General features: G+C 58.2%; 44 protein-coding genes and 1 riboswitch. Of the genes, 24 read left to right on the top strand and 20 right to left on the bottom strand.

All coding sequences use genetic code 11. The annotated features are described in order from the left end of the window. From ERD80_RS13340 to ilvA, 5 genes are all read left to right on the top strand, one after another. Nucleotides 1–942, top strand: a 942-nt coding sequence (locus ERD80_RS13340; protein ID WP_248295859.1) for a thiamine pyrophosphate-dependent enzyme, incomplete at its 5' end; no start/stop codon positions are given. Next, nucleotides 939–1,196, top strand: a complete 258-nt coding sequence (gene ilvM / locus ERD80_RS13345; RefSeq protein ID WP_008106624.1) for an acetolactate synthase 2 small subunit — start codon at nt 939–941, stop codon at nt 1,194–1,196. The genes ERD80_RS13340 and ilvM, both read left to right, overlap by 4 nt. Nucleotides 1,197–1,214: 18 nt before the next feature. Continuing rightward, nucleotides 1,215–2,144, top strand: a complete 930-nt coding sequence (locus tag ERD80_RS13350) for a branched-chain amino acid transaminase (protein WP_021507916.1) — start codon at nt 1,215–1,217, stop codon at nt 2,142–2,144. A 61-nt stretch (nt 2,145–2,205) separates the two neighbouring features. After that, nucleotides 2,206–4,056: a dihydroxy-acid dehydratase gene (ilvD, locus tag ERD80_RS13355; RefSeq protein ID WP_136547210.1), complete on the top strand. Its 1,851-nt coding sequence runs from the start codon at nt 2,206–2,208 to the stop codon at nt 4,054–4,056. Nucleotides 4,057–4,062: 6 nt separating this feature from the next. Continuing rightward, nucleotides 4,063–5,607, top strand: a complete 1,545-nt coding sequence (ilvA, locus tag ERD80_RS13360) for a threonine ammonia-lyase, biosynthetic (RefSeq protein ID WP_058775138.1) — start codon at nt 4,063–4,065, stop codon at nt 5,605–5,607. Between the two features lies 1 nt (nt 5,608). On the opposite strand, the gene ilvY is transcribed toward ilvA, so the two are convergent. Next, nucleotides 5,609–6,490: an HTH-type transcriptional activator IlvY gene (ilvY, locus tag ERD80_RS13365; protein WP_021507913.1), complete on the bottom strand. Its 882-nt coding sequence runs from the start codon at nt 6,488–6,490 to the stop codon at nt 5,609–5,611. Nucleotides 6,491–6,652: 162 nt separating this feature from the next. Here ilvY and ilvC point away from each other — a divergent pair, with 162 nt between their 5' ends. Further along, complete coding sequence (gene ilvC / locus ERD80_RS13370; RefSeq protein WP_021507912.1) at nt 6,653–8,128, top strand: ketol-acid reductoisomerase; 1,476 nt, start codon at nt 6,653–6,655, stop codon at nt 8,126–8,128. A gap of 297 nt (nt 8,129–8,425) precedes the next feature. Here the strand turns inward: ilvC and ERD80_RS13375 are convergent, their stop codons facing one another. The 3 genes from ERD80_RS13375 to ERD80_RS13385 all read right to left on the bottom strand — a co-directional run bounded on the left by ERD80_RS13375 (nt 8,426) and on the right by ERD80_RS13385 (nt 12,001). Next, nucleotides 8,426–9,760, bottom strand: a complete 1,335-nt coding sequence (locus tag ERD80_RS13375; RefSeq protein WP_136547211.1) for an MFS transporter — start codon at nt 9,758–9,760, stop codon at nt 8,426–8,428. A 289-nt stretch (nt 9,761–10,049) separates the two neighbouring features. Beyond that, on the bottom strand, nt 10,050–11,051 hold the full coding sequence (gene yhjD / locus ERD80_RS13380) for an inner membrane protein YhjD (protein WP_058770904.1): 1,002 nt from the start codon (nt 11,049–11,051) through the stop codon (nt 10,050–10,052). A 50-nt stretch (nt 11,052–11,101) separates the two neighbouring features. Continuing rightward, nucleotides 11,102–12,001, bottom strand: a complete 900-nt coding sequence (locus ERD80_RS13385; RefSeq protein WP_031279769.1) for a LysR family transcriptional regulator — start codon at nt 11,999–12,001, stop codon at nt 11,102–11,104. 115 nt (nt 12,002–12,116) lie between these two features. On the opposite strand from ERD80_RS13385, the gene ERD80_RS13390 reads away from it, so the two are divergent. Further along, nucleotides 12,117–12,875, top strand: coding sequence for an SDR family oxidoreductase (locus ERD80_RS13390; RefSeq protein ID WP_021507908.1), 759 nt, complete (start codon nt 12,117–12,119; stop codon nt 12,873–12,875). Between the two features lie 50 nt (nt 12,876–12,925). Here the strand turns inward: ERD80_RS13390 and ERD80_RS13395 are convergent, their stop codons facing one another. After that, a complete protein-coding gene (locus ERD80_RS13395) occupies nt 12,926–13,774 on the bottom strand; it encodes a PhzF family phenazine biosynthesis protein (RefSeq protein WP_059011335.1) in 849 nt (282 codons plus the stop codon). Nucleotides 13,775–13,888: 114 nt separating this feature from the next. On the opposite strand from ERD80_RS13395, the gene ERD80_RS13400 reads away from it, so the two are divergent. Further along, a complete protein-coding gene (locus tag ERD80_RS13400; RefSeq protein ID WP_021507906.1) occupies nt 13,889–14,512 on the top strand; it encodes a glutathione S-transferase in 624 nt (207 codons plus the stop codon). On the opposite strand, the gene ERD80_RS13405 is transcribed toward ERD80_RS13400, so the two are convergent. Beyond that, nucleotides 14,479–15,969, bottom strand: a complete 1,491-nt coding sequence (locus ERD80_RS13405; RefSeq protein WP_136547213.1) for a PLP-dependent aminotransferase family protein — start codon at nt 15,967–15,969, stop codon at nt 14,479–14,481. The genes ERD80_RS13400 and ERD80_RS13405 overlap by 34 nt on opposite strands. Nucleotides 15,970–16,104: 135 nt before the next feature. On the opposite strand from ERD80_RS13405, the gene ERD80_RS13410 reads away from it, so the two are divergent. After that, entirely contained in the window at nt 16,105–16,692 is a 588-nt protein-coding gene (locus tag ERD80_RS13410) for a LysE family translocator (protein ID WP_136547215.1), read from the top strand. Between the two features lie 278 nt (nt 16,693–16,970). Here the strand turns inward: ERD80_RS13410 and ERD80_RS13415 are convergent, their stop codons facing one another. Both ERD80_RS13415 and ERD80_RS13420 read right to left on the bottom strand, forming a co-directional pair. Next, entirely contained in the window at nt 16,971–18,581 is a 1,611-nt protein-coding gene (locus ERD80_RS13415) for a malate:quinone oxidoreductase (RefSeq protein ID WP_059011341.1), read from the bottom strand. Between the two features lie 526 nt (nt 18,582–19,107). Beyond that, nucleotides 19,108–19,353: a DUF1158 domain-containing protein gene (locus ERD80_RS13420; protein WP_132466520.1), complete on the bottom strand. Its 246-nt coding sequence runs from the start codon at nt 19,351–19,353 to the stop codon at nt 19,108–19,110. A gap of 285 nt (nt 19,354–19,638) precedes the next feature. Between ERD80_RS13420 and mntP the strand changes: the two genes are divergently transcribed. From mntP to treC, 4 genes are all read left to right on the top strand, one after another. Continuing rightward, a complete protein-coding gene (gene mntP, locus ERD80_RS13425) occupies nt 19,639–20,211 on the top strand; it encodes a manganese efflux pump MntP (protein ID WP_021507902.1) in 573 nt (190 codons plus the stop codon). A 387-nt stretch (nt 20,212–20,598) separates the two neighbouring features. Then, the gene (locus tag ERD80_RS13435; RefSeq protein WP_104094200.1) at nt 20,599–21,435 is read left to right on the top strand and encodes a fumarylacetoacetate hydrolase family protein; all 837 of its coding nucleotides are present in this window, start codon (nt 20,599–20,601) and stop codon (nt 21,433–21,435) included. Nucleotides 21,436–21,705: 270 nt separating this feature from the next. Continuing rightward, the gene (gene treB / locus ERD80_RS13440; protein WP_136547217.1) at nt 21,706–23,148 is read left to right on the top strand and encodes a PTS trehalose transporter subunit IIBC; all 1,443 of its coding nucleotides are present in this window, start codon (nt 21,706–21,708) and stop codon (nt 23,146–23,148) included. Then, nucleotides 23,132–24,796, top strand: a complete 1,665-nt coding sequence (treC, locus tag ERD80_RS13445) for an alpha,alpha-phosphotrehalase (protein ID WP_136547219.1) — start codon at nt 23,132–23,134, stop codon at nt 24,794–24,796. Before treB ends, treC begins: the two co-directional genes overlap by 17 nt. A 52-nt stretch (nt 24,797–24,848) precedes the next feature. Here treC and ERD80_RS13450 read toward each other — a convergent pair whose 3' ends face one another. The 6 genes from ERD80_RS13450 to ERD80_RS13475 all read right to left on the bottom strand — a co-directional run bounded on the left by ERD80_RS13450 (nt 24,849) and on the right by ERD80_RS13475 (nt 32,577). Further along, nucleotides 24,849–25,634, bottom strand: a complete 786-nt coding sequence (locus ERD80_RS13450) for a hypothetical protein (RefSeq protein ID WP_136547221.1) — start codon at nt 25,632–25,634, stop codon at nt 24,849–24,851. A gap of 48 nt (nt 25,635–25,682) precedes the next feature. Further along, nucleotides 25,683–27,089: a radical SAM protein gene (locus ERD80_RS13455; RefSeq protein ID WP_021507897.1), complete on the bottom strand. Its 1,407-nt coding sequence runs from the start codon at nt 27,087–27,089 to the stop codon at nt 25,683–25,685. Next, nucleotides 27,089–28,363 carry a glycosyltransferase gene (locus tag ERD80_RS22670; protein ID WP_136547223.1) on the bottom strand — a complete coding sequence of 425 codons (1,275 nt, stop codon included), beginning with the start codon at nt 28,361–28,363 and terminating at the stop codon, nt 27,089–27,091. The genes ERD80_RS13455 and ERD80_RS22670 overlap by 1 nt, the downstream gene beginning before the upstream one ends. Before the next feature lie 13 nt (nt 28,364–28,376). Then, entirely contained in the window at nt 28,377–29,750 is a 1,374-nt protein-coding gene (locus tag ERD80_RS22675) for a glycosyltransferase family 4 protein (protein WP_136547225.1), read from the bottom strand. Nucleotides 29,751–30,150: 400 nt separating this feature from the next. After that, entirely contained in the window at nt 30,151–31,503 is a 1,353-nt protein-coding gene (locus tag ERD80_RS13470) for an MFS transporter (protein ID WP_021507894.1), read from the bottom strand. A 171-nt stretch (nt 31,504–31,674) separates the two neighbouring features. Then, a complete protein-coding gene (locus ERD80_RS13475; protein ID WP_136547227.1) occupies nt 31,675–32,577 on the bottom strand; it encodes a GntR family transcriptional regulator in 903 nt (300 codons plus the stop codon). A gap of 135 nt (nt 32,578–32,712) precedes the next feature. On the opposite strand from ERD80_RS13475, the gene ERD80_RS13480 reads away from it, so the two are divergent. Then, the gene (locus tag ERD80_RS13480) at nt 32,713–33,741 is read left to right on the top strand and encodes a zinc-binding alcohol dehydrogenase family protein (RefSeq protein WP_136547229.1); all 1,029 of its coding nucleotides are present in this window, start codon (nt 32,713–32,715) and stop codon (nt 33,739–33,741) included. An 8-nt stretch (nt 33,742–33,749) separates the two neighbouring features. On the opposite strand, the gene ERD80_RS13485 is transcribed toward ERD80_RS13480, so the two are convergent. Beyond that, nucleotides 33,750–34,667, bottom strand: a complete 918-nt coding sequence (locus ERD80_RS13485) for a nucleoside hydrolase (protein ID WP_136547230.1) — start codon at nt 34,665–34,667, stop codon at nt 33,750–33,752. Nucleotides 34,668–34,774: 107 nt separating this feature from the next. Further along, a riboswitch (Fluoride riboswitch) is annotated at nt 34,775–34,849 on the top strand. A 91-nt stretch (nt 34,850–34,940) separates the two neighbouring features. On the opposite strand from ERD80_RS13485, the gene crcB reads away from it, so the two are divergent. Next, nucleotides 34,941–35,318, top strand: a complete 378-nt coding sequence (gene crcB, locus ERD80_RS13490; protein ID WP_021507890.1) for a fluoride efflux transporter CrcB — start codon at nt 34,941–34,943, stop codon at nt 35,316–35,318. A gap of 106 nt (nt 35,319–35,424) precedes the next feature. Further along, the gene (locus ERD80_RS13495) at nt 35,425–36,222 is read left to right on the top strand and encodes a sugar phosphate isomerase/epimerase family protein (protein WP_058775150.1); all 798 of its coding nucleotides are present in this window, start codon (nt 35,425–35,427) and stop codon (nt 36,220–36,222) included. On the opposite strand, the gene ERD80_RS13500 is transcribed toward ERD80_RS13495, so the two are convergent. The 3 genes from ERD80_RS13500 to ERD80_RS13510 all read right to left on the bottom strand — a co-directional run bounded on the left by ERD80_RS13500 (nt 36,219) and on the right by ERD80_RS13510 (nt 38,775). Then, nucleotides 36,219–36,824 (bottom strand): prolyl oligopeptidase family serine peptidase, encoded by a 606-nt coding sequence (locus ERD80_RS13500; protein ID WP_058759363.1) that lies wholly within the window; start codon nt 36,822–36,824, stop codon nt 36,219–36,221. The two genes, ERD80_RS13495 and ERD80_RS13500, sit on opposite strands and share 4 nt — an antisense overlap. A gap of 11 nt (nt 36,825–36,835) precedes the next feature. After that, on the bottom strand, nt 36,836–37,777 hold the full coding sequence (locus tag ERD80_RS13505) for a glutathione S-transferase family protein (RefSeq protein ID WP_136547232.1): 942 nt from the start codon (nt 37,775–37,777) through the stop codon (nt 36,836–36,838). Between the two features lie 98 nt (nt 37,778–37,875). Beyond that, on the bottom strand, nt 37,876–38,775 hold the full coding sequence (locus ERD80_RS13510; RefSeq protein ID WP_058759361.1) for a LysR family transcriptional regulator: 900 nt from the start codon (nt 38,773–38,775) through the stop codon (nt 37,876–37,878). 185 nt (nt 38,776–38,960) lie between these two features. On the opposite strand from ERD80_RS13510, the gene ERD80_RS13515 reads away from it, so the two are divergent. After that, the gene (locus ERD80_RS13515) at nt 38,961–40,085 is read left to right on the top strand and encodes a GNAT family N-acetyltransferase (protein ID WP_136547233.1); all 1,125 of its coding nucleotides are present in this window, start codon (nt 38,961–38,963) and stop codon (nt 40,083–40,085) included. Here ERD80_RS13515 and ERD80_RS13520 read toward each other — a convergent pair. Next, nucleotides 40,082–41,914 (bottom strand): ABC transporter ATP-binding protein, encoded by a 1,833-nt coding sequence (locus ERD80_RS13520; protein ID WP_136547235.1) that lies wholly within the window; start codon nt 41,912–41,914, stop codon nt 40,082–40,084. The genes ERD80_RS13515 and ERD80_RS13520 overlap by 4 nt on opposite strands. Nucleotides 41,915–41,977: 63 nt before the next feature. Between ERD80_RS13520 and ERD80_RS13525 the strand changes: the two genes are divergently transcribed. The 3 genes from ERD80_RS13525 (at nt 41,978) to ERD80_RS13535 (ending at nt 43,384) form a co-directional block, all read left to right on the top strand. After that, complete coding sequence (locus ERD80_RS13525; RefSeq protein ID WP_021507883.1) at nt 41,978–42,472, top strand: GNAT family N-acetyltransferase; 495 nt, start codon at nt 41,978–41,980, stop codon at nt 42,470–42,472. A gap of 125 nt (nt 42,473–42,597) precedes the next feature. Then, complete coding sequence (locus tag ERD80_RS13530) at nt 42,598–43,011, top strand: RNase A-like domain-containing protein (RefSeq protein WP_136547237.1); 414 nt, start codon at nt 42,598–42,600, stop codon at nt 43,009–43,011. Between the two features lie 4 nt (nt 43,012–43,015). Further along, nucleotides 43,016–43,384: a contact-dependent growth inhibition system immunity protein gene (locus tag ERD80_RS13535; protein WP_348769907.1), complete on the top strand. Its 369-nt coding sequence runs from the start codon at nt 43,016–43,018 to the stop codon at nt 43,382–43,384. Nucleotides 43,385–43,524: 140 nt separating this feature from the next. Here the strand turns inward: ERD80_RS13535 and ERD80_RS13540 are convergent, their stop codons facing one another. Beyond that, complete coding sequence (locus ERD80_RS13540; RefSeq protein WP_021507882.1) at nt 43,525–44,439, bottom strand: sugar ABC transporter substrate-binding protein; 915 nt, start codon at nt 44,437–44,439, stop codon at nt 43,525–43,527. A gap of 435 nt (nt 44,440–44,874) precedes the next feature. On the opposite strand from ERD80_RS13540, the gene ERD80_RS13545 reads away from it, so the two are divergent. The 4 genes from ERD80_RS13545 to ERD80_RS13560 all read left to right on the top strand — a co-directional run. After that, a complete protein-coding gene (locus tag ERD80_RS13545; protein ID WP_058759356.1) occupies nt 44,875–46,269 on the top strand; it encodes an MFS transporter in 1,395 nt (464 codons plus the stop codon). A gap of 141 nt (nt 46,270–46,410) precedes the next feature. Beyond that, a complete protein-coding gene (locus tag ERD80_RS13550; RefSeq protein ID WP_021507880.1) occupies nt 46,411–47,574 on the top strand; it encodes an HD-GYP domain-containing protein in 1,164 nt (387 codons plus the stop codon). A 108-nt stretch (nt 47,575–47,682) separates the two neighbouring features. Continuing rightward, entirely contained in the window at nt 47,683–47,772 is a 90-nt protein-coding gene (gene kdpF / locus ERD80_RS13555; RefSeq protein WP_021507879.1) for a K(+)-transporting ATPase subunit F, read from the top strand. Beyond that, on the top strand, nt 47,772–48,332 hold a 561-nt coding region (locus ERD80_RS13560; RefSeq protein WP_211145591.1), incomplete at its 3' end, for a potassium-transporting ATPase subunit KdpA. The genes kdpF and ERD80_RS13560, both read left to right, overlap by 1 nt.

Raw genomic sequence — 48,332 nt, forward strand, 5'->3', positions numbered from 1 at the left:
AGCGCCGAAGCCAGCAGCGATCTCTATCTCGGTATGCTCGGCATGCACGGCACCAAAGCGGCCAACCTGGCGGTGCAATCCTGTGATTTGCTGATTGCCGTCGGCGCACGCTTCGACGACCGCGTCACCGGTAAGCTGGATACCTTCGCGCCGCACGCCAGCGTCATCCACATTGATATCGATCCGGCGGAATTGAACAAACTGCGTCGCGCTCACGTTTCGCTGCAGGGCGATCTCAACCAGGTGTTGCCGGCGCTGAGCATGCCGCTGCAGATCGACGGCTGGCGTACTGAAGTTAAAGCGATGAACGCGGAGTTCGCGTGGCGTTACGACCATCCCGGCGAGGCGATCTACGCGCCGCTGCTGCTGAAGCAGTTGTCAGATCGTAAACCTGACAGCACGGTGGTAACCACCGACGTTGGCCAGCACCAGATGTGGGCGGCGCAGCACATGCGCTTCAGCGCGCCGGAAAACTTCATCACCTCCAGCGGTCTGGGCACCATGGGCTTTGGGCTGCCGGCTGCGGTGGGCGCGCAGGTTGCCCGTCCGGGTGACACCGTTATCTGCGTGTCCGGTGACGGCTCAATCATGATGAATATTCAGGAGCTGGGCACCATCAAGCGTAAGCAGCTGCCGGTAAAAATCCTGCTGCTGGATAACCAGCGTCTTGGCATGGTTCGCCAGTGGCAGCAGCTGTTCTTTGATGGTCGCTACAGCGAAACCATCCTCACCGATAACCCCGATTTCCTCACGCTGGCCAGCGCCTTTGATATTCCGGGCCAGCGCATTAGCCGTAAAGATCAGGTCGACGCCGCGATTGATGCTCTGCTGAACAGTGAAGGTCCTTACTTCCTGCATGTTGCGATTGATGAGCATGAAAACGTCTGGCCACTGGTGCCGCCGGGTGCCAGCAACGCAAACATGATGGAGAAAACCGTATGAACCAGCATCAATTGTCTATCGAAGCCCGCTTTCGCCCTGAAATATTGGAGCGCATTTTGCGCGTCGTGCGTCACCGTGGCTTCCAGGTCTGCGCGATGAATATGGCGTCCGCCGTCAATGCGGAGAACATTAATATCGAAATGACCGTTGCCAGCCAGCGCTCTGTCGATTTACTGTCTTCGCAGTTAAGCAAACTTATGGATGTCGCCTGTGTCGAGATCCAGCAACAGACAACACAACAAATCCGCGCCTAGTCGCCAAAGGAAATAACAATGAGTACGAAGAAAGCAGACTTTATCTGGTTCAATGGAGAGATGGTTAAGTGGGAAGACGCCAAGGTTAGCGTTATGTCTCACGCACTGCATTACGGCACCTCTGTGTTCGAAGGCGTTCGCTGCTACGACTCACACAAAGGTCCGGTGGTGTTCCGTCACCGTGAACACATGCAGCGTCTGCACGACTCCGCCAAAATTTACCGTTTCCCGATCAAAGCCAGCGTGGATGAGTTGATGGAAGCGTGCCGCGAAGTCATCCGCGTCAATAAACTGAAGAGTGCCTACATTCGTCCGCTGGCCTTTGTCGGCGACGTGGGCCTCGGCGTTAACCCGCCAGACGGCTTCACCACCGATGTGATCATCGCTGCGTTCCCGTGGGGGGCTTACCTGGGCGCCGAAGCGCTGGAGCAGGGCATCAACGCCATGGTTTCTTCCTGGAATCGCGTGGCGCCAAACACCCTGCCAACCGCGGCGAAAGCGGGCGGTAACTATCTATCTTCCCTGCTGGTTGGCAGCGAAGCGCGCCGCCACGGCTATCAGGAAGGTATCGCGCTGGATACCCAGGGTTATATCTCCGAAGGTGCTGGCGAAAACCTGTTTGAAGTGAAAGACGGCATCCTGTTCACCCCACCGTTCACCTCTTCAGCGCTGCCGGGCATCACCCGCGACGCAATCATCAAGCTGGCGAAGGATCTCGGTATCGAAGTGCGCGAGCAGGTGCTGTCACGCGAATCGCTGTACCTGGCGGATGAAGTGTTCATGTCCGGTACTGCCGCAGAAATCACGCCGGTACGCAGCGTGGACGGCATCCAGGTGGGTGAGGGCAAACGTGGTCCGGTGACCACCAAAATCCAGCAGGCGTTCTTTGGCCTGTTCACCGGCGAAACCGAAGACAAGTACGGCTGGCTGGATCAGGTGAATCCATAACAAGACAGTAACGCGGGTGCAGCAGCGCCCGCGTCATTTTTCAGACTGGAGTAAATAGAGCATGCCTAAGTACCGTTCCGCCACCACCACCCATGGTCGTAACATGGCGGGTGCCCGTGCCCTGTGGCGCGCCACCGGAATGACCGACGACGATTTCGGTAAGCCGATTATCGCCGTGGTTAACTCCTTCACCCAATTCGTACCGGGCCACGTGCACCTGCGCGATCTTGGCAAACTGGTCGCTGAGCAAATCGAAGCCGCGGGTGGTGTAGCCAAAGAGTTCAACACCATCGCGGTGGATGACGGTATCGCCATGGGTCATGGCGGCATGCTGTATTCACTGCCTTCACGCGAGCTGATTGCCGACTCCGTGGAATATATGGTGAACGCCCACTGCGCCGACGCCATGGTGTGTATCTCCAACTGCGACAAAATCACCCCCGGCATGCTGATGGCCTCGCTGCGCCTCAACATTCCGGTGATCTTTGTCTCCGGCGGTCCGATGGAAGCCGGTAAAACCAAGCTGTCAGACAAAATCATCAAGCTGGATCTGGTGGACGCGATGATTCAGGGTGCGAACCCGAACGTCAGCGATGCCGACAGCGAACAGATTGAGCGTTCCGCCTGCCCGACCTGCGGCTCGTGCTCCGGCATGTTCACCGCCAACTCCATGAACTGTCTGACCGAAGCGCTGGGCCTGTCGCAGCCGGGCAACGGCTCGCTGCTGGCAACCCACGCCGATCGTAAAGACCTGTTCATCAACGCCGGCAAGCGCATCGTTAACCTGACCAAACAGTACTACGAGCAGGATGATGCGCGCGTGCTGCCGCGTAACATCGCCAGCAAAGCCGCGTTCGAAAACGCCATGACGCTGGATATCGCCATGGGCGGTTCCACCAATACCGTGCTGCACCTGCTGGCCGCCGCGCAGGAAGGCGAGATCGATTTCAACATTTCCGACATCGATCGCCTGTCACGTAAAGTGCCGCACCTGTGCAAAGTGGCGCCGAGCACACAGAAATATCATATGGAAGATGTGCACCGCGCGGGCGGGGTAATCGGTATTCTTGGCGAGCTGGATCGTGCCGGCCTGCTGCACACCGACGTACGCAACGTGCTGGGTCTCAATCTGCGCGAAACCCTCGATCAGTACGACATCATGCTGACCAAAGACGAAGCGGTGAAGAAGATGTTCCGCGCCGGCCCGGCGGGCATCCGTACTACCCAGGCGTTCTCACAGGATTGCCGCTGGGATACGCTGGATGACGATCGTCAGGAAGGCTGTATCCGCACGCGCGAACACGCATTCTCTCAGGATGGCGGTCTGGCAGTGCTGTACGGCAACATGGCGGAAGATGGCTGCATCGTGAAAACCGCCGGCGTCGACAAAGAGATCCTCACCTTTAAAGGTCCGGCAAAAGTGTATGAAAGCCAGGACGATGCGGTGGAAGCGATTCTCGGCGGTAAAGTGGTCGCCGGTGACGTGGTGGTCATCCGCTACGAAGGGCCGAAAGGCGGTCCGGGCATGCAGGAAATGCTCTATCCGACCACTTATCTGAAATCGATGGGCCTTGGCAAAAGCTGTGCGCTGATCACTGACGGACGCTTCTCGGGCGGCACCTCGGGCCTCTCCATTGGTCACGCATCACCGGAAGCGGCGAACGGCGGCACCATCGCGCTGGTTAAAGATGGCGACATCATTGAAATCGATATCCCGAATCGTGGCATTAAGCTGGTGGTACCGGATAACGAACTGCATGCCCGTCGTGAAGAAGAGGAAGCGCGTGGCGAAGCGGCTTATACGCCGCACGGTCGTGTGCGTCAGGTCTCCTTCGCACTGCGTGCTTATGCATCGCTCGCCACCAGCGCTGACAAGGGCGCGGTGCGCGATAAGTCTAAGCTGGGAGGCTAATCTCTGATGGCTGAGTCTCAACCGCTTTCCGCGTCGCCCAATGGCGCGGAGTATCTGCGCGCGGTGCTGCGTGCGCCTGTGTACGAAATTGCCCAGGTGACGCCGCTGCAAAAAATGGAAAAAATTTCGTCGCGTCTTGGCAACACCATTCTGGTGAAGCGCGAAGATCGCCAGCCGGTGCACAGCTTCAAGCTGCGCGGTGCCTACGCCATGATCGCCGGCCTGACGGAAGAGCAGAAAGCGCGCGGCGTGGTTACTGCTTCGGCGGGTAACCACGCGCAGGGCGTGGCGCTCTCGGCCAGCACGCTTGGCATCAGGTCACTGATTGTGATGCCAGTGGCGACGGCGGACATCAAGGTTGATGCAGTGCGCGCGTTTGGCGGTGAGGCTTACCTGTTCGGAGCCAACTTTGACGAGGCAAAAGCCAAAGCGATTGAGCTGGCGGAGCAGCAGGGTTACACCTTCGTGCCGCCGTTTGATCATCCGGCGGTGATTGCCGGTCAGGGCACGCTGGCGATGGAGCTGTTGCAGCAGGATGCGCATCTCGATCGCGTGTTTGTGCCGGTAGGCGGCGGCGGTTTAGCGGCGGGTGTGGCAGTACTGATTAAACAGCTGATGCCGCAAATCAAGGTTATCGCGGTCGAGTCGCAGGACTCTGCCTGCCTGAAGGCGGCGCTTGACGCCGGCGAGCCGGTGGATTTGCCGCGCGTCGGGCTGTTTGCCGAAGGCGTGGCGGTCAAGCGTATCGGCAGCGAAACCTTCCGCCTGTGCAAAGAATACCTCGACGACATCATCACCGTAGACAGCGATGCCATCTGCGCAGCGATGAAGGATCTGTTCGAGGATGTGCGTGCGGTGGCGGAGCCTTCCGGCGCGCTGGCGCTGGCGGGCATGAAGAAGTACATCCAGCAGCACGACATCAAAGGCGAGCGGCTGGCGCACGTGCTGTCGGGCGCCAACGTCAACTTCCACGGTCTGCGCTATGTCTCTGAGCGCTGTGAACTGGGTGAGCAGCGTGAAGCGCTGCTGGCGGTCACCATCCCTGAGCAGCAGGGCAGCTTCCTGCGTTTCTGCCAGACGCTGGGTGGCCGCGCGGTAACCGAGTTCAACTACCGTTATGCCGATGCCGATAACGCCTGCATCTTTGTTGGCGTGCGTTTAACGCGCGGCCTTGAGGAGCGCAGCGAAATCATCAGCCAGCTGGCTGAAGGCGGCTATCAGGTGGTGGATTTGTCGGATGATGAGATGGCGAAGCTGCACGTGCGCTACATGGTGGGCGGACGCCCGTCAAAACCGCTGCGCGAACGGCTGTTCAGCTTCGAATTCCCGGAAGCGCCGGGCGCGCTGCTGAAGTTCCTGCAGACGCTGGGCGCGCACTGGAATATTTCGCTGTTCCACTATCGCAGCCACGGCACCGATTTTGGTCGCGTGCTGGCGGCGTTCGAGATCAACGACAAAGAGCCGGATTTCGACACTCACCTCAACGCACTCGGCTATGAGTGGCACGACGAGGCCAGTAATCCGGCGTTTCGCTTCTTCCTCGCCGGCTAAACTACAGCAGGTGCCAGAAAGCATTAATCAGCGGCTCCCCGAGCCGCTTTTTTTGTACGCATACGCCAAGCTCCAGCGGCGCCACCGACTCGACATTTTCCAGCGTCAGCACGCGATTGCGCACCGGTTCCGGACTGTTTTCCAGCACCACATCCGGCAGCAGCGCGATGCCGCAGCCGAGCGCCACCATCGACACAATCGCCTCATGGCCAGACACCGTGGCGTAAATCTGCGGGTTGGCAATGCGGTGGCGGCGAAACCATAAATCAATGCCGCGCCGCGCCGGCCCCTGATCCGGCAGGATAAAGGGAATCTGCGACCAGTCCGGCTGCTCCTGCGTCGCCTGGCTGCGCACCGGGCAGGGCAGCGCCGGGGCGATCAGCACCAGCGGGATCAAACCCAGTGGTGTAAAATCGATACTGGCGGGCAGCGACTCCGGCCGGCCGGCGATGGCCAGATCCGCTTCGCCGGACTGCACCATTTCAATGGCATCGGCGGCGTCGCCGGTGGTGAGTTTAATTTCCACCTGCGGATGCTCCGCGCGAAAGCGGTCGAGAATCGGCGGCAGATGGCTGTAGGCGGCGGTTACCGAGCAGAACAGGCGCAGCTCGCCGCTCAACGACGGGCCGTTCAGGTCCATGACATGGCGCAGCTGCTGATACTGCAGCAGGGTCTGCTGAGCGAACTGACGCAGCCGCTCGCCGGCTTCGGTCAGCGTCACGGTGCGGTTGTCGCGCAGGAACAGCGCGTGTCCGACATCCTCTTCCAGCCGCTGGATCTGGCGTGACAATGTCGACGGGCTGACGTGCATGGCGCGCGCGGTACGGCCAAAGTGGCAGCTTTCCGCCAGGTGAAGAAACAGTTTAAGGTCTCGTAAATCCATGCGCGTTTTGCCCTCAGCGTGATGTTGCAAATTCTGCAATGTGACGTTGTTAATATATCAATTTAAGCAACAGATTTCCTGTCATATGATGGGGTCATTCGCGGCGCTAAATCCGGCGCCGTTACTGAACAAAAGCAAACACAACATCTGAGCGGAGTACCCATGGCTAACTACTTCAACACATTGAATCTGCGCAATCAGTTAGCGCAGTTAGGCAAATGTCGCTTCATGTCGCGCGATGAATTCGCGGATGGCGCTAGCTTCCTGAAAGGTAAGAAAGTGGTCATCGTCGGCTGCGGCGCGCAGGGCCTGAACCAGGGTCTGAACATGCGTGACTCTGGCCTTGATGTGTCTTACGCACTGCGCGCTGAAGCCATTGCTGAGAAGCGTGCGTCGTTCCGTAAAGCCACCGAAAACGGTTTTAAAGTGGGTACTTACGAAGAGCTGATCCCGCAGGCAGATCTGGTAGTTAACCTGACACCAGACAAGCAGCACTCTGCCGTTGTGCAGGCCGTTCAGCCGCTGATGAAAGACGGTGCCGCGCTGGGTTACTCTCACGGTTTCAACATCGTCGAAGTGGGCGAGACCATCCGTAAAGACATCACCGTGGTGATGGTGGCACCGAAGTGCCCGGGTACCGAAGTGCGTGAAGAGTACAAACGTGGCTTCGGCGTTCCAACGCTGATCGCTGTTCACCCGGAAAACGATCCAAAAGGCGAAGGCATGGCGATTGCCAAAGCCTGGGCTGCAGCCACCGGCGGCGACCGTGCAGGCGTGCTGGAATCGTCCTTCGTGGCAGAAGTCAAATCAGACCTGATGGGCGAGCAGACCATTCTGTGCGGTATGCTGCAGGCCGGTTCACTGCTGTGCTTCGACAAGCTGGTGGCCGAAGGTCACGATGCGGCGTACACCGAGAAACTGATTCAGTTCGGCTGGGAAACCATCACCGAATCGCTGAAGTTCGGCGGCATCACGCTGATGATGGATCGTCTGTCTAATCCGGCAAAAATCCGCGCTTATGCGCTGTCTGAGCAGCTGAAAACCATCATGGCACCGCTGTTCCAGAAGCACATGGATGACATCATTTCGGGCGAATTCTCTTCCGGTATGATGGCTGACTGGGCGAACGACGACAAAAACCTGCTGACCTGGCGTGAAGAGACCGGCAAAACCGCGTTCGAAAATGCCCCGCAGTTCGAAGGCAAAATCGACGAGCAGGAGTATTACGACAAAGGCGTGGTCATGGTCGCGATGGTGAAAGCGGGCGTTGAGCTGGCATTCGAAACCATGGTTGACGCGGGCATCATCGAAGAGTCGGCTTACTATGAATCGCTGCACGAGCTGCCGCTGATTGCCAACACCATCGCCCGTAAGCGTCTGTATGAAATGAACGTGGTAATTTCCGATACCGCAGAATACGGTAACTACCTGTTCTCCTTCGCAGCCGTTCCGCTGCTGAAAGAGTTCATGACTACGCTGCAGCCTGGCGACCTGGGCAAAGCGGTAGAAGGCACGCAGGTGGATAACGCGCAGCTGCGCGACGTGAACGAAGCGATCCGCCAGCATCCAATCGAAGCCGTTGGCCGCAAACTGCGTGGCTATATGACCGACATGAAACGCATCGCCGTCGCGGGCTAAGGCACGCGAGACACAGTTTTCAGCCTAATCAAACCCCGGCTTGCCGGGGTTTTTTTATGTCTTATGTTTGAGTGCAGAAGAGTTTCTCTCACTATTTCCCTCACCCTAGCCCTCTCCCGCTGGCGGAAGAGGGAACCGTTCGGTGCGGGCTGATGTTTCTACACTTATCTATCAACATCGCGCGGACGCTCCCTCTCCCGTTTACGGGAGAGGGCCGGGGTGAGGGACACACCGCACCATCCCCACACCGCCAATAAAAAACCCGGCCGGAGCCGGGTTCTGTCAACACGCAATCAATCACACCGCTTCATACAGCGTCTGGTGGCGCGTCTCTTTACAGGCAATCAGTGCGATCAGCGTCAGCACCGCCATGGAGGCCAGATAGAAGCCCACCGCCTGCAAGCCGTAGTTCGCATTCAGCCAGGTCGCAATATAAGGCGCCACCGAGGCGCCAAGAATCGACGACAGGTTGTAAGAGAACGACGCGCCGGTATAGCGTACTTCGGTCGGGAACAGTTCTGGCAGCAGCGCGCCCATCGGGCCGAATGTCAGACCCATAATACTCAGGCCGAGCAGCAGGAAGCCCATCACCAGAATCTGCGAGCCGGAGCCGAGCAGCAGCGGGAACATCAGCGCAAAGGCGATGATAATCAGCGTAATGGTGATCATCGTTTTGCGACGGCCAAAACGGTCCGCCAGCAGGCCGGCAATCGGCACCATCACGCCAAAACCGATGACCGCCACCATCAGCATCCACAGGAAGCTGTTACGCGAATAGCCGAGACCAACCGGCGCCGGCGCAGTGCCATAGCTCATCGAATACACCGTCATAATGTAGAACAGCGTGTAGGTCGCCAGCATGATAAACGTGCCGAGAATGGTCGCCGTCATATGCTTGCTCAGCAGCGTACCGATAGGGATCCGCACCTGTTTCTTCTCTTTCTGCACTTTGGCAAACACCGGGCTCTCATGCAGCGATACGCGCACATACAGACCGATAATCACCAGTACCGCAGAAAGCACAAACGGCACGCGCCAGCCCCAGTTCATGAACTGCTCATCGGTCAGCAGCCACGAGAGCAGCAGGAACGTGCCGTTTGCAAAGAAGAAGCCAATCGGTGCGCCCAGCTGCGGGAACGAGCCATACAGCGCGCGTTTCTTCGCCGGGGCGTTCTCGGTGGCCAGCAGCGCTGCGCCGCCCCATTCGCCGCCCAGTCCCAGGCCCTGACCAAAACGCGCCAGCGCCAGCAGCAGCGGTGCCGCCACGCCAATGGTCTGATAACCCGGCAGCAGGCCGATCAGTACGGTAGAAACGCCCATGGTCAGCAGCGAGGCAACCAGCGTCGCTTTACGGCCCACGCGGTCGCCAAAGTGACCAAACAGCGCGGAGCCAATAGGGCGCGCAACAAAGGCGATAGCGAAGGTCGCCAGCGATTGCAGTGTGGCAACCGTAGCGTCACCCTGCGGGAAGAAGATATGCGGAAAAACAATTACCGCGGCGGTGGCATAGATATAGAAATCGAAGAATTCGATCGCAGTGCCGACCAGTGAGGCAACTACCACTTTACTGCGTGAGTTAACCGGTGTGCCGTCGTGTGGTTGGTCGGGTGTTTCGGAGATGGAGGCTTGCATAACTGTTTCTTAATTGTAAATGTAAACAAAGAATCTTACGCACCTGTTTTGCCGCATTCAATGACGAAAAACCGCGTCACACCGGGCTTTGGCGGCGAAAAAGAGGATAATTTCTGAGTTACGGCAATCGGCGGCGGATGGGAAGGGGAAGCGCGGCTTTTCTGGCGTGATTCTCTGCAAAAGGGCCAAATAAAAGTGACCCTCCAGCGTTTCCTGCTGGTTTTTGCTGCTTTAGTAGCCAGCAGGAAACATTTTTTGCTGTTGCGGCAAATGTAACTGAATTGTCGCGTTACGCCGAGTGATGCGGCTGCGACATCTCGGGATCATCCTTGTATTTTGCGGTGGCGATCCACGCAGCGCAGAACAGCGTCAGACGCGCGAAAAAGTAGAAGAAGGCCATCAGCCCCAGCACCGATCCAAAGGCGGCACCGGAGGGCGACGTCGCCAGCTTCGGCAGCGTCAGCGTCATGACAAACTTGATCACCTCAAACCCTATCGCCGCCAGCAGCGTACCGCGCAGCAGCGCTTTTTTGCGTGGCTTGTGGCGCGGCAGAATCCAGAAAATCCACAGGAACAGCAGATAGTTGGCGAAGATGGAAATCGACAGCGCGATGATGGTCATCGCCGGCCGCAGCCACTCGATATCGCCCAGCCCCAGCGCATTCACGATCGCCGCCTGCGCTGCGCCGGCAATCGAGGTCAGCGACAGCGTAATCACCAGCGCCAGCATCAGACCCAGCAGCGAAACCAGGTCGCGCAGATATTTCTTCCACCACTTCTCCTGGTCATCCGGCTTGCGTTCCCATACGTCACGCGACTGGGCGCGTACCGCTTCGCGCAGGTTACCCATCCAGTTAATGCCGGAGTAGAGCGCCAGCAGCAAACCGGTCAGGCCGACAGTCGCGCGCTGCTGAATCGCGGTATTGACGGTATTTTTCAGCGTGGTCGCCAGCGTCGGGTCGCTGATGCTGTTAACGATTTTGTTGATCAACTCGGAAAGCAGGTCCTGATTGGACGCCAGCACAAAGCCGACCGCCGCAAAGGAGACCATCAAAATCGGTATCAGCGAAAGAAAGGAAAAATAGGTGATCGCCGCACCAAACTGGCTGCCGAGGCGATCGTTAAAGCGCTCAAGCGCGCGCAAAAAGTGCGCCACTGCCGGGATCGCCTGAAACCAGGCGGCAAAGCGTGAGACGCGCCGGATTGAGCCATCTACGGTTTTGTTCCCGGTTTTGATATCAATCAGCGGCTTAGCTTCAGCCGCTGAGGCTTTTGTGGTTTTGTCCGTCATAGACCTTCTGCATCCTGTTCACAGCGAAAATAAAATTATAGCCTGCCCGTTCAGGTCACGTATTCCTGCAGCACCTGACTCAGCCACTCCATAAACACCCGCACGCGGCGCGCCACGTTGCGACGGTGAGGATAGAGCAGGGAAATCGGCATCGGTTTGGCCGGGAAGTGGTGCAGCACTTCGACCAGCTGGCCGGATTCCAGCAGCGGCTGCACGCCAATCGCCGGTACCTGAATAATGCCCAGCCCGGCAATACAGGCGGCGCGATAGGTTTCGGTGCTGTTTACCGTCACCACGCCGCCGGTCTGCACGTAGTGGCACTGTTTGCCATCAAAGTACTCAAAGCCCGGCGAGGGCTGCCCCAGCTGCTGGGTATAGTGCACCATGGCGTGCTGGCCGAGATCGTCCAGCCGCACCGGCATGCCAAAGCGGGAAAGGTAGCCAGGGCTGGCGCAGTTGATCAAGGCGTGCGAGCCAATTTTTCGCGCAATCAGGCCGGAATCTTTCAGTTCGCCAACACGCAACACGCAGTCAAAGCCCTCGCGAATCACATCAACCTGGCGATCGCTGCTGCTCAGTTCAATCTCCACGCCTGGATAGTGCTGCAAAAACTCTGGCAGGCGCGGCAGGATAAAACCGGTCGCCATCGCCACCGACATATCGACGCGCAGTTTGCCGCTCAGCGTGGCAGGATCGTGCTGGAACAGGCTGTCCATATCATCCAGCATCGACAGCAAATCCAGGCAGCGATCGTAATACACCAGCCCATCCTGGGTGAGATGCACACGGCGCGTGGTACGGTGCAGCAGGCGTGTGCCCATCTGATTTTCCAGCGCCTGCAACTGGCGGGACACGCTGCCCTTGGGTAAACCCAGACTCTCAGCCGCGCGGGTAAAACTGCCCATTTCTGCCACCCGCACAAACACCTGCATAGCGTGAATTTTATCCATGTTGTTCACCGATTGTTGTTGTTAGTGAAACAGTGCTGTGTATTCCCCTGCGTTTATAGATCAATTATTCGCGAATATCCTTAATCCGTGTTCAATTTTCCAACCGGAGCGAAACATGTCTCATAAAATTGCGTTGATTACCGGCGGCAACCGCGGTCTGGGCAAGAATGGCGCGCTAAAACTGGCCGCTAAGGGCGTCGATATTCTGTTTACCTGGCGCGGTCATGCTGAAGAAGCGCAGGCGGTAGTGAAGGAGATTGAGGCGCTGGGCGCGCGTGCGGTGGCGCTGCAGCTGGATGTGGGCGACAGTAAGCAGTTCGATGACTTTGCGGCGCGGGTCAAAGCAACGCTGAACGAGACCTGGCAGCGCGATAGCTTTGATTATTTAGTGAACAACGCTGGCCACGGTCATTACAAGCTGCTGGCCGAAACCAGTGAAGAGGAGTTTGATGCGCTGGTGAATGTGCATTTTAAAGGGCCGTATTTCCTGACACAGAAACTGCTGCCGCTGATCGCCGATGGTGGACGCATCCTGAACATTTCCAGCGGTCTGACGCGCATGACGCTGCCGGGTTCTGGTACTTACGCCGCCATGAAAGGGGCGATGGAAGTGCTGACGCGCTATCAGGCGAAAGAGCTGGGCGAGCGCCGCATTCGCGTCAACATTCTGGCGCCGGGGGCGATTGAAACCGACTTTGGCGGCGGTCGCGTGCGCGACACGAAAGATCTGAACGCGCATATCGCTTCAGTGACCGCGCTGGGCCGCGTTGGTCTGCCGGATGACATCGGTGATGCCATCAGCGCCATCCTGAGCGACGAAACCGGCTGGATTACCGCCCAGCGTATCGAGGCCTCCGGCGGTCAGGCACTGTAAAAACATCGCGCTGCGACCGAATCGTGTTAACGAACGGAGCAGCGCCCGTTTTACACCTCAATCGTGCCATCAATCAGGGTGAGGGTTTGCCCGCCGATCCAGATTGTCTCACCGGCAAAACGCACCACAATGCGACCGGCACGCTGGATGGCGCTGCCCTGACGCGCGCAGTAATCCTGCCGCTGGCCCTGCGCCGCCAGATAGCGTGCCAGACAGGCGTTGGCGCTGCCGGTGACCGGATCTTCGACCAGGCTACCGTTCTCGACCAGCAGCGCGCGCACCTCGTACTGCGCCTCTGCGTCCTGCGGCAGCGGGCCAAACAGGGCGATGCCGTTCACGCCCGCATGCTGCTGCAGCCGCAGTAAATCGTCCGCCTGGGTGACCACCTCCAGCACCGCCTGCGCGCTGCTCATCGGAATCAACAGCCAGCGAATCCCCATATCCGCCACGGCTGGCGTCTGGCTGAGATCGAACGCGTCACTGTGCAGCGCGCTGCTCATTAGCGCATCGCTGAACGGCGTCAGGCTGGCGTCCGGCGCGGCAAAGGCCAGCGTACCGTCAGCGCCAATCTGTACCTCCACCAGGCCCACGCCGCACTCCTGCACAATCTTACCCGCTGTTTTCAGGGGCCAGCCGGCTTCCAGCAAGGCATGCGCGGTGCCAAGCGTGGGGTGTCCGGCAAACGGCAGCTCGCCGCCGGGCGTAAAAATGCGCACACGATAGTCGGCTGTGGCATCCTGTGGGGGCAGCACGAAGGTGGTTTCCGACAGATTGGTCCAGCGTGCGATGGCCGCCAGCTGTGCGTCGCTCAGACCCTGGGCATCCATAATCACCGCCAGCGGATTGCCGCTGAACGCACCTGTGGAGAACACATCCACTTGTTTAAACGCCACCTGCATGTTCGCTCCTTTCCTCATTGAGGTTGTCTGAAATCCGGATTTACATCCTGCTGATTGCTTAAGGCGTCTAACAGGACTATGAATAGATTAACAATTCTGCCAGCGGAGTCCGCTATGTTAAAAATTCTGGGCCGTAACTCGTCAATCAACGTTCGTAAAGTGCTGTGGCTCTGTTCAGAGCTGGATATTGCCTGGGAGCACGAGCCGTGGGGCGAAGACCCGCAGTCGTTGCACTCACCGCAGTTTATGGCGCTCAATCCCAACGCTATGGTGCCGGTGATCATCGAAGATGACTTCGTGATGTGGGAGTCCAACGCGATTCTGCGCTACCTCGCCAACAGCAACGGCGGTGAATGGCTCTACCCGGATAATCCGCGCGCGCGTGCGCCGGTCGATCAGTGGATGGACTGGCAGGCCACTGAGCTCAACACCTCATGGCGCTATGCTTTTATGTCGCTGGTGCGAAATTCGCCAGCCCATCAGGATCCGCGCCTGCTGGCTGCCGCCATCAAAGGCTGGAGCCACACCATGGGTATTCTTAATCAGCAGCTGGAAAAAACCGGGCGCTACGTCGCGGGGCGAAACTTTACCCTGGCCGATATTCCGGTTGGCCTGGCGGTGAACCGCTGGTTTGAAACCCCGCTCGACCATCCGGACTTTCCTGCCGTGCAAACCTATTACGAGCGCCTGACGGAACGCGAGGGTTACACCACCTGGGGCCGCAACGGTAAGCCCTGATCCTGACCCGGCGCGAGACCGGTGATTTCACAGGCCAGCGCGCCGGTGCGTTTCAGTGCCCAGGTGTAACGCTCATCAAACGGATAGCAGCAGGAGAGACGCAGCGCATGGCGATAGCGATCGCTCAGCGAATAGAGCGCGCCCGGCGTGACGCAAATCTGCTCCTGCAACAGGCGATGGAACATCTCCACCGTGTCAACCTTGCCCGGCAGCTCGACCCAAAACACAAAGCCGCCGCGCGGCAGGGTAGCGCGCGTGCCCTGCGGGAAGTGACGGGCAATGATACCGCGCGCCGCATCCAGATTGGCGGCATAGCGACGCCGCAGCGAACGCAGATGGTGATCATAACCGCCGCTGGCGAGGAATTCGGCCAGCGTTTCGCTCAGCAGTTTTGATTCGGTCATCGACGATACCGCTTTCAGCCGCGCAATCGCCGGGTGGAAGCGGCCGGCAGCCGTCCAGCCCACGCGAAAATCGGGCGCGACGGTTTTGGTAAAGCTGGTGCAGTAAATCACCCAGCCGTCGCGGTCAAAGGCTTTGACCGGCGGCGACAGCGGCCAGTCAAACTGCAATTCGTCATACAGCCCATCCTCCAGCAGCGGAACGTGGTAAGTGTTCACTAACTTCGCGAGACGCTTTTTATTTTCCAGCGGCATCACGTAGCCCAGCGGATTCTGCGCGCCCGGCATGGCGATCAGCGCCTGAATGCGCTGCTCCTGTAGCAGCATCTCCAGCGCGTCCAGCGACAGACCGTTTTGCGGATCGGTGGGGATTTCCAGCGCCTTCAGCCCGAGTGAGGCCAGCAGCGGGAACAAAAAGAAGTAGGTCGGCGATTCCAGCCCGACGCAGTCGCCCGGCTTCGTCACCGCACGCAGCGCCAGCTGCAGCGCTTCCATGCAGCCGTGGGTCAGGGTGATGTCCGCGACAGTCAGATTCAGGCCGGTGTGCAGGCTACGGCGCGCAATCTCCTCCCGTAAGCGCTCACTACCCGGCGGAAGCGCGTAGCGACCAATGATGTCGCTATCGCGGCGAATAAGGGAGGCGGTAATGCGTCCCAGTTTCGCCGCCGGAAACAGCTCACTATCCTGCGGGCAGGCCAGCGAAATATTGGTGTAGTCGGGGTGATTCTGCGCGGCGAACACCTGCTCGATCAGTTCCAGTTTTTGCGTGCTGGGATCATTAACGCTGGCGCTCATTGGCCTGAGCGGTCGCGTCACCGCGGGCAGCACGCCACGCACATAGTAGCCCGACTGCGGACGGGCTTCTATCAGGCCGCGATCTTCAAGAATATGCCAGGCACTTAACACGGTATTGATGCTGACCTGGTGCGACTGTGCCACGCGCCGGATGGCCGGCAGGCGCTTACCCGGCTTCAGCGTGCCCTGATGGATAGATTCGGCAAAACTGTCTGCCAGCTGCTGGTACAGCGTCTGGCCGGATGAGAGAGGAAGGGACACAAAAGCCTCCGCGCGCGATAGGTACAATTTAAAATTGCCTTAACTGTATCCATCACAATAGTGATTTTGTGTCTCTGTTGCCATTGTAATTTGCGCATTAGCATGGTGTTTCGTTGATTCTCAGGGAAACGCACCATGCTCGATCCATCCTTCTTTAGCTACGTTACGGTGATGTCGATTACACCGGGTCCGAACAATCTGTTACTGGCCACGTCCGGCGTCAATTTTGGCTTCCGGCGCACGCTGCCGATGCTGTTTGGCATCCTGCTCGGCTGTGCGTTACAGATGCTGCTGGCGAGCGTGGCGCTGGAGCTGCTATTGCACTGGATGGCGTCGGTGCGGTTGCCGCTGACGGTGGTGGGATGCTGCTATCTGCTGTGGCTGTCGTGGAAAATCTTCCGCGCCGGTGCGCCGCAGCTGCGCGAACGTCCGCGTCCAATGACCCTGCTGGGCGGCGTGTGTTTCCAGGCGGTGAATCCCAAAGCCTGGCTGATGGTCACCAACGTGGCACTGATGTATGCCAACAGCAACGGTGTGCTGGCGGTGCTGCTCGGCTTCGCCGCCCTCAACCTGCCGTGCATTTTAATCTGGGCAGCGCTGGGCGATCGGCTGCGCCATCACCTGCAGATTGCGTGGAAACGTCAGGCATTCAACACGCTAATGGCGCTGTCGCTGGTGGCGACCACCGGGTGGATGCTGTATGGCGCGCTGCTATTGAGCTGATGCTACGGCGTTGGATGGCGCGGTAAGCAGGGGCACCATATGGGGGGCTGTTCAGTTAACGAAGCCGTACGACGCACCCTGATGTAGCGGCGCGATTTATCGCGCAATGTGCAATGTATTGTGCCGCTAACAAACGTGCGCTTCCTGGTGAATAAATCCCTGGCTGAACCGTCAGGGATTGCGTCATCCAAAAGGCGACACCGTAATCAAAAAAAAGAGGCCGCGATTGCGGCCTCAGGCAGGTCTGTATTTACCGGTGAAGGAACAGGCGTCGCCGCTTACTTGCCTACCACATGGGCGGTTTCACGGCCTTCGTCGTTGGCAGCTTCCGGCGTGATGACCGGTGCGTAATCCAGCTGCAGCACGCGACTGGTTTCGGCCAGCACCTTCTCGGTCAGCGCCACGTCGCCGTTCAGCTTGCGGCCCCACGACGGGATTACCGCACGGATTTTGGTTTGCCACTCTGGCGAGCGCATCTGCTCCGGGAACACTTTCGCCATCAGCTCCAGCATAATCGGTGCTGCGGTGGAGGCGCCCGGTGACGCGCCCAGCAGCGCAGAGATCGAGCCGTCGGCCGAGGTGACCACTTCGGTACCGAGACGCAGCACGCCGCCCTCTTTCTCATCATTTTTGATGATTTGTACGCGCTGGCCGGCCGTGACCAGCTTCCAGTCTTCCTGTTTTGCCTGCGGCACATAAGCGCGCAGCGCTTCCATACGATCGTCATCGCTTTGCAGCACCTGATCGACCAGATATTTCACCAGATCGAAGCTTTTAAGCCCAACCTGCATCATCGGCAGCAGGTTACTGCTGTTCATCGCGCCGAACATATCCAGCAGCGAGCCCTGCTTGAGGAATTTGGTGGAGAAGGTCGCAAACGGGCCAAACAGCAGCACCTGCTTGCCATCCAGCACGCGGGTATCAACGTGCGGTACCGACATCGGTGGTGCGCCCACGCTGGCTTTGCCGTACACCTTCGCCATGTGCTGCGCCACCACGTCCGGGTTTTCCGTGACGAGGAACGAGCCGCCCACCGGGAATCCGGCGTAGCCTTTTACTTCCGGGATGCCGGTTTTTTGCAGCAGCGGCAGCGCCGCACCGCCGGCACCGATAAACAGCTGGCGCGCGGTCAGCACCCGCGACTCACCGCTGGCGAGGTTGTGCAGGTTTACCTGCCAGCGCCCATCGCTCAGGCGCTTGATATCGCGCACTTCCTGACGCAGACGCAGGCGGAAATGCGCTTTCTTCTCCAGCGCGGCAATCAGCTGACGCGTCACCTCACCGAAGTTGACGTCGGTGCCCATGTCGGTCCAGGTGGCGGCTACTTTCTGTTTGCGGTCGCGCCCGTTCATCACCAGCGGAATCCACTGAGCAATCTGGTCACGGTCTTCGGAATAGTTCATGCCGCGGAACAAGGTGCTTTTCTGCAGCGCCTGGAAGCGTTTGCGCAGGAAGTCCACGTTGGCATCACCCCAGACAAAACTCATGTGTGGCGTGCTGTGGATAAAACTGGCTGGATTGCGCAGGTTGCCTTTCTGTACGTGATACGCCCAGAACTGGCGGGAAATCTGGAAGGATTCGTTAATCGCCACCGCTTTGGCAATGTCGATGCTGCCATCCGCTCTTTCGGGCGTATAGTTCAGCTCGGCCAGCGCCGCGTGGCCGGTGCCGGCATTGTTCCAGCCGTTAGAGGATTCGACCGCGACATCATCCAGCCGCTCGACCATCTCAATCGACCAGTCTGGCTCGAGATCCTGCAGCCAGGTGCCTAAGGTAGCACTCATCACGCCTGCGCCGATCAGCAGGACATCTACGTCTTTTCGTTCCTGAAGGTGTGTGCTTTCCATGCCAGCGGCGGCTAGCGCCAGATTTACCGCAGTGTTGCTCATGAGGCGACATCTCCTCTCTGTTGCCCTGAAGCTCAACAGGTTCGCAGGCGAAACAGCCACGCTTTTTGCAAGCGCGTTGCGCTATTTCTCAAAGGTTAAGACTCAGGTTTAAGCCATAGGTGTGATAACGGTTAACTGCACGTTATGCATATGCATTCGAATATAACATTCTCGTATCGGAATTAAACGTTTGTTTATTTTTTAAATGCAGAAATGATTCAGCATAAGAATTAATCAGCCCGACGGCGCTGTCATAAGGGATTTTTATCCCCTAATCAGGCAGTTATAGTAACGTAGTTGTTGCGGCAGTGTGAGGGAAATGGAGAGGGGTGATTTCACACGGTGAGCTGGATCACAAATTAACGCATTGAAAACGATAGGTTTTAGCGAAATTGATTTTTTATGCGGATTTTATGTTGCCTGATGTTTCGCCAGATCGTGTAAAAATAATGTTACATTTGTGTGACTTTTAATTTGGGCACGGTGTCGGGCGCCCGTCAGAAGAAAAATGCATCACGCGCACCGCTCAGCGCAGCTGGAACCAGCGGCGCCAGACGAAGCGGATAATGAAAAACTCAACGGTACCCAGCAGCAAAAACCAGACGCAGAACACTATGGTGTACAGCTGATTCACATCCTGCAGATGCAGAGCCTGCTGCAGCTGTTTTGCCAGCGCCACGCCAAACGAAGGGGCGGGCAGCAGTAGCGCCGAAAGAAAGCCCAGCAGCAGAATGCCGCCTGGGATGATCAGCGTTTCAAACGGGTTTTTCATCGCATCATTCCAAATCAGTTAGCGCGGGCATTAGCGCATAAAACCGCGGCGCGGTGCAATCCCCGCCGCAGCGCGCGCTAAGAAATTTCTTCTATTCCATCCACTTAGCTGCAGAAATAGCGGCAGTTAAGAGTTATAGCCTTTGCTATACTTAAACCCATGATTTTGTTGTCTTTTTTTTAGCGGGTTAGCGTGCTAGACTGCGCGCACTTTTTCATTACTGAACCCGATATGCGGACAAAGTGCAGGCTTAATCGTCTTATTTCACCGCATTGACTGAAAACCATGACATTTATCGCAACCCTGATTCTGGCCTTTGGTATGTCGATGGACGCTTTCGCTGCAGCACTGGGCAAAGGCGCGTCGCTGTATCGTCCGGGCTTCAAAGAAGCATTACGCACAGGGCTGATTTTTGGCGTCATTGAAATGCTGACGCCGCTGGTGGGCTGGGCCATCGGGCTGGCCGCCAGCCACTACATTATGGCGTGGGATCACTGGGTGGCATTTGGTCTGCTGGGCATTCTTGGTGGCCGCATGATCATGGAAGGTTTCCGTCAGACGGCCGACGAGCCGTGTGAAGCGCCGCAGCGCCACGGCTTTATGGTACTGGCGCTGACGGCGGTAGCGACCAGCCTTGATGCGCTGGCGGTGGGGGTTGGCCTCGCGTTCCTGCAGGTTAATATTGTGCTCACCGCGCTCACCATCGGTGCGGCTACCACCATCATGGCGACCACCGGTGTGCTGGTCGGCCGCTTTATCGGTCCGGTAATGGGCAAATGGGCGGAAGTGCTGGGCGGCGTGGTACTGATCAGCATTGGCTGCACCATCCTGATTGAGCACTTAGGGCTGTTCCGTTAACGACTTGCACGATGGGGTGGGCGCGTTTTTGTGATCTGGTTCAAAAATAATTGCGTGAAAAATGCGCGGGCGTTATAATTTTCGCGTAATTCTTCAACAATTTTTGTATCAGGTGCACCATGAAACGTTTTTTCCGCTCCGTGTTTCGCTCTTATGTTGAGACCTTTAAACACGTACCGCCGGGTGCCTTAAACTAAGCGCTCCGCCAGAAACCCTCGATAATCGCGGTCAGGGATCGACCTGTGGTTATCACCCGGCGCCGTTCCCCTCTGCGCACCTCTGTCACCAAAACTCACAAACATTAATTACTTTACCCTCAGGTCATACCGCTTTTCCGTCTGGCTTTTGATAACCTGCGCGCAAATTCTCTATAACATTGAGGCCATCATGCAGCTGTGCAGTTTTTCTCTTATTGACCAGGCAAGAAAAAGTTATGGCATCGTGCAACCCGACGGCGTGATCGATCTCGGTGCGCGGCTGGGCGACAGCTGTCCGGATTTGAAAACTCTGCTGCAGCGCGGTGGCCTGAGTGACCTGCAGGTTTACCTGAGCGAGCCGGTGGACTATGCCTTCAGCGCGATTCGCTTCCTGCCGGTGGTGGAAAACCCGGGCAAAGTCTTCTGCGTTGGAATGAACTATGCCGACAAGCGCCAGGAGTTTGCCGCCACGCTCGACGCGCCGACGCTATTCGTGCGCTTTGCCGATTCGCTGGCAGCACACGAGCAGCCCCTGCTGAAACCGGCGACCACGGCTGAATTCGATTACGAAGGCGAGCTGGCGGTGATCATCGGCAAGGCGGCTTATCAGGTAAAAGCCGCCGATGCGCTACAGCATGTAGCGGGCTACAGCTGCTTTATGGATGCCACGGTGCGCGACATGCAGTTCACCTGGTTTACCGCAGGCAAAAACTGGCAGCAAACCGGCGGCTTTGGCCCGTGGATGACCACCGCCGACGACATCCCGGACCCGCAGCAGCTGGCGATCAAAACCTGGCTGAATCAGCGTGAAGTGCAGAACGATACCACGGCCAGCATGGTGCATCCGGTGGCGAAGATCATTGAATACATCTCGGCGTTTAGTCCGCTGTCACCGGGCGATGTCATCATCACCGGCTCACCAGGCGGCGTGGGGAAAAAGCGTACGCCACCGCTGTTTATGTTCCCTGGCGATGAGATCGAAGTGGAAATTGAGAAGATTGGTCGTCTGCGCCACCGCATCGTCTGACGTATTGTTGCGCGGTGGCGAACGTTGCACAGCCACCGCGCTACCGTTTAAATAAATATTCAACAATACGAAATGTCCCGAATTTATATTTAAATGGCGCAGATTTAGTTATCAGGTTAAATAATTATTGTTAAGTTAATTTTCCTGCAATGTATTGCGTAAATATTTTTGTGATCGCCAACTAATTCCCTCGCTTTGCTATAGTTAAAATTAAAAGCAGCGGCGTATTATCGTCCACTGCCGATTCCGGCATGGAAATAAGGGATGATAATGAAAACCATCAGTCGCGAGATCATTAACGATCTCATTGGCCGCGTGGGCGGTCGGGAAAATATTCTGTCACTTTCGCACTGTATTACCCGCCTGCGCTTTGTGCTGCAGGATGTCGACAAGGCCGATCCAGAGGCCATCCGCGCCACGCCCGGCGTTAAAGGATGCTTTAATTCTGCCGGACAGTTTCAGGTAATTATTGGAACCGAAGTTGACACTTATTATAAAGCGTTAGTTGAAGCACTAAATATTAGTGAGACCTCTAAGGAGCAGATTAAATCTGCGGCGCGCAGCCAGATGAAATGGCACGAGGCATTATTATCCCATTTTGCTGAGATATTTTTCCCGTTATTACCGGCGTTAATTAGCGGCGGTTTAATTCTCGGTTTCCGTAACGTGCTCGGCGATATTGTCGTGGCGGATGATAAAACCCTGGTGCAGCTCTATCCCGGTGTGAAAGGGCTGTACGATTTCCTCTGGCTGATCGGTGAAGCGATCTTCTTCTATTTGCCGGTGGGGATTTGCTGGTCGGTGGTGCGCAAGCTGGGCGGTACGCCAATCCTGGGGATTGTGCTGGGCATTACGCTGGTTTCACCGCAGCTGATGAATGCGTATCTGATTGGCAGCCAGGTGCCGGAAGTGTGGAACTTCGGCTGGTTCAGTATTGATCGGGTCGGCTATCAGGCGCAGGTGATCCCGGCGCTGCTGGCCGGACTGGCGCTGGCGAAAATCGAACTGGCGCTAAAACGTATCGTGCCCGCCTATCTGACGCTGGTGGTGGTGCCGGTGTGTGCGCTGCTGCTGTCGGTTTTCCTCGCCCACAGCCTGATTGGCCCGTTTGGCCGTCTGATCGGCGACGGCATCGCCTTCGCGGTACGTCATCTGATGACCGGCAGTTTCGCGCCGATTGGTGCCGCGCTGTTTGGCTTCCTGTATGCGCCGATGGTGATCACCGGCGTGCATCAGACCACGCTGGCGGTTGATCTGCAGATGATTCAGAGCATGGGCGGCACGCCGGTGTGGCCGCTGATTGCGCTGTCCAATATTGCACAGGGTGCTGCGGTGGTCGGCATCATTATCGCTAACAAAGATCGTGCTGAACGCGACCTCACCGTGCCGGCCGCCATTTCAGCGTGGCTCGGCGTAACGGAGCCGGCGATGTACGGCGTCAACCTCAAGTACCGCTACCCCATGCTGTGCGCCATGATTGGCTCTGCGCTGGCGGCGCTGCTGTGCGGCCTCAACGGCGTGATGGCCAACGGCATCGGCGTGGGCGGCTTGCCGGGTATTCTCTCGATTCAGCCACAGTACTGGACGGTTTACTCGCTGGCGATTCTGGTGGCGATTCTGGTTCCGCTGCTGCTGACCATCATCATCACCAAACGTAAAGCGGCAACCGCCATCATCAGCCAGGCAGAGGTGCAACATGAACAGGCACGCTGAATATCCCTGGTGGCGCCAGGCGGTGATCTACCAAATCTATCCCAAAAGTTTTCAGGACAGCGGGGCGCGCGGCACCGGCGATCTCAACGGCGTGATCCAGCGGCTGGATTATCTGCAGCAGCTGGGCGTCGATGCGCTGTGGCTGACGCCGATCTATGTGTCGCCGCAGATCGATAACGGTTACGACGTGGCGGATTACACCGCCATCGATCCCGCCTACGGCAGCATGGCCGACTTTGACCACCTGCTGGCGGAGACGCACCGGCGCGGTATGCGCATGGTGCTGGATATGGTGTTTAACCACACCTCGACCGAGCACGCCTGGTTTAAGCGTGCCGAAGCCGGTGAGCAGCCGTACGTCGATTTCTACATCTGGCGCGACGGGGTGCCCGGCACGCCGCCCAATAACTGGCAGTCTAAGTTTGGCGGCAGCGCCTGGGCGTGGAACGAACGGCGTCAGCAATACTATCTGCACCTGTACGCGCCGGAGCAGGCCGATCTCAACTGGGAAAACCCGGCGGTGCGCGAGGCGTTAAAGCGGGTGTGCCACTTCTGGGCGGATCGAGGCGTCGATGGATTGCGGCTTGATGTGATCAACCTGGTGTCGAAGCACCAGGATTTTAGCGACGATCTGCCCGGCCATGACGGGCGGAGGTTCTACACCGATGGCCCGCGCATCCATGACTACCTGCAGGAGTTCAACCGCGATGTGTTCACGCCGCGCGCGCTGATGACGGTGGGGGAAATGTCCTCGACCACGCTGGCCAACTGCCAGCGCTATGCTTCGCTGGCGCAAAACGAGCTGTCGATGACCTTTAACTTCCACCATCTCAAGGTGGATTATCCCCAGGGCGACAAATGGACGCTGGCGGCACCGGACTTCGTTCAGCTCAAGGCAATTTTTGCGGAGTGGCAGCGCGGGATGCACGACGTGGCGTGGAATGCGCTGTTCTGGTGTAACCACGATCAGCCGCGTATCGTCACGCGCTTTGGTGATGAAGGTGCGCTGCGCATCGCCTCGGCAAAATGCTTTGCGATGTTGCTGCACGGCATGCAGGGCACGCCCTATATCTATCAGGGCGAAGAGCTGGGGATGACCAACCCTCATTTTACCCGCATTGAGCAGTATCAGGACATTGAGAGCCACAACATCCACGCTGCGTGGCTGGCGCAGGGCAAGCCGGAGGCGGCAATCATGGCGATTCTGGCCAGCAAATCGCGCGACAACAGCCGCTCGCCGATGCTGTGGGACAGCAGCGCCAATGCCGGCTTCACGCGGGGTGAGCCGTGGATAGGCGTGGCGGATAACTATACGCTGATCAACGCGGCTAACGCGCTGCTCGACAGCAACTCGGTGTTCTATGGCTACCAAACGCTGATTCGGCTGCGTAAGCGTTACGCTATCTTCACCGAGGGCGATTATCAGGATCTGGCACCGCAAGCGTCACACATCTGGTGTTATCGTCGCAATTCGCCACGTGAAAGCCTGCTGGTGGTGGCGAACCTGAGTCACAGCGCGCAGCCACTGCTGCTGCCGGAAGTTGAGGGTAACTGGCAGGTGCTGATGAGTAATTACAGTGAGGCATCGCCGCCTGGGGCATTGACGCACCTGCGGCCTTTTGAAGCGGTGTATTACTACCAGTCGTAACGGAGAAAACCGGCGGCGCGTTTCAGCAATGAGCAGAGCGCGCCGCCAGCACTCACTTCAGCGTGCCACATTCCGCCACGGCGAGATAATCGGTATACAGCTGCGGCGAACCGGAAAAGGACGCCAGCTGCTTCCACTCTTCATACATCTGTTTGGTATCCCGGTGCGCGTGCGCAAAGTCAGCCGCGCTGGCGGTGGCGATATCAGGCTGCGGATAAAACACATTCAGCGCCGCTTCACTCTCAATCTCCATCATCACCACATAGCCGTCCAGCCGGTTGCCGCTGTGGCCTTTCAGCAGATGAAACTTCCAGCCGGGATAATCAACGATACGCGCGGCATTCTGCGCGATGAATTGCTCAAATTCCTGCGGCTGCACGCCCGGTCGCAGCGCCAGATAGTGGGTACCGAGAATGCGCGCGGTGCCGCTGCGGGCATCAAAACGCGGGCCGACCGGCAGCGTACTGTTAGGATTCTCTGCCAGCAGATCGAAATGGGTGAAAATCGTCGGGCGCCGCGCGAAGGTTGCCAGCTGGCGCCACTCGCTGAGCAGCGCGTCCGCGTCGGGATGCAGGTGCCAGAAGTGCTCTGCCTCGGCGGTAAGTTCACCGTCATCCTGCATAAAGCGCGCGCGCTGTGCCGCATCTTTCATTTCAAACAGCATCAGGTATTGATCGACGCGCTCGCCGCGCAGACCGCGAAACAGCGTCCAGCGCCAGCCGGGATAGCACGGCAGATGCACGCCTTTTTCGCGCACGAAGGTTTCAAACTGTTCAGCGGTGACGCCCGCTTCGGTGTCGATGGCGATATAAAAAAAGCTATAAACAGACTGGGACATAACAGGCTCCAGGCACGCCGTCGCGTGCCGTTGAGAGGTAAGGGCGGTTTAGTCGAACTGGGTATTGATGATGGCTTCTACCAGCACGCGGCCGGCGGGGGTGAGCGTGACGTAGCGGCCATCGCTGTGCACTAACTCGCGCTGCTGCAACTCACGCAGCGCACGGGCGATGGTCGGCTGGGCAAACAGGCTGACGCCAAACTTCTGCTGAAACAGCACGTCGTCGAGCGGAATCAGCGTTGACAGCGCCATCTTGCAGCCGTTGATGGCCTGCTGATCCGGCGACATACCGCGCACCGAGGCGATCGGCAGCTCACCGTTATCCAGTGCGCGCTGATAATCGGCGTAGTCGGTCAGGTTAATCAGCTCCGCGCCGGCACATTTGGAGCTGCCGCCAAGGCCAATCGCCACTTCCGGTGCCTGCTGGTCGAGATCGGTAATGATCGCTTTCCACTTTTCCGGCGGTGCGCTGCGATGGTGGAAATACATGGTGGGATGTTCAAGGTAATCGCCATCCAGCCATTGTTCGGCCAGCGCGCGCATCTGATACTGCTGACCCAGACTGGGCATCGCCGCATTCTTACGCTGCCAGGCATTTTCTCCCTCCGCCGACACGCCGGTGCGGCTCTCGGCGAACGGCTTCATGTGCAGCTTGGTGAACACCAGATGCGACAGGTCAAGCGCTCGCGCCTGCTGCAGATCGTCACGCACGTCGTCCACCGTTTGTCCCAGCAGGCCATACATCAGGTCGACGCTGACCAGGGCGAAGCCCAGCTCGCGCGCATCACGAATCACCTTGTAGCAGGCATCCGCGCTGTGCAGGCGACCACAGCCTTTGATCAGGCGGTCAGAGAATGACTGCGCGCCAAACGACAGTTTGCTGAAGCCCAGTTCGCGCAGCTGCGCGAGGAATTCGCGCGTCAGCGTGCCGGGCTCGCCTTCGAAGCGCAGCGTGGCCTCGCGGAAGTTGAAATGGTTGCGGTAAAAATCCATTAAGCGCCGCAGCTCATCCGGTGGCAGCAGCGAGGGCGTGCCGCCGAACAGGTTGAACTCACCCACCGGCACTTCACCCAGTGCCGGCAGCTGCGCCAGCCACAGTTTCGCCTCCTGAATGTTGCGATCGACGATATCGCGGAACAGCTCAGGCGCGCGCGGCGACTGCGGATTTACAATCACCGTAGGAAACTGGCAAAAGTGGCACTTGTAGCGGCAGGTAGGGATATACGCCCACAGATGAATTTGCGGCGCATGGCTCAGGCTGTGCTGCATGGCGCGGAAAAAATTCGGCAGCGGAAAATCGTCGATATCACCGGGAAACACATGGCAGCCAAAAGGATCATGCACCACGTATTCCAGCAAATCGGCGTTTTCCGGCCGGCTAAGCACCTCGCATATGGCCGGGCGAGGATAGTGACGATCGATATCCTGCAGGGATTGCAGCCAGGCAGCACGCATCAGAACACCCCGCCGTTTGCAAAGTAGTTATGCGCCTCACCGGATTCGCGATCTTCGCAGTAATACCAGACAAAGCGGGCGAAATCATTTTCCGTCACCTGGGCAAAGCAGGCCGGCAGCGGCGGTGGCTCGCCAATCTCTGCGCCGACGGCACGACGCAGCGCGGCAAACAGCTCATGGCGGAATTCAAAATAGAGGCGAAACGCCGGGGTTTTGTAGCTGTGAATCGGCAGGAAATCGGTCACGCTCATCTCCTGCATCATGCTGTGAATGCGGGCGAACAGGCGTTCAGCCACCTCTGGCGTGAAGAAATCAATCACCGCGGCATCGTCGCGCAGCAGCGACGGATTCAGCAACACCGGCAGCACCAGATTTTTTGGCACGTAATCTTTAATCGAGTACTGCCACGCCTGCTGCGCCTGCTCTGCGCTGACATCGGTGAACGGCGTCAGTGCGGTGAGCGTGGGGCGCACATCTTTCATGATGATGGTGCCGTTATGGCCGTAGGCCACGCCTTCAATCACTTCGTGCAGCAGGTTATCCACCCGGCGGCTGTTGATCTGCACGCGGGAGTTGGGCGCATACACCGGTTTGCCGCCGGCGGCGATCACCTTGATGCCAAAATCCCAGTCGTCTGACAGATGCTCAACAAACTCACCGTTTTTCAGCTGATAAAAAATCTCGATGCCGCCCACTTCGTCGTACAGCTGCTTTTCGACGCCAAAGCCTTTGCCGTCCGGAAAGCCGCCAAACAGGGAGAAGGAAGCGTGGCGGCAGCGCAGTGTTTTATCAATCTCCGCATACAGCCGCGGGCGCTCGTGAAAATCCGCGGTTTCGTAGTAGTAGTTACAGGTGCCCAGATCGCCGTTTTGCGCAATCATGGTGCCGACCAGTTCGTCGATCCACAGCGCATCAACGGTGCAGTCCGCATCGGCCGAAAGAATGTAGTGCTTGCGCTGAAAACCGCTGGCCTCGTCGCGCAGACCGGCGCGCTGTGAGGCGAAATCCATGCCTTTTTTCCGCGCCGAAGAGACGCCCTGCACCGTCTCCTGCAGCTGATGAATTGTCAGCTGCGGATGCTGCGCGGCAAAGGCTTCAATCAGCGCGACCGAATTATCGGTGGAATTATTATCCACCATGATCACTTCCAGATTATCAAAATTAAACAATCCGCCGGGTGAACGCTGCTGCAATATTGATTCCAGCACCGCGTTAATACGTGCTGCCTCGTTATAAACCGGCAGCACGACAGAAATAAAACAACGGTTATCCATAGTCACTCCTTAACTACACATTAAATATCTGCCGGAAGATGTGATCCGACAGCAGGGATTTTCCTTTCTGATAATTGCGCGTGGCGATGGCGTCGCGGCGTGCGTCATCCCGTAATAAAGCACTGACGCGCTGAATAAAATCGGCATCCGGCAGGCCATCATGGCTGGCGGAAATCGCCATCAGTTCGCCTTCAAAACCGTACTGGCCATACACCTCGTGATAATATTCATAGCGGGTGGCGATATAACAGCGCTGATGGCTGATCGCCTCGCCAATCGGATTACCGTAGCTGTCGTAATCCCATGCGGTTAAAAACGACACCACATCGCAGGCGTGATAAAGATCCTGAATGGTGGTGGCCTGTGGATTACGCTCCATAAAGTCGTGATTTAACGCGCCAAAAAAGATGACGTAACGCTCCAGCTGGAATCGGCTAATTAACTGCTTCAATGCGTGATAATGCACGCTGTCTTCCAGCGGATCGCCGGCGACCATTAAATAAACGCGCTGTGGCTGATGCTGCGCGATAAGTTCACTGTTCAGCGCATGCAACAGGTGAATATCCCGATCGAGTCGCTTAGCCGGAATAATTCGCGTGGTGCGGGCAATCACCTTGTCCTGCGCCAGCAACCCAAACTGGCGGCGTAAATCTTTGCGCGGATGGCTTGGGTCAAAAGGATAGGTATTACGCATCACCTCGATTTCGACCTGATGTTCGCACCAGGCCGCCAGCTGTGAGGCCAGTGCCTGGTTCAGCGTGACGTAGGTGATATGCGGCGAGGGCTGCTGCCTGACGGCATGTGGCCAGGGCGCGCTGCCGTAACGCGATGAGGTGGATTCGCTGTTCCACATCAGGTCATGGTCGCGCCACAACACAAACCGGCCGAGCTGTTTTGCGGCGCCGTATTGCGCAATCGCCAGATAGAGCGCGCGGGTAAAAATAATATTATCCGGCAGCGTCCCGTTCTCAATGATTAAATAATTGATATCCAGCGCCTGCCATTTTGCGCACAGCGCGTTTGCCACCGCCTGTGCCATCTTTTCCGTCTGCTGCACCAGGATTTTTTCTGCGGCGGCATCCAGCGTCTGGCTATGATTAATCAGTACGTCATGAATATATTGCAGAAAGGCCGGGTTATAACCTTCCACCTGACGAATTTCATCGTGCCGGACTAATGTAAAATGATGCTTCAGCGAATTAATTTCACTTTCGGAATAGGGGCGTCCGAAGTTTCCCTTATCAATTTTTATGTCGTAGCCGATATCAAGAAAGGAAATGATTCCCTGCTCGCGTAACCGAACGGCAATTTTAGTGGCTTCTACCGTAATACCCGATAATGCCACAGCATCAAAAGAGATAAAAAGGGCCTTGCGTTGTAAATCCATTTGGTCACCACGCTCATACCTGAACATTAATAGTGACTGAACGGTAAGTTAAATTGTCCGGTCAAACTTTGATCTAATCCACAAAAGTTTACTGTGGCTAATTAATTCATCTTCGTTAATGCATTAATGGATAATAATACATTGAGGGTGGTGATTTATAATATTCGTCTTTGAGTTTTGTCTTAAAATAATAACTATTACCGGCGTGTTTAGCGGTATATTTTCCTTATTTTGGGCTTAATAGTGCTGGATAGTAATTGCCATCATTCAGTTTAATTTATCTGATCAGACCCAGAATCAGGCGATAACGCGGCGGCTGGAATAGGTGTGGCGGGGGGATAAAGAAAGGGTGCGCATAACCTGCGCACCCGGCGAAAAGCATTAAGCAGAAACCCTGGTGTTACACCCCATCGGTGATCGGTTTTCTGACCAGCAGCAGGTAAGCCAGCGCGCCGACCACCGTGACGCCCGCACATATCATCAGCGCGAGGCTGAACGATTTGGTGGTATCCAGTACCCAGCCGGTAATTACTGGCGCAAAAGAGGCGAAAACGAAGCTGGCAAAGTTCTGGATACTGCCCACTGACGCCGTCATGCGCGCCGTGACGTTAGCGTGGATCAGGCCCCAGCATGAGGTACCGGCAAAGTGAATGCAGAACAGCGCCATACCAATCAGCGTTACCGCGCTGGTGGTGTCGGTGGCGCGCGTCACGAAGGTGGTAAAGGCCGCGGAGAGCAGCATGCCGCTGACAATCGACACTTTACGCACTTTCACCGCGTCAAAACCGCGACGCACCAGCGCATCCACCACGTAACCGTTGAGCAGCATGCCTGCCGCGCCGAACAGGAAAGGAATGGCGGCCAGCAGGCCGGTGCTTTTCAGGTCCAGATGATAGGTCGACTGCAGATAGCCCGGCAGCCAGGCGATGTACAGCCACGCGGTATAGTTGATGCCGCTGAAGCCAATCATCATGCCCCACATGGTGCGCTGCTTAAACAGTCCCCGCCACTCGGCGAAACTCAGCGGCTCTTTGCGTGATGCCACGCTGCCCGCCTGCAGATAGTGAATCTCTTCACCGCTCAGCTTGTTGTTATCCCGGTCGCGATAGGTGAGATACCAGCCAATGGCGAGAAACATGCCCAGCACGCCGATGGTGACAAACATGCCGCGCCAGCCCATCACCAGCATCATCGCCGCCAGAATTGGCGGTGCCACCGAGAGACCAATCATCGACGCCGCGTTAAACATCCCCATCGGCATACCGCGATCTTTGATGTTGAACCAGTCGTTGATTACCTTCACGCCGCACGGGTTCATCGGTGCTTCGCCAATGCCCAGCCCGATGCGCACCAGCACAAACTGCGTGAAGTTATGCACCAGCCCGGCCGCCGCCTGGAACAGTGACCAGAAGAACATGCCGATGGCCAGCATAATGCGCGGGCCTTTGCGATCGAGCAGCGCGCCGCACGGCAGCTGGGCTAAACCGTAGGCCAGCGAAAACGCCGACAGCAGCACGCCAATCTCGGTGGCCGATAAGCCCAGCTCCTCGCGGATGGTCATGTTGGCCACCGACAGCGAGCTGCGGTCAAGGTAGTTGATGATGGCGGCGAACAGCAGCAACAGCATGGCGGTGATTTGAATCTTACGGATGCGCGGAGAGCGCACCACATCGGCGCGCGCCGGCACATAATCCTGCCCGGCGTGCTCGGGTGCTGGCGCGGTGGTGCCGCCGCGCGTTGATGTATTTTCCATTGCAACCTCCCAGGTTCGGGTACTTATCGTTATCAGTCTTGGGGTTCCTGCGGCAGCGAAACGGGCTGCCCTAAGGGGCTGCCTTCGAGACTAGAAGTAAACCGCGGGAGATGTTGCAAACATGTTTCTGATTCGTGCGGGCGCTTATGCTTTGTGGTTTTTAATCGGTTTTTAATTGTACTGCCGGATAGAGCGGATCATCGAGTGTTTGGCGGTTCTGAGATGCGCATGCAGCGCGCACAGCGCGTCCACATCCTGGCGGCTGATGAGCGCGGTAAGAATCGCCATATGCTCCTCCAGCGCGACGATGTTGCGCTGCTTGAGATCGCTTTCATCCCACTGATAATGCGAGTGAAAAATCACAGAGATAATTTCCAGTGACTGGTTGAAAAACGGGTTGTTGGCGGCGGAGAGAATCAGCGTATGCATCTCTTTATCCAGCGCGGCAAACTGGCGGTAGTTGCTGGCGATGGTGTCGCGCAGCGCGCGATGACGATCCAGCAGATCGCGCGCCTGCACCCAGCGTTCATCACCGGCGGCGAGGTTAAGAAAGCGGGTCAGCGCGTGCGTTTCCAGCATTTCGCGCAGTTCAAACAGCTTTTCGGCGTACTCCTGATCGAATTTCTTCATCCGCCAGTGGCCGCGTTTAACCGGTTCCAGCAGGTTATAACGCATAAAGCGCAGCAGGAACTCGCGCACCACCACCGGGCTGACCCGCACCTGCTGCGCCAGCTGCAGCTCGGTAAAACTGTCGCCTGGCATCAGCAAACGCTGGTTAATCAGGTTAAAAAACGCCTGCTCAAACTGCACCGCCTGTTGGTCGATCGGTGGGCTGAGTACGCTAAACCCATCCTCCTCGCAGGGATCGCGCACGATCACGTAGGTCTCAGCCACTTTTTCCAGCACGCCGCGCTGATGCAGATGCTGCAGCGTGTGCCGCACCGTGGTGCGGCTGATATTAAACATCTCGGCCAGCGCTGCCTGCGGGGGCAGCGGCGAGCGCACATGGCGGCGGGCAATAGCTTCCAGCATTTGATTGATGACGTTGTGACGCAGATTCTGGCTTCGGCTCATACGGCCCTCCGGTTTTTTATGCATTAAAAACCACACAAAGCCCAAAAAAATCGCGCTGACTCACACTTCGTACAGCGCAGCCTCCCGCCGCGGTCGATTTTCGCCATAACTGCGTGAACAGCCCAGGAGGAAACGATGACAAACATGAAAACGCTGGTGGTCGCCGAACCGCGCAGCATGGTGTGGCAGCAGCGCAGCGTACCGACGCCTGCCGCGCACGAAGTCCTGATTAAACCGATTGCTGCCGGCATTTGCGGCACCGATATTCACGCCTGGGCCGGCAATCAGCCGTTTTTCTCCTATCCGCGCGTGCTCGGTCATGAGCTGTGCGGTGAAGTGGTGGCGCTGGGCGCGGCGGCGCAGGGTTTTCAGCCAGGGCAGCGCGTGGCGCTGATTCCTTACGTGGCCTGTCAGCGTTGCGACGCCTGCTTAAGCGGCAAAACCAACTGCTGTGAACAGATTTCAGTGATTGGCGTGCATCAGGACGGCGGTTTTTGCGAGTTTCTCAGCGTGCCGGACACTAATTTGCTGGCGGTTGATGATGTGGCGCCCGAAGCAGCGGCGCTGATTGAGCCCTTTGCCATCAGCGCCCATGCGGTGCGACGCGCGGCGCTGGTCGCCGATGAGCAGGTGCTGGTGGTCGGGGCCGGACCGATTGGCCTGGGCGTCGCGGCGATTGCCGTCGCAGCCGGTGCACAGGTGGTGGTGGCCGATACCAGCGCTCAGCGGCGCGCGCACGTTGCGCTGCAGCTGCAGCTGGCGACGATCGATCCGCTGGCCGATGATTTTATCGCCGCGCTGCGCGCAGAGTTTGGCGGGCGGCTGGCCGCTAAAGTGATTGACGCCACCGGCAGTCCGGCGGCGATGAACAGCGCCGTGCAGCTGATTCGTCACGGCGGCACCATCGTGTTTGTTGGCCTGCACAAAGGCGATCTGGTGATCCCCGACACCGAGTTTCACAAAAAGGAGACCACGCTGCTGGGCAGCCGCAACGCCACGCGGGAAGACTTTGACAGGGTGCGCGCCCTGATGGCCAGCGGTCAGCTGCGGGCCGATATGATGCTCAACCGCCATTACGACTTCTCGACGCTGGCCGAGACTTTTGAGCCCGGGGTGATCAACAACCCTGAGCTGATCAAAGGCGTCATCCATTTCGCCCGCTAGAGAGCGTGTCAGGCGCGCAGCGTGGCAAAAAAATGTTGCCGTACCGCCTCGGCATCGACGCCCAGACACAACCGCTGGGCGCGCAGGCCGGCGAACGGATCGTCGCGCGAGGCGAGGGTGCTCACGCGCTGCAGCGTCTGGCCGCGGCTGATGCCTTCGGTCACCACGCGCACCGGCGCTGTTGTCACGCTGAACGCCTGCGGCAGCGCCAGCCACGACAGCGTCAGGGTATCGTGCAGCGCCATGCCATCAAATCCTTCTTTTTGCAGGCTGTAAGCCAGATAAGGCCGGCAGATGGCACTCAATACCGGCTGATTCAGCTGGCGCACTTCTTCACCGCTGATCAGCACCTTGTGCGTCACATCCAGCGGCAGCATCACCACCGGCAGCGCCGAGGCCAGCACCTGATCGGCGGCATGCGGATCTTTCCAGATATTGAACTCGGCGAACGGCGTCACGTTACCGGCGTGGCCGTCGGTGCCAAACGCGCCGCCCATGATCACCAGCTCTTTCACCAGCGGAATGATGTCTGGTGCCTGGTTGATGGCGCAGGCGATGTTGGTCAGCGGCCCGATTGCCACCAGGGTAATCGCGTGCGGCTGCGCGCGTACGCTGTCGATGATGAACTGCACCGCGCTGTCGGCAGTATCGCTATACGGGTTATCGAAGGCATCGCCGAGACCGTCTGCGCCGTGCAGGCTCGCTGGTGCGGAAGGGGCCAGCGCCAGCGGACGCGAACAGCCGCGATACACCGGCGCGCTGATGTTCATCTTTGCACAGAACAGCCGGGCGTTTTTTACCGCCTGGCCAACCGCGACATTACCAAACACCGTGGTGATGCCCAGCAGCCGCTGCGTGCGCGCCGCATACGCCAGCGCAAAGGCGTCATCCACGCCGATATCAGTATCAAAAATCAGGGTACGCATCGGAATCTCCTTGCTGATGATGTCTGCCACGGTAAAACATAATCGTTCCCGACGATACGCTGACAGCAGTTGAATATTGTCACCTCCGCCGCGCCAGCGTATTATCGTGCCTCTGAGGTGATGGCGTGCCACCTTACCCAACCGCCCTCTGGTTACAGACGGCTGATGACGCCTGACAACTTGCTTATCCCTGCGCGGGAGACGGCGGTGTGTCAGGTGTAGTTTCTGTCCTGCCGCGGCCCTGCGCGTATCTCAATTCAGGAGCTCCAGACTATGCTGAAGTCGCTGTTCGCGGTCATGATCGGTGGTGCCATCGGTTGCACGCTGCGCTGGCTTATCTCTTTGCGTTTCAATACGTTATTCCCCAACCTGCCGCCAGGGACGCTGATCGTTAATCTGGTCGGTGGCTTTATTATTGGCGCGGCGATGGCGTGGTTTGTGCGCAATCCGCACATCGATCCCGTATGGAAGCTGCTGATCGTCACCGGCCTGTGCGGCGGGCTGACGACGTTTTCGACCTTCTCGGCCGAGATCGTGGTGTTGCTACAATCAGGAAAATACCTGTGGGCAATGTCGAGCGTGATGGTGCATGTCATCGGTTCATTGCTGATGACCTTTGCCGGTTTCGCCGTGGTGAATCTGCTGGGCTAAACGACACGCTTGAAATCACCCTTAAGAGGGGGATACTGATCAGGATGCTGTGCGGGTGGCGCACAGCCTCTGTCACCGCTTTATCCGGATGATTAAGGAGCTGTTGATGTCTGCAAACCCGAAATTCCTTAACCTGGTGCTGTTAAACGGTGAATCGGCGCATAAGCTGCAGGCGGCGCGTGCCGCCGGGTTCGATCAGGTTGAAATGTGGCGGGAAGAGGTTACTGAGCACACGGCGGCGCTGGCCGCGCAGCTGAACCTGGGCTTTACCAATCTGCAGGTGCTGCGTGACTTTACCGGCGCGCCGGACAGCGAACGGCTGCAAAAGCGCGCCGAACTGCGTGATTTCATTCGCGTCGCGCAATCGCTGGGCTGCGATACCATTCAGGCGCCGGCGACCACGCGCGAAGACTGCGTTGCGGAGCGCATTGATGAGGATCTGCGCTGGCTGGCCTCGGAAGCCGCGCGCTATAACATGCGCATCATGTATGAACCGATGGCGTGGTGCAGCGTCGATAATACGCTGCCGCTGGCGTGGCAGCGTTTGCAGCGGCTGGATCAGCCCAATATCGGGCTAGTGGTCGATCTGTTCCACATCTGCGCACGCGGTGGCGATGCCTCTCAGCTCGACGGCATTCCGGCCGACCGCATTTATGAAGTGCAGCTGTGCGATATGGCGCAGATGCCACCGCAGGAGAAGCAGGCGCTGAGCGACTATGCGCGCCATCAGCGCTTACTGCCCGGCGACGGCATCATTGAAGTGGAACGCTTTGTCGATAAGCTGAAAAGTGCAGGCTATCGCGGTCCGGTGGGCATCGAAGTGTTTAACGATCGCCTCAAAGCACAGCCGCCGGAAGCGGCCGCGCGTCAGGCGTGGCAGGCGCTGCAGCGCTACTGGCCTTAATCCTGCAGACACTGGGCGATGTAGGCCGCTGCCTGCATTGCGCCGTGGCTGGAAATGGTGTGACCGGTGGTGGGTTCATACTGTGCGGTGACCGCGACGCCCGCGCTCTGCAGGCGCTGCGCGGCGGAGACGGTTTCGCTGAACGGGATGACCTCATCGGCTTTGCCATGAATCAGCAGCGCGGAGGCATGCGGCGGCGGCGTGAGTGCCTCGTCAAAGGCCAGGCGACCGGAGAAGGCCACCACACCAGCCAGCGGATAGCGTCCGGAGGCCAGCGCATCCAGCGCCATGATCGAGCCCTGCGAGAATCCCACCAGAATCACCTTTTGCCACGCGCCGGCCATCGCGTGCTGCGCCATCAACTGCTGCAGCGTGGCGTCAAAGGCGTCGCGCGCAGCCCGTACGCGTGCCGGACGGTTTTCCGGCGTGATGCCGGTCAGGCTGAACCACTGATAGCCCATCGCGTGCTCAAAGGGAAAGGGCGCATCGGGCGCGGCAAATGCCACGTCGGGCAGTAGCGCTGACCAGTGTTGCCCCAGCACCGCCAAATCCGCGCCATTACTGCCGACGCCATGTAAAAACACCACTAACGCTTTTGCCATTGCCCTGCTCCTTAAAAACCGTAGTCCGCCATATCCGGTCCCGCTGGCACGATGCCGTTGGGATTCAGCGCTTTAATCGAATAATAGCCCTGTTTGATGTGGTCGATGTTCACCGTTTGCCGCACGCCGGAGACCGCCAGCACACTCTTCAGATAACGATCGAGCAGCGGGTAATCGCGCAGGCGGCGCAGGTTGCATTTGAACAGGCCGTGATAGGCGACGTCAAAGCGTATCAGGGTCACGAACAGGCGGATATCGGCTTCGGTCAGTCGTTCACCCAGCAGAAAAGTGCGGCCATCTTTCAGCCGTTGCTCCAGCTCATCCAGCTGCTCAAACACCTCATTAAACGCCTGCTGATAGCTCACCTGGGTGGTAGCGAAACCGGTGCGATAAACGCCGTTATTGAGACGCGGGTAGATCGTTGCGTTCAGCGCGTCGATCTCCGGGCGCAGATCCTCAGGGTAGAGATCGAGCCGGTTGTCTGCCAGATCGCCAAAGCCGCTGTTGAACATGCGCAGAATATCCGCCGACTCATTGTTAACGATGGTCTGGGTTTTTTTATCCCACAGCACCGGCACGGTCGCGCGCCCGGTGAAGTCGGCGTCGGCGCGCGTATACAGCTGGTGGAGATACTCAGCGTTGTTCAGCGGGTCGCGATCGGCACCGGGATAATCGCCGAAGCGCCAGCCCTGCGCGCCAAGCTGCGGCTCAACCACCGACACGCTGACAATCTGCTCCAGCCCTTTCAGGCTGCGCGCAATGAGCGTGCGCGAGGCCCATGGGCAGATCAGCGCGACATACAGATGATAGCGATCCGGCCCGGCGGCAAATTCGCTGCTGCCATCGGCGCTAATCCAGTGACGAAAGCTGGAAGTCTGGCGTACAAAGCCACCCTGTTTATCGGTGGCCTGAACCGGATGCCACTCTGCGCTCCACTTACCGTTTACCAACATCGCTCTGCTCCTCTAAAGTGATGTCAGCAGCTTACCGTGCTGCCGTTATGCTGATAATCCGGGCAAAACGGCTTTGATTGTTTCCAGAATGGAAGGAATCAGCCGGGCGGATGCAGGCGGAAGTGCTCGGCCAGAAAGTCGATCAGCAGGCGGGTTTTCTGCGCCAGATGGCGCGCGGGCGGATACAGGGCAAACAGGCCCATGGCTGGCGGCGCAAAGTCCTCCAGCAGCGTGACGATTTCGCCCCGCTGCAGCGCCGGTGCAGCGATAAAACCGGGCAGACGTGCAATGCCGAGGCCGGCCAGCGCCGCCTGCAGGCAGGCTTCGGTATTGGAGAAGCAAAGGCGGCCGCGAATCGGCATGCTGACGCTGTCGCCGCACGGCGTGACGAACGGCCAGTGCCAGGGATCGCGAAAGTTGGTATCGCTGATGCACTGATGCGTCGCCAGATCGCGCCAGTGCTGCGGCGTGCCGTGCTGCAGCAGATAGCCGGGCGCGGCGGCGAGGCGAATTGGCACCTCGCCCAGACGGCGCGCAATCAGGCTGCTGTCGTCCAGCTTGCCGATGCGGATCGCCATATCGAAGCCTTCATCGACGATATTCACGGCGCGGTCGGAGAAGTTGACGTCCAGCTCAATCAGCGGATAGTGACGCGCGAACGCCACCAGCACGCTGGCCAGCACCGCGGTGCCGAAGGTGCCGGGTGCGCTAATCTTCAGGCGGCCGGTGGGCGAGCGGGCATTCTCCTGCACCGTGGCATCCAGCGCGTCGAACGCCTCCAGCAGGGTTTTCACCCGCTCGTAATAGGCGCGGCCGATCTCGGTGGGCGACAGCGCCCGTGTGCTGCGCTTGAACAGCTGCACGCCAAGCTGCTGCTCCAGACGCGACACCAGCTTTGACGCCTGGCCGCTGCTGGTGCCGAGCCGGGCGGCGGCACCGGCAAAACTGCCGACTTCGAGTACGGCGACAAACATGCGATCACAATCAAGACGATCCATGGCATTTCCTGCAAGGGAAAAGGGTGAGTATACACAGGCGAAGTGAAAAATCGTGGCACGGGCCGCGGCAGCAATGTGCGCAGCATGGCGCAACGACCCGCTTTACATTCAGTGCGCCGCACCTTTCGCACGGCGGCAAAACCTGCTGAACTAGGCATTCGCCTTAAGCTGGCCGGGAGCCAACAATGCCTTTGCTTCACCTGTCATCGCTGGCGGAGATCACCGCTGCCGAATGGGATGCGCTGTTACCTGACAATCAACCTTTTTTGCGTCACGCCTTCCTGCTCGCGCTGGAAGAGAGTGGCAGCGTGCGCGCGGAAAACGGCTGGCAGCCGGATCATCTGCTGTGGCGCGAAGACGGCAGGCTGCGTGCGGCGCTGCCGGGCTACCGTAAAAACAACTCGTGGGGCGAATATGTGTTCGATCACGCGTGGGCCGATGCCTGCCAGCGTGCCGGCATCGCCTATTACCCCAAATGGCTCGGCGCCATTCCGTTCAGCCCGGTGACCGGTGCGCGTCTGCTGGGCGACGAGACGGCCATCATCCCGATGCTGGAAGCGCTGCCCGATGCGTTGCAGCGGCACGGCTTAAGCGGGGCGCATATCAACTTCACCACGCCGCACGCCAACGTGCTGCTGGCAACCCAGCCGGACTGGCTGGCGCGCCTCGGCGTGCAGTATCACTGGCACAATCGCGGCTACCGCGATTTTCACGACTTTCTCGACACGCTGATGTCGCGCAAACGCAAGCAGCTGCGCAAAGAGCGCGAACAGGTGGCCAGCAGCGGCTTTGCGTTTAACTGGTATCGCGGCGATGAGCTGCGTGAAGATCAGTGGGATTTTGTGTATACCTGCTACGCCAACACCTACGCGGTGCGCGGCCAGCATCCCTATCTGACGCGCTCCTTCTTCAGCCTGCTGGCGGAGCGGATGCCGCAGGCGATTCGCGTGGTGATCGCCACGCTACAGCAGCAGCCCGCGGCCATGGCCTTCTGTCTGGTGGATGACGACACGCTGTATGGCCGCTACTGGGGCTGTCTGGCGGAGTTTGACCGGCTGCACTTCGAGACCTGTTTCTACCAGGGCATGGATTTCGCCATCGCCGAAGGGCTGCAGCGCTTTGATGCCGGTGCGCAGGGCGAGCACAAGCTGGTGCGCGGCTTTGAACCGCAACTCACCCACTCCTGGCACTATCTGTGCCATCCGGGGCTGCGTGACGCGGTCGGGGATTTTCTGCAGCAGGAGCGGGCAGGGGTACGCGCCTGGGCACAGGAAGCGCGCGACGCCCTGCCTTACCGGCGCGGCGATTAATCGACGCCGACAAATCCGCCGGTCTGATGCTGCCACAGGCGCGCGTACAGCCCGCCGTGCGCCAGCAGTTCGCGATGGTTACCCATCTCAACAATGCCGCCGTTCTCCAGCACCACCAGCCGGTCCATTTTCGCGATGGTCGACAGGCGATGGGCGATGGCGATCACCGTTTTGCCCTGCATCAGCGTCTCCAGGCTCTCCTGAATCGCCGCTTCCACTTCCGAGTCGAGCGCCGACGTGGCTTCATCCATGATCAGAACCGGCGCATCTTTCAGCAGCACGCGGGCGATGGCAATACGCTGGCGCTGGCCGCCAGAGAGTTTGACGCCGCGCTCGCCGACGTGCGCATCCAGCCCGGTACGGCCCTGCGGATCGGAGAGCAGCGGGATAAACTCGTCGGCGCGGGCGCGCACAATCGCCGCCTGCAGTTCGGCTTCGCTGGCATCCGGGCGACCGTACAGCAGGTTTTCGCGAATCGAGCGGTGCAGCAGCGACGTATCCTGGGTGATCATGCCAATCTGACTGCGCAGGCTCGCCTGTGTGACCTGCGCGATGTCCTGATCGTCAATCAGGATGCGCCCGCCGTTGATGTCATACAGCCGCAGCAGCAGGTTCACGAGGGTCGATTTACCGGCGCCGGACGGGCCAATCAGACCGATTTTCTCGCCAGGCTTGATATTGAGATTCAGGCGGTTAATCACCTGGCGGCCGCCGCCGTAGTCAAAACGCACATCCTCAAAGCGGATCTGGCCACGCATCACCTGCAGCTTTTTCGCCTGCGGCGCATCCTGCACGCTGAGCGGTTGCGCAATGGTGTTCAGGCCATCCTGCACCATGCCGATGTTTTCGAAGATGCCGTTCACCACCCACATGATCCAGCCGGACATGTTCACCAGGCGAATCACCAGCCCGGTGGCCAGCGCGATGGCGCCTACGCTGATCAGCGACTGGCTCCACAGCCACAGCGCGAGGCCGGAGGTGCTGACAATCAGCAGGCCATTGAGCGTCGACAGCGTGATATCCATGCTGGTCACCATGCGGCTGGCGTGCTGGGTTTTGTCGGTCTGCTCCTGAATGGCGTCGCGCGCGTAGCGTTTTTCCAGATCGTTATGGGCAAACAGTTTCAGGGTAGCGATGTTGGTGTAACCGTCAACAATGGTGCCCATCAGCTTCGAGCGCGCCTCGGATGACACCACCGAGCGCTGCTTGACGCGCGGCACAAAGAAGCGCAGCGACAGGCTGTACGCCACAATCCAGACGATCAGCGGAATCATCAGGCGCCAGTCGGCTTCCGCGAACAGCACCAGTGAGGTCACGGCGTAAATCACTACGTGCCAGATGGCATCCACCAGCTGAACCGCCGAGTCACGCAGCGAGTTACCGGTTTGCATGATGCGCTGGGCGATACGGCCGGCAAAATCATTCTGGAAGAAATTGAGGCTCTGCCGCAGCACATAGTTGTGATGCTGCCAGCGAATCATGCTGGTCATGCTGGGGTTAATGCTTTGATGTACCAGCATATCGTGCAGCGCGATTACTACCGGCCGTAGAATCAGTGCCACTGCCGCCATCCACAGCAGAATCGGCCAGTTATCGCTGAACAGCGTAGCGGGCGTGGTGTGATTGACCAGATCGATAATACGGCTGAGATAGCTGAACAGCGCCACTTCGATCAGCGCCTGCGCCAGTCCGACAATCAGCAGCGCGACAAAACTTGGCCACACCTGACGCAGATAATAGAGGTAAAACGGCCACACGCTGGCGGGTGGGGAATCGGTGGGGGCATCCTGAAAGATATTGATAAAACGTTCAAAACGACGATACAACATAAGGCCACTCTTTCCGATCGGTGAGAGTTAACAGCTTAGTGCAACTGAACAGGGATTATCGACATGGATTTGCAGATTCGCGGACGCGAACCGGGCGATGCCGCCGCCTATCAACGTTTATACAGTCATCCCGAGGTGTATCGCTGGACCACGCAGCTGCCGTTTCCCAGCGTCGCCACCTGGCAGAAAAAATTCGAGCGTATGGACAGCGAAGGCTATATCGGTTTTGTGGCGGAAATCGACGGGCAGATGGTGGGCGAGCTGACGCTGTTTACCGAACAGCGGCCGCGTACGCGTCACAGCATCAGTTTTGGTATTGGCGTCGATCCGGCGTTTAGCGGTCGTGGCATCGGCGAGCGGCTGATCCGCACGGGTATCGACTATGCCTTTAACTGGCTGGGCGTGATTCGCGTTGAGCTGGAAGTGTTTCACGACAACCAGCGCGCGCTGCGTCTGTATCAGCGCCTGGGCTTTGAGCAGGAAGGCGTGAAGCGCAAAGCCTGCCTGCGCGAGGGCGAGTACCACGACATTATCGTCATGGCGATACTGCGCGAGTGATGGTTGCGTCGGCCTGGAACCGGGGCGCCCGGTAACCAGGTCGCCATAAATGGCGCCCCTACAGTGTTCACAGAATATCTGTAGGGTGCGCATTGATGCGCACCAGGCAACCCAGGTCGCCATAAATGGCGCCCCTGTGGCGTTTACAGGCTACCCGTACGGTGCGCGTTGCTGCTGTACGCTCTGGTCGCATCAACCTGGCGGTTCATGAAGCGCTAGCGGGCAGCACTGGCGGACACACGCTTGAACGCCATATTGGTAAAACAGCTGAAGAGTTAGTTGCCAGGCTGGAACGCAGGCCCTCTCTTTACGCGACCAGTAGCTTCAGGACAGTGAATGAGGCGGAGCAGCTAATTAGTCGGGTAATCAGGGACAATAGCCACCAGATAGAAATGTGGGTAAAACATCTCCCTCCCGGAATGAATGCCAAAATGGAGCTGGAGAGAATTTTTGCCACTCAGACAGGTATCATGATTCGTCGTGGTTCCCCGGACGTTATTCGCTGCTATAGGGTTTGGCTGGTGCTTCGTTTTGAGTAGTGGCATGGAAAACCCTATTTTATTCTTACTGCGTTTCCTAAGGCCTGACATGAACCGTTCAAATTTCAATGAGCTAGGCTGTTTCATTACGATATATTTTGGTCAGGACTATGACCTTATCGATGATAGTGATGAAATCGAGCCAAAAATTGATGCGTTTATACGCAACGAGCATCCCGCCAGTTGGCAGGGGCTAGCGGCGGATATTGATCTTTTTTTGAGTGAAAGTTCGGATCCAGAAACGACATTCGAAGCGTATTTTCAGGACGAGTTTGATCCTCATTTATGGGGCACCACTACTGTCGATTTTCTGCATAGGGTACGCACAAAACTAAGCAAAGCGCTGGCTGAACAATCCGATCAGCTCAGCTAAGACTGCTGGAAGTGGCCCACCATCTGAACGACGAACCAGGTCGCCATAAATAGCGACCCTACAGGTAGCCCGTAGGGTGCGCATTGATGCGCACCAGGCAACCCAGCTTGCCACAATCGTGCCCCGGCAGTGTCCGTCGGCTACTGGCTGCGCTCGACGTACTTTTGCATATTCTCTTTGGTCACCAGCTCGAACGGGATCCACACGTGTGAAGCCACTTTCTCGCCTTTAATCAGCTTCTGCGCCACGTCTACCGAGGTTTTGCCCTGACCGATGGCGTCCTGAAACACCGTCACCTGCATCTTGTCCTGCGCCAGAGCCTTCAGGCCGTCCGGCGTGGCGTCGATGCCGCCCACCAGAATCTTTTTATTGCTCTTTGCCAGCGCCATTGCCGCACCAATCGCCATCTCATCGTTATTGGCCGCGACGATATCGATCGCTTCACCGTTGCCAATCCAGTTGAGCATCAGGTCCATGCCTTCGTTGCGCGCATAGTTTGCTGGCTGCTTCTGTACCACTTTCATGCCTGGGTATTTCGCCACCACCTGCTCGACATCTTTGGTGCGCTGCAGCGCGCCGGCATCGGTCAGGTTGCCGATCATGATCGCCACGTTACCTTTATAATTTGCCAGCTTAGCCAGCGCCTCCATTTGCAGCGTGCCGGATTCGCGTTCGTCCGAACCGACAAACACTACGCCGGGCGGCAGGGTTTTATCGCCTGGCGTGCGGTTGACGTACACCAGCGGAATTTTCGCCTGCTGCGCCAGTCTGGTCAGCTGCGGTGTGCTGGCGGAATCCACTGGATCGACGATGATGGCATCCACGCCGGCGCTGATAAAACTCTGCACCTGGTCGGTCTGGCGGCCGACGTCGCCGCGCGCATCTTCAAACTGGGCATCCAGCCCGCGCGCTTTAGCTTCTTTATCAATGGCATGACGAATAATGGTAAGGAAGTTCTGGTCAAAATAGGCCATCGACACGCCGATCTTCTCCGCCAGCGCGGAGGCCGAACTGGTCAGCAGGCCAAGTAACAGTATCGCCTTGAGGGTTTTCATCGCAGACTCCAGAGTAAGCTGTTTATTAGAATAAATTTTTCATTGGTGTTAAAAATGGCTCAATGAAATCATTTTCAGCCTACGAGCCGGCAGCAGAGCTGGCAATCTGCTGCGTAGTAATTTGCTGTGCAGCGCACAATTTGCCCGACGCGCATGGATGCTTTGCCTGCTCATAGTGATCGCGCAAACTCTTTTCTCAGCGCTGGCGCACATTCCGCGGCGAAAGCCAGCACGGATTAAAGATTTTGTGCGCTACCGCACCCGGCTTTGTGTCAGCGACCAAAACCCGCGCCGTTTCGCCGCGCGGATTCCTTCATTCGCACAATGACCAGAGCAACACTGGCTTCCTATAGTTGCTGAACAGGGAAATCTGCGCGGTATTCCTGACCATCATCGCTTCGGGGCAGGATGCTCCTCCATCAAGGAATTCAGCCTATGTTGCAACGCAAAAACCGCAGCCAGAACAGCCATGTGCGTATCTGGATCCTTTGCCTGATTCTGTTCCTGTCAGTGGTCGCTTATGCCGATCGCTCGATCCTGTCGATCTCCGGCTCGGCGATCAAACAGGAGTTTGGCCTGTCGGCGATCCAGCTCGGCCTGATCCTTTCGGCCTTCAGCTGGGCGTATGTCATCGGCCAGATCCCCGGCGGATTGATTCTCGATCGCTTCGGCACCAAAAAGGTTTACGGCGTGACGCTGGCGCTTTGGTCGGTTTCGACCCTGCTGATGGGATTTGTCGGTGAGTTTTCCAGTGGCATGACCATGGCGCTGACGCTGATGTTTGCGCTGCGCTTCGCGCTGGGCCTGATTGAGGCGCCGAGCTTTCCCGCCAACGCCCGCGCAGTGATCATGTGGTTCCCGGGCGCAGAGCGCGGACGCGCATCGTCGCTGTTTGCCTCGGCACAATACTTTGCCGTGGCGATATTCTCACCGCTCTCCGGCTGGCTGGTGTCGCGTTATGGCTGGGAATGGCCATTCTTTGTGCTCGGCGGCATCGGCGTGCTGGCGGTGTTTGTCTGGGCGGGCTATATGCGCAGCCCACGTCAGCATCCGCACGTTTCCGCCAGCGAGTTGCATTACATTGAACAGGGTGGCGCGCTGGTGGATATCGACGCCACACACACGCTGCGCGCACGGCCGCCGGTCAGCAAAGCGATGTTCAAAACATTGCTCACCAACCGCATGCTGTGGTGCGCCTACCTCGGCCAGTATTGCACCATCGCGCTTAGCTACTTCTTCATTACCTGGTTCCCGATCTATCTGGTGCAGGCGCGCGGCATGAACATTCTGGATGCCGGTTTCGCCACCATTGCACCGGCGCTGTTTGGCTTTCTGGGCGGCATCAGCGGTGGCTACATCTCAGATAAGCTGCTGGCGCGCGGCTGGAGCCTGTCGTGGGCGCGCAAAACGCCGTACATCGTTGGCATGCTGATGGCCGCCTCGCTGATTCTGGCGGCGGTGATCCCTTCCAACGCCGGCATTATCGCCATCATGTCGTTTGCCTTCTTCGGCAAAGGCGTGGCGGCGGGCGCGGGCACCTGGACCGTGGTCAGCGATACGGCACCCAAAGAGGCGGTTGGCCTCGCCGGCGCGATCTTCAACGGCATCGGCAACATGGCGGGCTTTATCACGCCGCTGTTGTTTGGCGTGATCGTTGGCCTGACCGGCAGCTACAGCATTGGCCTGGTGTTCGTCGGTGCGCACTGTGTCGTCGCGGCACTGCTGTTCCTGCTGGTGATGGGCCCGATTGAACGCGTAGGCGATCGGCACAACGCTGCCGCTGCAACAGAAGAGAAAAGGGCGCAAAAGGCTGGCATTAAAGTGGCTTAATGCACTGCGCGGTAGCGGCGCAATTTATTGCGCTATGCATAAACGTTCCTGCCTGTCCCGACCAGTCACGCCGCCCTGAAGATTTTTTGCTCAGCTGCCGATATCACTCCTTACCATCCACTGATATTAAGGAGCGATATCGTGATAAAGCTGATTACCGTTGACGAGCTGCGGCCAGGCATGTTTATCCACAAGCTTGAGGTCTGGTGGATCAAGGACAAACGCATTCGCAACCAGATGCTGATCACCGATAAGCGTCAGATCGCCCTGATCCGTAACGAGGGGATACAGCAGGTATGGATCGATCCCGAGCGGTCGGTGCGCGCGCCTGCCACGCCGCAGCCGAAAAAAGACATTCCACAGACGCCGTTTTTCCGCGAGATGGATCAGGCGCAGTGCATCTTCAACCAGGGCAAGCCGCAGGTGCTGGCGATGTTCAACGAAGCGCGCATGGGGCAGGGCCTCGATCTTGCCTTTACCCTTGAGCTGGTCGATGAAATTGCCGGATCGATTACCCGCGAGCCAACCGCGCTGCTCAGCGTGGCGCGGCTGAAAAATCATGACGATTACACTTACCTGCACTCCATGGCGGTGTGCGGTCTGATGATTTCGCTGGGCAAGAAAATGGGGCTGGATGAGCAGCAGCTGCGTCGCGTGGGCATGGGCGGATTGCTGCATGACGTCGGTAAAGCCGCGGTGCCGCTGACCATCCTCAACAAGCCGGATAAGCTCACCGACGAAGAGTTTACGATTATGCGCCAGCATCCAATCGTCGGTGCGCAAATGCTGATGGAAGCCCATGCGGATGAAGATTTGCTGGATATTGCGCTGCATCACCATGAAAAATTCGATGGCAGCGGCTATCCGCATCGGCTGCAGGGCGAAGAGATCTCGCTCTACGCACGCATGGCGGCGGTGTGTGACGTCTACGACGCGGTGACCTCCGATCGCCCGTATCGCAAAGGCTGGACGCCGGCTGAGGCGATGCACAATATGCTGAGCTGGCGCGGCCACTTTGACAGTGCGCTGCTGCACGCGTTTGTGCGCACCATCGGTATTTATCCGGTGGGCTCGCTGGTACGGCTGGCTTCCGGGCGCGTGGCGCTGGTGGTGCAGGCCGGGGAAAAATCGCTGCTGAAGCCCAAAGTGCATGTGTTCTGGTCGCTGCATTCGCAGCGCGAGGTCAAACCGGAAGCGCTGGACCTCGGCGACAGCTTCTGCACCGATACCATCACCGGCGCTGAGGACAGCGGCTTGTGGCACAACGTTGACCTGAACCGCATCTGGGCGCTGGAAAGCGCCTGATCTGCCCGCGTTTTTATACTTTCTTTACGCCCGCTCTGCGCCTTTTTACCCCTTCTTTATGCCGCGCCGCGCATGCTTGCTGCACTACCAAATCCTCTGGAGGTTGCTGTGAGTGTGGGCGTGATAGCCGGCATCGTGCTGGTATTTTTATTACTGGGCTACCTGATTTATGCCCTGCTTAATGCGGAGGCATTCTGATGGCGGCGAATGCGTTTTTACTGATTGCGTGCTATCTGCTGGTGCTGATGGTGCTGGCGCAGCCGCTGGGCCGCTTGCTGGCGCTGATGGTGGCGGATAAACCCCTGCTAACGCGCAGCGAACGCGTGCTGTGGCGTCTGGCCGGCGTTGACGGCGCGGCGATGCGCTGGCCGCACTATCTGCTGGCCATCCTGCTGTTTAACGCGCTCGGCTTTGTGCTGCTGCTGGCGATGCTGATGGGGCAGGGCGCGCTGCCGCTCAATCCTCAGCATCTGCCTGGCCTGAGCTGGGATCTGGCGCTCAATACGGCGATCAGCTTTGTCACCAACACCAACTGGCAGGCGTACGCAGGCGAGAGCACGCTGAGTTACTTCAGCCAGATGGCGGGCTTAACGGTGCAAAACTTCCTTTCGGCGGCAACCGGTATTGCGGTGGCGTTTGCGCTGATGCGCGGTTTTGCCAACCGTTCGCTGGAAACGCTCGGTAACGCCTGGCGCGACCTGACGCGTATCACCGTCTACGTGCTGCTGCCGATTAGCCTGCTGATGGCGCTGTTTTTT

Source organism: Pantoea sp. R102, assembly GCF_004916815.1.
Taxonomy (GTDB): Bacteria; Pseudomonadota; Gammaproteobacteria; order Enterobacterales; family Enterobacteriaceae; genus Pantoea; species Pantoea dispersa.

What these genes read in the sequence shown, in the direction of transcription:
- ilvM (WP_008106624.1), top strand. Translation starts at nt 939, where the DNA reads ATGAACCAGCATCAATTGTCTATCGAAGCCCGCTTTCGCCCTGAAATA.
- ERD80_RS13350 (WP_021507916.1), top strand. Translation starts at nt 1,215, where the DNA reads ATGAGTACGAAGAAAGCAGACTTTATCTGGTTCAATGGAGAGATGGTT.
- ilvD (WP_136547210.1), top strand. Translation starts at nt 2,206, where the DNA reads ATGCCTAAGTACCGTTCCGCCACCACCACCCATGGTCGTAACATGGCG.
- ilvA (WP_058775138.1), top strand. Translation starts at nt 4,063, where the DNA reads ATGGCTGAGTCTCAACCGCTTTCCGCGTCGCCCAATGGCGCGGAGTAT.
- ilvY (WP_021507913.1), bottom strand. Translation starts at nt 6,490, where the DNA reads ATGGATTTACGAGACCTTAAACTGTTTCTTCACCTGGCGGAAAGCTGC.
- ilvC (WP_021507912.1), top strand. Translation starts at nt 6,653, where the DNA reads ATGGCTAACTACTTCAACACATTGAATCTGCGCAATCAGTTAGCGCAG.
- ERD80_RS13375 (WP_136547211.1), bottom strand. Translation starts at nt 9,760, where the DNA reads ATGCAAGCCTCCATCTCCGAAACACCCGACCAACCACACGACGGCACA.
- yhjD (WP_058770904.1), bottom strand. Translation starts at nt 11,051, where the DNA reads ATGACGGACAAAACCACAAAAGCCTCAGCGGCTGAAGCTAAGCCGCTG.
- ERD80_RS13385 (WP_031279769.1), bottom strand. Translation starts at nt 12,001, where the DNA reads ATGGATAAAATTCACGCTATGCAGGTGTTTGTGCGGGTGGCAGAAATG.
- ERD80_RS13390 (WP_021507908.1), top strand. Translation starts at nt 12,117, where the DNA reads ATGTCTCATAAAATTGCGTTGATTACCGGCGGCAACCGCGGTCTGGGC.
- ERD80_RS13395 (WP_059011335.1), bottom strand. Translation starts at nt 13,774, where the DNA reads ATGCAGGTGGCGTTTAAACAAGTGGATGTGTTCTCCACAGGTGCGTTC.
- ERD80_RS13400 (WP_021507906.1), top strand. Translation starts at nt 13,889, where the DNA reads ATGTTAAAAATTCTGGGCCGTAACTCGTCAATCAACGTTCGTAAAGTG.
- ERD80_RS13410 (WP_136547215.1), top strand. Translation starts at nt 16,105, where the DNA reads ATGCTCGATCCATCCTTCTTTAGCTACGTTACGGTGATGTCGATTACA.
- ERD80_RS13415 (WP_059011341.1), bottom strand. Translation starts at nt 18,581, where the DNA reads ATGAGCAACACTGCGGTAAATCTGGCGCTAGCCGCCGCTGGCATGGAA.
- ERD80_RS13420 (WP_132466520.1), bottom strand. Translation starts at nt 19,353, where the DNA reads ATGAAAAACCCGTTTGAAACGCTGATCATCCCAGGCGGCATTCTGCTG.
- mntP (WP_021507902.1), top strand. Translation starts at nt 19,639, where the DNA reads ATGACATTTATCGCAACCCTGATTCTGGCCTTTGGTATGTCGATGGAC.
- ERD80_RS13435 (WP_104094200.1), top strand. Translation starts at nt 20,599, where the DNA reads ATGCAGCTGTGCAGTTTTTCTCTTATTGACCAGGCAAGAAAAAGTTAT.
- treB (WP_136547217.1), top strand. Translation starts at nt 21,706, where the DNA reads ATGAAAACCATCAGTCGCGAGATCATTAACGATCTCATTGGCCGCGTG.
- treC (WP_136547219.1), top strand. Translation starts at nt 23,132, where the DNA reads ATGAACAGGCACGCTGAATATCCCTGGTGGCGCCAGGCGGTGATCTAC.
- ERD80_RS13450 (WP_136547221.1), bottom strand. Translation starts at nt 25,634, where the DNA reads ATGTCCCAGTCTGTTTATAGCTTTTTTTATATCGCCATCGACACCGAA.
- ERD80_RS13455 (WP_021507897.1), bottom strand. Translation starts at nt 27,089, where the DNA reads ATGCGTGCTGCCTGGCTGCAATCCCTGCAGGATATCGATCGTCACTAT.
- ERD80_RS22670 (WP_136547223.1), bottom strand. Translation starts at nt 28,363, where the DNA reads ATGGATAACCGTTGTTTTATTTCTGTCGTGCTGCCGGTTTATAACGAG.
- ERD80_RS22675 (WP_136547225.1), bottom strand. Translation starts at nt 29,750, where the DNA reads ATGGATTTACAACGCAAGGCCCTTTTTATCTCTTTTGATGCTGTGGCA.
- ERD80_RS13470 (WP_021507894.1), bottom strand. Translation starts at nt 31,503, where the DNA reads ATGGAAAATACATCAACGCGCGGCGGCACCACCGCGCCAGCACCCGAG.
- ERD80_RS13475 (WP_136547227.1), bottom strand. Translation starts at nt 32,577, where the DNA reads ATGAGCCGAAGCCAGAATCTGCGTCACAACGTCATCAATCAAATGCTG.
- ERD80_RS13480 (WP_136547229.1), top strand. Translation starts at nt 32,713, where the DNA reads ATGACAAACATGAAAACGCTGGTGGTCGCCGAACCGCGCAGCATGGTG.
- ERD80_RS13485 (WP_136547230.1), bottom strand. Translation starts at nt 34,667, where the DNA reads ATGCGTACCCTGATTTTTGATACTGATATCGGCGTGGATGACGCCTTT.
- crcB (WP_021507890.1), top strand. Translation starts at nt 34,941, where the DNA reads ATGCTGAAGTCGCTGTTCGCGGTCATGATCGGTGGTGCCATCGGTTGC.
- ERD80_RS13495 (WP_058775150.1), top strand. Translation starts at nt 35,425, where the DNA reads ATGTCTGCAAACCCGAAATTCCTTAACCTGGTGCTGTTAAACGGTGAA.
- ERD80_RS13500 (WP_058759363.1), bottom strand. Translation starts at nt 36,824, where the DNA reads ATGGCAAAAGCGTTAGTGGTGTTTTTACATGGCGTCGGCAGTAATGGC.
- ERD80_RS13505 (WP_136547232.1), bottom strand. Translation starts at nt 37,777, where the DNA reads ATGTTGGTAAACGGTAAGTGGAGCGCAGAGTGGCATCCGGTTCAGGCC.
- ERD80_RS13510 (WP_058759361.1), bottom strand. Translation starts at nt 38,775, where the DNA reads ATGGATCGTCTTGATTGTGATCGCATGTTTGTCGCCGTACTCGAAGTC.
- ERD80_RS13515 (WP_136547233.1), top strand. Translation starts at nt 38,961, where the DNA reads ATGCCTTTGCTTCACCTGTCATCGCTGGCGGAGATCACCGCTGCCGAA.
- ERD80_RS13520 (WP_136547235.1), bottom strand. Translation starts at nt 41,914, where the DNA reads ATGTTGTATCGTCGTTTTGAACGTTTTATCAATATCTTTCAGGATGCC.
- ERD80_RS13525 (WP_021507883.1), top strand. Translation starts at nt 41,978, where the DNA reads ATGGATTTGCAGATTCGCGGACGCGAACCGGGCGATGCCGCCGCCTAT.
- ERD80_RS13530 (WP_136547237.1), top strand. Translation starts at nt 42,598, where the DNA reads ATGGCGCCCCTGTGGCGTTTACAGGCTACCCGTACGGTGCGCGTTGCT.
- ERD80_RS13535 (WP_348769907.1), top strand. Translation starts at nt 43,016, where the DNA reads ATGGAAAACCCTATTTTATTCTTACTGCGTTTCCTAAGGCCTGACATG.
- ERD80_RS13540 (WP_021507882.1), bottom strand. Translation starts at nt 44,439, where the DNA reads ATGAAAACCCTCAAGGCGATACTGTTACTTGGCCTGCTGACCAGTTCG.
- ERD80_RS13545 (WP_058759356.1), top strand. Translation starts at nt 44,875, where the DNA reads ATGTTGCAACGCAAAAACCGCAGCCAGAACAGCCATGTGCGTATCTGG.